Source organism: Marinococcus sp. LNHM5E3-2.1, assembly GCF_056034365.1.
Genome location: NZ_JBQLIB010000017.1, coordinates 1 through 42525, shown reverse-complemented (window position 1 = coordinate 42525; position 42525 = coordinate 1). Strand labels below are relative to the sequence as shown.

Genomic DNA, 42525 nt, shown 5'->3' with positions numbered 1-42525 from the left:
CGTACACCGCCGCGGTCATGCCGGCCGGGCCGGCCCCCGCGATAATCACATCATAAATCCGTTCTTCCGTCATAAAAGGCCACTCCCCTTATTTTAAATATCGCTCTCTTATGGCATTTATACTTATTGTATGGCAGCCGCTTTTTGGCGTCCAGTACTCTGCTTACTGCTGAAAATCGTCCTCTACCATTTCTTTTACCCTCTGGCCGGTCAGTATATTCTCTTCATATTCCCGGTAAAGCTGTTTCACTTCCGGATGATCGAGCTGACGGTTCTGTTTCCACCATTTTGCCGCCTGTTCCGTTTCACCGAGCAAATATAACGCCGCTCCGTGATAAAACGCAACCGATCCGCGTTCAATCACGAACCGTTTATGATAAAGACGGGCGTAACGGCAGGCATCTTCATAATAGCCAAGATACGTACAGACCGCACTGATCCAGTGAAGGGACTCCCGGTCGAGCGGAAGGATCGCTGTAAGCACGTTCATCACTTCTTTTGAACGCTCATGCTCCCCCACGCTTTCATACAATGCGGCGAGCTGACAGCTGGCCGGCACGTAAGCACCCTCCTGGTGCACTGTTTCCAGCAGCTTTACAGCCTGTTCCGTGTCTCCGCGGTGCTGGTGCAGCTTTGCCAGCTGATGGTAAGCGGCCCAATAATCAGGCTCCTGCTCCAAAAGCTCTTCAAATAGTTCCTGGGCTTCCTGCAACCGGCCTTTATCAGCTTTTTCCACTGCCCGTTCATAAATGGTCATGTCTCCCGGATGCTCGAGAAGGCCAGGCTCATTTTCTTTAATCATTTCGAGCAGTTCCTTCGTTTCCTCTGCAAAGTCGCCTTCCGGTGCGATCTTCATATAATAACCGGCTGTTTCCGCTGCTTTTTCAAAATTGCCCTGGAAGGCATAATTGTTGGCTAGAAAGAAGTAGCATTCGGAGCGTTCCGGCTCAATTTCTTTAAGCACCCGGTCGAGGATATCGTTGGAGCGGTCAAACCGTTCCATGTCTGTATATATGGCAGCAAGCTGGCATTGAAACAATCCCTTGGAAGGTTCGAGCTCGACAGCTCTTTCCAAAAAGAGAACGGCACGCTTCAGGTGATTTTTCTGATAAGCCACCACGCCCCGCTGAAAGAAATATTCGCCTGACTGCAAGAAAGGAATAATTGCGTCTTCGTTTTTTTGTTTTGAGCCCAATTCCTTTCATCCTTCCTTCGTTTGTTTTTCTTTGTCTCTTCACGTTCCACATCAATTGGGACATTATAACACGCCCCCTGCTTCATGAAAACTCCTAGGAGCCCGCATGTTTTTTCAGCAGCCAGAGACGGCGAAGGAGGATGCGCAAAGAAAAAACCGCCCGGAGAGGACGGTTTTTTCTGCGGTCAGCCTTATTACGAACGATGTCTTTCTTCGAGAACCCGCAGCACATCATCAAGCGGAAGCTTCTGTTCCCGCAGCAGCACCAGCAGATGGTAAAGAAGATCAGCTGTTTCCCAGCTCAGTTCTTCGTGATCCCGGTTTTTGGAAGCAATAATAACTTCTCCGGCTTCTTCACCGACTTTTTTCAAAATTTTATCCACGCCCTCGGTAAACAAGTACGTTGTATAGGCGCCCTCCGGCATTTCTGCCTCGCGGGTGGCTATGACCTGCTCGAGTTCATTAATAATCGCGAACCGCCGGCCGTCGGCTGACTGCTTTTCCTCCGACAGCAGCGAACGGGAAAAACAGCTGTAGTCCCCTTTATGGCACGCAGGCCCTTCCGGCTCTACAAGCACATTTAACGCGTCACTGTCGCAGTCATAGCGGATGTCTGTCACCTGCTGTTTGTTTCCCGAGGTTTCCCCTTTATGCCAGAGCTCCTGGCGGGAGCGGCTGTAAAACCAGGTTTCTTTCGTATCGATTGTTTTCTGCAGCGATTCTTTGTTCATATAGGCAAGCGTCAGTACCTCTTTACTGACAGCATCCTGCACTATGGCCGGAATCAGGCCTGCTTCATCAAATGTTAGTTCGTCGACGTTCATCGTACTAAGACTCCTCTCTCCCGGATAAAAGCCTTCACTTCTTCAATCGATGTCTCTTTATAATGAAAGATTGAAGCCGCGAGTGCCGCATCCGCCCCTGATTTTTCAAATACATCCACAAAATGCTCTTTGGCTCCGGCGCCACCGGAGGCGATAACAGGCACGTCCACTGCTTCGCTGACCGTTCGTGTCAAAGCCTCATCAAAGCCAGTCTTGGCTCCGTCCTGATCCATACTTGTCAGAAGAATTTCGCCGGCTCCGCGGGCGGTGACTTCCCTCGCCCACTCGACGACTTCCCAGTCGGTCGGCGTGCGGCCGCCGTGGGTATAAATTCTCCAGGAGCCGAGTGCCTCATCGTATTTTGCATCAACCGCTACAACAATACATTGGGAGCCAAAATAGGTAGACCCCTGAGTAATCAAATCAGGGTTTTTCACCGCAGCTGTATTGAGCGAAACCTTATCGGCCCCGGCACGGAGCATGTTGCGCATATCATCGACCGAGCTGATGCCGCCGCCGACCGTAAAAGGAATCGCGATGCTTGCTGCTACCTGTTCCACGACATCTATCATCGTTTTCCGTCCTTCATGCGAAGCGGAAATATCAAGAAAGACAAGTTCGTCCGCCCACTGCTCATCATAAAATGCAGCGAGTTCCACCGGATCACCGGCATCCCGCAGTTCCACAAACTGTGTGCCTTTCACGACCCGCCCTTCTTTCACATCCAGACATGGAATAATCCGTTTCGTAAGCATTACTGTACCTCCTTCACGGCTTCTGCCACATCCACTTTGCCGGTATATATCGCTTTTCCGACAATGACACCTGCTATCCCTTTATCCCGCTTCTCCGCAAGATTCCGGACATCCTCCATCGTGCCGATTCCGCCGGAAGCAATAACATTTACGCCGGTCGCTTCTGCGAGCTGCTTTGTCGCCTCGACGTTCGGTCCAGTCATCGTCCCATCGGTGGAAATGTCGGTGAATATAAATGTCTCCGCCCCGTGGGCTGCCATTTCCCGGCCAAGCTCAACGGCTGTTACCTCCGAGGTGTCGAGCCAGCCGTTGACGGCTACGTATCCGTCTCTAGCATCAAGACCGATAGCGATACGGCTGCCGTGCTTTTCGAGCATATCCCGGGCAAATTCCGGATACTGCAGGGCAACACTTCCGAGTATCACCCGGTCCACGCCGTTGGATAAGTAATAGTCCACATCCTCTTCGGTTCGGATGCCTCCGCCGACCTGGATACGGACATCAAGCTCCCGCGCGGCACGAACGACGTGGGCATGATTGATGCGTCGTTTTTCTTTTGCACCGTCAAGGTCGACCATATGAATCCAGGAAGCACCCGCCTGTACAAATGAAGCAGCCATTTCAAACGGCGAATCCCCATAAACGGTCTCCTGATTGTAATCGCCCTGAAAAAGACGGACACAGTTGCCGTCCCGGATATCGATAGCGGGGTATACAATAAAATCACTCATGAGCTCCGCTCCTTTCACGGACAATCGCCCCGAAATTTTTAAGCATGCCGATGCCGACTGTGCTGCTTTTTTCCGGATGGAACTGCGTGCCCATGACTTCACCGCGGCCAACCACCGCCGGCACTGTTTCGCCGTAATCGCTTGTCGCAATTAAGACGTCCGGGTCGGCGGTTTCTATCACGTAGGAATGCACAAAGTACGCATGGCCTTCCTCCACATTTTTCAAAAGCGGATGGTCCGGCTGATGAAACTTGAGCGAGTTCCAGCCCATGTGCGGCACCTTCAGCCTTCTTCCCTGGCTGTCTTTTCCGGAAAAGCGGCGGGCATACCCCGGAAGAAACCCGAATCCTTCTGTTTCGCCGTGTTCGTCGCTGCCTTCAAACAACAGCTGCATTCCAAGGCAGATACCAAGCAGCGGCTTGCCGTCAGCCGCCCAGTGTTCAATAAACTCAAACTGCCCGTTTTCCCGGATTAAATTCATGGCATCCCGAAAAGCACCGACACCCGGAAGAATCAAGCCATCCGCTTCCGCAAGCTCGTCTGTGTGCTCGGATACAAAATAAGGAATATCCAGTCGTTCCAGTGCTTTTTTTACACTGTACAGGTTGCCCATGCCGTAATCGATGATTCCTATCACAAGCGCTCCACTCCTTTTCTTTACAGCATTCCTTTGGTTGAAGGAACGCCTTTCACTCTTGGGTCCAGCTGGGTAGCTTCATCAAGAGCCCGTGCCATCGCTTTAAATACCGCTTCAATAATATGGTGAGTATTGTGTCCGTAATGGACGACTACGTGGAGGTTCATCCGGGCTTCCACCGCGAATTTCCACAAAAACTCATGGACGAGCTCGGTATCAAATGTTCCTACTTTTGCTGCCGGCAGCTCCGCCCGGAACTCCAGGTGCGGACGATTGCTTAAATCCACAATGACCTCTGCGAGCGCGTCGTCCATCGGAATTTTAGCATGACCGTAGCGGCGGATACCCTTTTTATCGCCGAGCGCCTGTCCGAAGGCTTCCCCGAGGCAGATGCCGATGTCCTCAGTTGTATGGTGGTCATCCACCTCCACATCCCCCTCAGCCTGTACATCAAGGGAGAAATGGCCATGCTTTTTAAACAGGTCGAGCATATGGCTCATAAAAGGCACATTCGTCTGTATGACCCCGTCCCCTTCGCCGTCGATGCCAAACTGCAGGCGGATAGACGTTTCACCCGTTTTTCGTTCGACGCTTCCTGTACGTTCTGCCATTCTACTTCTCCCCCTTCCGGATATCCACTGCGCGCGCGTGTGCTTCAAGGCCCTCAATCCGGGCAATCGCAGATATATATTCCCCATTTTCCTCGAGCGCTTCTTTACTGTAGGAAATCACGCTGGATCGTTTTACAAAATCATCGACACCGAGCGGACTCGAAAAGCGGGCCGTCCCGCTCGTCGGAAGCACGTGATTCGGGCCGGCAAAATAATCGCCGACCGCTTCGGCACTGTACGGCCCTAAAAAGACAGCCCCTGCATGACGAATGGAGCCGAGCAGGTTATCCGGCTGGGCGGTCACGATTTCCAGGTGCTCCGGCGCAAGCCGGTTCACAGCTTCTACTGCCTCCGCCATCGTTTCCGTTAAGTAGATGGCTCCGTGTTTATCAAGCGATTCCTGCGCAATCTTTTTGCGAGGGAGGTCTTCAAGCTGACGCTCAAGCTCTTCGGCCACTTTTTGCCCGAGCTCCTCCGAAGTGGTTACAAGCACAGCCGAGGCGAGCTCGTCGTGCTCCGCCTGGGAAAGCATGTCGGCTGCAATATAATCCGCCCGGGCTGTTTCATCAGCAAGCACGACAATTTCGCTTGGTCCGGCAATACTGTCAATCGCCACCTGGCCGAACACTTCGCGTTTAGCCAGCGCTACGTAAATGTTACCTGGGCCGACGATTTTATCCACCTTCTGAATGCTTTCCGTGCCATACGCAAGCGCTGCTACCGCCTGCGCTCCTCCAATTTTCACGATATTTTTAATACCAAGCTCATTGGCCGTGACGAGCACCATCGGATGAAGGCGCTGGTCCTCACCTGGAGGAGAGCACATCGTAATGCTTTTTACACCGGCAGCGATTGCCGGGATGGCATCCATCATAATGGTTGAAGGATATGCTGCCTTGCCGCCCGGTACATAAATACCGACGCGGTCGAACGGAATAATCCGCTGGCCGAGCATCGTCCCGTCTTCTTTTGTCACCATCCAGGACTGCCGGAGCTGGCGCTGATGAAAATCGCGGATGTTTTCAATCGCTTTACGGATCGCTTCAAGCTCTTTATCGTTCACCTGATCATACGCTTCATCTATTTCTTCCTGCTTTACAAACAGCTCATCGAGTGTCACGCGATCAAATATCTCAGTCAGCTCAATGAGCCCTTTGTCTCCATTTTCCCGCACCTTTTCGATAATGGAGTCGACCGATTCCCGCTGCTTTTCGGTCCCTCCTTCAATGGTGCGCTCAAGCGTTACTGATTTATCCAAAGGGGTCACATTCATCATACCTGCTCTTCCACTCCTATCACCTCGGCAACACGCTCCACAAGATCATCAATAACAGTATCCTTCAGACGATAGCTTACCGGATTGACGATCAGCCGGGACGTAATCGGCACAATTGTTTCAAGCTCTATTAAACCATTCTCCTTCAGTGTCTGGCCGGTGGAAACAATGTCTACAATACGGTCTGCCAGACCGACAAGCGGGGCCAGTTCGATCGAGCCATTTAATTTAATAATTTCCACCTGTTCACCCTGCTGCTTAAAGTACTGTGTCGCCAGGTTTGGATACTTGGACGCCACCTTTGGATTTACATCGGATTTTTCATACTCTGGAAGCCCGGCTACTGCCAGGTAGCAGGCACTGATTTTCAAATCCAGCACTTCATACACGTCACGCTCTTCTTCAATCATCGTATCCTTGCCGGCGACCCCGATGTCTGCCACTCCGTGTTCAACATAGGTGGGCACATCCATCGGCTTTGCCAGGATAAAGCGCATATTTGCTTCCGGAGCGTCGACGATCAGCTTTCTGGATTCTTCAAACTCCGGAGGAATTGGGAAGCCGGCCTTACGGAGAAGCTGCACCGCTTCTTCGAAAATACGTCCCTTTGGCATCGCGATTGTCAGCCATTCATTCATGCGAAGCTCCCTCCTTCTTTTTTCCGATCATGGATACAACGTCTTCATAGGACTCGCTCAGCTGATCCACGTCCTCTACGCCGCGGATATCCTGAAGCACGACCCGTTTTCCGGTTTCGCGGAGTTTACGCGCCTGGTCCACCGCTTCCGGTCGGCGCTCCGGGCTGAACAAAATACATGTCTGGGAAGGCACAGCTCCAGTTAGGCCTAGGGCTTCGACGAGCAAATCAAGACGGAGACCGAATCCGACAGCCTGGGCCGGACGGTTAAACTGCTGCAGCAGTTCATCATAGCGCCCGCCGCTTCCAAGCGGCACGCCCAGGTTGTTGCCGTAGCTTTCGAATACGATGCCAGTATAGTAGCTCATATGCATAAATAAGTTAAAGTCGAGCTTAATGTAATCAGACAGCTCGTAGTGTTCAAGCACCGTTTTCAGCTCCTGGAGCTCTTCGACTGCTTCCTTTGCCGCCGGCGTCTGAACCAGATTTAAAGCTTCGTCCAGCGTCCGCCAGTCGCCCCGCAGGCGCAGCAGGCTGTTCAGCTTTTTCTTATCCAGGGAGGAAAGCGGTAGATTTTCCACATGCTGGCGGTAGCCAACATAATTTTTTTCGTATAAAAACCTGCGCAGGTCATCAGCGCGTTCATCATTTCCGAGCACCTCTTCGAGCAGCGCATTCACGTACCCGACGTGCCCGACGGTAATTTGAAACGTGGTCAGCCCGGTTTTTCGCAGAGCTTCGATCATAAGGGAAACGACCTCTCCGTTCGCACTCGAAGTGCCGTCTCCAATCAATTCCACACCAAGCTGTTCAAATTCTGCCGGCCGTCCGGCCTCAAGCTGCTGCGCGCGAAAAACGTTAGTATGATAAGCCAAACGGATCGGAAAGTGCTGGTTCTGCAGACCGGAAGCTGTCACCCGGGCGATAGGCGCAGTCATATCCGGGCGCAGCACCAGCGTCCGCCCCTGCTGGTCGAGCAGTTTAAACAGCTGATGATCAAGAATCGCCGAAGCGCTCCCGACCGTATCGTAATATTCCAGGGTGGGCGTTTCGACGGGCAGATACCCCCAGCTTTCCCATTCATCGTTAATGACCCGTTGTACGTTCCGTTTTGTCTGAAAATATCCCGGAAGCGCATCGCGCATCCCGAGCGGCTTTTCAAACATAAAAAGCTTACTCATACTCTCTCTCCTTTTCTTTTCACGGTGCTTTAGTTCGCTAATGTACTAACAAAATAAAGAATAACCATAGTTTACACATCTTTTTTTACACCGTCAATTTTCCATTTCCGCTTTCATTGTAACAATATTTGCTGCCCTGTCAGCCTTTTCCGCCTCCAGGAAAACGAAAAGCCGGCTCCTTTGAAAGCCGGCTTGAAGCCTACGTTCTTATCCGCATCGGACTGCCGCCGGCAAAGGCCCGTGCCGGCACGTCTTTATGCACGACCGTTCCTGCTGCCACCACAGCCCGGTCTCCAATCGTCACCCCGGGCAGAATAGTCACATTGGCACCGATCATGACCTCGTTTCCGATTACAATGTCGCCAAGGCGGTATTCATCAATTAAATGCTCGTGTGTTAAAAGCGTCGATTGATAGCCGATAATGGAATTGCTCCCAATATGGATTTTCTCGGGAAACATGAGGTCCGGCATGACCTTGTACGCAAGCGCCGTTTTTTCACCTATTTCCATTCCAAGCAGCTGCCGGTAGATCCATCTTTTCACAGATACAAAAGGTACAACCCGAGAAGCTTCAATAACAGCTGTATTTCTGAATGCCTTCAAAAATGGAACCGTCCGGTACATCTGCCACAGAGCATTGGTATTATTGCCCGGGAAATAACGATCTGTTTTTCTCATTCTTTTGTTTCTCCCACAATAGCGAGCAGATCGCTCATCCGGGTGAGCATCCAGTCCGGTTCATAATTTTTCAGAAACGATGCACCTTTGATGGTCCATTCCACTCCCGCTGTGTGCACCCCGGCATTTTTCCCTGCCAGAATATCAAACTGGCTGTCCCCAATCATAATGGTCTCCTCCGGGCGGGCATTCAGCTGTGCCATCGCTTTTTGCAGTGGTTCCGGGTGCGGCTTGGGGTTTTCCACATCATCCACCGTAATGAACGTAGAGAAAAAAGGAAGCAGCCCCAGCATATTGGCTCCTTTAACCGCAGCTTCCTTCCGCTTCGTTGTCACAATGCCAAGGGAAAAGCCGCGCTCGTACAGCATTTTGATAGTGTCGTATACTCCGTCATATTCCCGGACGAGCGTTTCATGGTTCGCCAGGTTATGGGATTGATACGTATCAATCATCTGTTCCACCTGGCTCGGATTGCTGCTGATGCTTGAAAAATTATCCGCCAGCGGCACCCCGATCCAGCTGATGATGTCATCTCTGCTGTATTGGTCAGGAGCGTAGTATGTCAGCACATGTTCATATGAAGAAATGATCAAATCATTTGTATCAATCAGCGTGCCGTCTAAATCAAACAGCAATGTATTCCATCTGGTCATGATGCTTCCCCTTTCGCTTACATCCTTATATGCCGGGACCGTCTTTACTTAAGTATCTTGCTTTTGCAAGGCCGGCCTGCCTGCGGTATAAAATCAGACTCACGGCTGCTACTATCAAGAGCACCGAAATTAACTGCGCCACCCGGATCGTATCAAACAGCATTAAGCTGTCGGTCCTCATCCCTTCAATAAAAAAGCGTCCGAAGGAATACCAGATAACATATGTTAAAAACAGCTCCCCGCGGCGTAGGTTAACCCGGCGCAGCCCTAAAAGCAGTAAAAATCCCGCGATATTCCAAAGCGATTCGTACAAGAACGTAGGATTATAGTAAGCTCCCTCAATATACATCTGATTAATAATAAATTCCGGCAGCTGCAGCCCCTCCAAAAACGAACGGCTCACTTCACCGCCGTGGGCTTCCTGGTTGATAAAGTTGCCCCAGCGGCCGATCGCCTGCCCTAAAATAATACTCGGCGCGGCAATATCAGCCAGCTTCCAGAAAGAGACGCGTTTGATTTTCGAGAAAACGATGCCCGTAAGCACGGCGCCGATCAATCCGCCGTGTATCGCAAGACCGCCTTCCCATACGGCCAGAATACTGCCTGGATTCTGAACATAGTAATCCCACTCAAAAATCACGTAATACAACCGGGCGCAGATAATCGAAATCGGTATGGCAAAAATGAGCAGATCCGCGAAAATATCTTCCGGAAGCCCACGCTTTTTTGCTTCGTAGGAAGCTAAAATGTACCCAAGCAGAGCGCCCAGGCCAATGAGAATCCCGTACCAGTAAATAGGCACAGACCCGACTTCAAAGGCAACCCGGTCGATCGGCTGTATCGATGAATAAATCATATCCCCTGCCACTCCTGACTGCTAAATGTGTAATCGTTAAAACTCTTCTTTATCACCGTCGTCAATCATCTGTTTTAACCGGTCCGAAAACTGCTGGGCCGTGTTCACGCCCATCCGTTTCAGCCGGAAGTTCATCGCCGCTACTTCAATAATAACAGCGAGGTTCCGTCCCGGCCGCACCGGAACAGTCAGCTTCTGAATTTCGGTATCGAGCACCTGAAGCGTCTCTTCATCAAGACCGAGCCGGTCGTACGCTTTTTGTTCATCCCAAAGCTCAAGATGAATCGTCAGCGAGATGCGCTTATACGGACGGACGGCGCCTGCCCCAAACAGCGTCATCACATCAATAATGCCAAGGCCGCGGATTTCAAGCAGGTTCTGGATCAGCTCGGGCGCCGTGCCGACAAGCGTATCGCCGTTCTGCTGGCGGATTTCGACAGAATCATCCGCTACAAGCCGGTGACCCCGGCGCACAATATCGAGCGCCGTTTCGCTTTTTCCGACACCGCTTGCCCCGGTAATCAGCACGCCGATGCCGTAAATGTCCACCAGAACACCGTGCATGGCTGTGGATTTGGCAAGTTTGGTGTCGAGATAGTTCGTCAGCTGGCTGATCAGCTGTGTACTTGGCAAATGTGAGCGCATGATCGGCACCCCGGTCTTTTCCGCATTTTCAATCAGCTCCGGCGGGGCCACCAGTCCCCGAGAGATGACAATGCCCGGAGTATCGTATGTACACAGCTTTTCCATGCGTTCCTGCTTTTCTTCGTCCTGAAGCTGTTGAAAAAAAGAAAGCTCTGTGCGCCCGAGCAGCTGCAGCCGCCGGGCCGGATAATATGTAAAAAAACCAGCCATTTCTATTCCCGGACGGGAAATATCGCTCGTGGTTATCGCCCGGTACAGCCCTTCTTCCCCGGCAAGAAGCTCTAATTGAAACCGCTCCTTTAAATCCGTTGCTGTCACTTTTGCCATCGTGCTGCCTCCCTCAAAAATCGCTCTGTTATATCGTGAATACGTTTGCTTTCTCTACTTCGTACGTTGTTATTGTAGCACGTTTTCAAAAGAAGATGGAACCTGCTCCGGAGGATTTCAGTTTCACTGCTGCACGAAAAAGACCCGCCAGCAGGCGGGCCATTTTTAACTTATTATAAATTTTTCCCGGTTTCCGGAAAACGTCACGTTTTTCTTCCGCTCAGCGGGTTCACGAAAAGATTGTACATCAGCATATTTAAAACAGCGATCACTACAGCAGCAAGAAAAGCCATGCCAAAGCCGGACATGTTAAAGGCTTCTCCCATTACCGCTGATGTAAGCATCAGCATCAGCGCATTGATCACAAAAATAAACAGGCCGAATGTAACGACAGAAAGCGGGAGAGTGAAAAAAATTAAAAGCGGGCGAATCACGAGATTGATCAGCGTCAACACCAAACCGGCCGCAATAGCTGCCCCAAAGCCGTCAATAGTAAAGCCGGGGAAAAACCCGGCTACTACCATTAATGCAATAGTGTTAACAATAAAAGGTACTAAACAGCCCATTAGGAGACGGCATCCTCTTCATCAGGGAGCAGCACGGCTAATACGAGATAAATCAGAAGTACCCAGGAGGTGACGGGTAAAATAACCAGCACCACACTGATAATCCGTATTAAGGAGGAATCCCAGCCGAGGTAATCTGCCAATCCGCCGCATACGCCTGTCAATTTCCGGTCTTCACGGGATTTATACAACTTCTTTTTGGCCAACCTGATCACCCTTTCAGTTTTTTATTCATGATCCTGCACGGTTATGGCACCAGTTTTTGCCGAAGCCTCCAGTCTAAGCGTTGGAGTCGAATCCGGATTGGATACAAACTGATAATACTTTTGCATGAATTCGCTTTTTTCTTCTTTCACTTCGATGTTGTCGAGCAGGCACTTGTAGTTCCCGACGTTTGTGCGGAGTACGCCCTCCGTTCGGATATCCCGCGGCGTAATCACCTTGATGCTCCCCGTTGTAGTGGAAAGAAGCGCCCGGCTCCTCTCACTCAGGGACGTGTACCGGGCCGTAATCGCCCCGTTCAGCGCCTCTGCTTCAATATCTGAAAGCGATCCGTCGTACTGAATCGAACCGTTCCATGTTTTGACGTCGGCGCTGCCGATTTTACCTTCTTTCAGCTCCACTGACCCGTTGGCTGTCTCCACTGCCAGATAGCCGGCAGAAGCATGCAGCACTGTAATTGCCCCGTTGCTTGCTTTGACGTACAGATTATCTGTCTGAACTCCGTCGATCCGGATGTCTCCGTTAAACGTCGATACATCCATTTTGTCCATCGATTTTTCCGGCACATAAACGACCGCCTGGACTTTATAGTTGCCGGACCTTGAAGCAAAGCGGAGCTTCCCGCTCCGGGAGTCAAAATCAGTTCCTTCGATGAACTCACGGCGGGCTGCGTCTTCACTTTCCTCGGTATAGGCTTTTACCTGGCAGGCAACACGGATGGTGCTGCCCTCCCACTTCTGACAGATAAGGCTTCCGTTTTGAATAAACATATCGAGCGAGCGAATGTCACTCTCCTCATGTTCAAACGTATGCTGGAAGTCTACGGCTGGGCCGAAATTAAAGTCGAGGTCAAACCGTTTGACGCGGTCAAGCGCATGATCAAAAAAGCCGGAGAGCATCGCAAACGGGTCGTCCTTGCTTTTTCTTTTCTGGCTGCCGGCTGCTTTCTTATCTGTCCGGTAGGCGCCGCTTCTCCGGGATTCGGAGGAGCCGCCTTCCCCTTGTTCCCTGCTGTCTGCCTGGGGACCGGACGATGCGCCTGATCCTTTGGCCCGGAGCAGTCGTTCTCCTTCTTCAAGAGAAATAATACCGTCTTCCATCATTTTCAGTATTCGCTGACGTTCTTCATCCATTTCATGTTCCTCCTTAGGTAATATATCAGAACCGGTACATGGACTTTTTAGCCTTCTGCTTCCTATTACATACGAAGAACAGTGGTATCCGTTTCAGTCGATTCTTCTATGATGAAGGGGTATGGGCAGCCTGCTCCGATGCTTCCCATTGCCTGGCCATACGCTCCCGCTCTCTTTCAAGTACGGGCTTTAAATAATAACCTGTATAGGAAGCCTTTGACTCCGCTACTTTTTCCGGCGTGCCGGTAGCCACAATTTTGCCTCCGCCTGCTCCGCCTTCCGGACCAAGATCAATGATGTGATCCACTGTTTTAATGACGTCGAGATTGTGCTCAATGATTAAAACAGTATCGCCATTATCCACGAGCCGCTGGAGCACCTTCAGGAGCCGGTCGATATCATCCACATGGAGACCGGTCGTCGGCTCGTCGAGGATATAAAGGGATTTGCCCGTGGAACGGCGGTGCAGCTGGGAAGCAAGCTTTACACGCTGGGCTTCCCCGCCTGAAAGTGTCGTTGCCTGCTGTCCTAGTTTTATATACCCTAAACCAACGTCATATAACGTTTGGATTTTGCGCCGGATTTTTGGAATATTTTCAAAGAAGTCCACTGCTTCTTCCACAGTCATTTCAAGTACATCAGCAATGTTTTTGCCTTTGTATTTGATTTCGAGCGTTTCACGGTTGTAGCGCTGACCGCCGCACTCTTCACATGTGACATAAATATCCGGAAGAAAATGCATTTCTATTTTGATAATACCGTCGCCTTTACACGCTTCACAGCGTCCGCCCCGGACGTTGAAGCTGAAGCGTCCCTTCTGGTAGCCGCGGATTTTCGCTTCATTGGTCATCGCGAATACCTCGCGGATATTATCAAATACCCCCGTGTACGTCGCAGGGTTTGAACGCGGCGTCCGGCCGATCGGCGACTGATCGATATCAATCACTTTTTCAAGCTGATCGATACCTTCCACGCTTTTGTGTGCACCCGGCTTCTGTTTACCGCGGTGAAGCTTCTGCGAAAGCACCTTATATAAAATATCGTTGATCAGCGTACTTTTTCCGGAGCCTGAGACACCGGTAATCGCACTCAGCAGGCCGAGCGGAATATCCGCATTCGTACGCTTCAAATTGTTTTCGACCGCGCCTTTTACCTTCAGCCAGCGGTCGGAGGGCTTACGCCGTTCTCCCGGAAGCGGAATAAATCGTTTTCCCGCTAAATACTGACCGGTCAGGGAGGCGTCGTTTCCCTTCAATTCCTCCGGTGTGCCCTCTGCGATAATGTGACCGCCGTGGCGGCCAGCCCCGGGGCCGATGTCAATGATATGATCGGCAGCAAGCATGGTGTCCTCGTCATGTTCAACGACAATCAGCGTGTTTCCAAGATCTCGCATGTTCTGCAGCGTCTGTATCAGCCGGTTGTTGTCCCGCTGGTGAAGGCCGATCGACGGCTCGTCGAGAACGTAAAGGACACCCATCAGCGCCGAACCGATCTGGGTAGCCAGCCGGATACGCTGCGCTTCCCCGCCTGACAGCGTGCCAGCAGAACGGCTCAGGGTTAAATAATCGAGACCAACATTAATGAGAAAGCCGAGCCGTTCATTGATTTCACGCAGAATCAAACGGGCGATCTCCATTTCTTTTTCCGTTAGATCGATGTTTTCGACATACGTATACGCCTGCTGTATGGAAAGGTCGGTCAGCTCCCCGACGTGAATATTTCCAAGCAGCACAGAACGCGCCTCAAGGCTCAGGCGGTGGCCTTTACACGTCGGGCACTGCTTGTTGCTCATATACTGCTGCATCTGCTCACGGGTGAAATCCGATCCGCTCTCACGATAGCGGCGGGAAACGTTGTTGAGTACGCCTTCAAAATAAATCTGGCGCTCCCGGACCTGGCCGCGTTCATTTTTATGACGGAAGGTTATTTTCTGCTGGCCGTTGCCTTCGAGCAGTATTTCCTTATGCTCTGCCGAAAGATCTTTAAATGGCGTGTCCATATCAATATTAAAGTGATCGCAGGCCGAGCGGAGCAGCTGCGGATAATACTGGGAGCTGATCGGCTCCCATACAGCGATGGCATGCTCCCGGAGGGTCCGGTCCGGATCCGGAACTACAAGGTCGCTGTCCACTTCGAGCTTGCTGCCAAGACCGTCACATGTCGGGCAGGCGCCGTATGGACTGTTAAAGGAAAACATTCTCGGCTCAAGCTCCCCGATCGAAAATCCGCATTCCGGGCAGGAGTGATGCTGGTTGAACCGCATTTCCTTTTCACCGACAACATCAATCAGTACCTTCCCCTCCCCGAGTTCTAGGGCCGTTTCCAATGAGTCTGCGAGCCGGGACTCCACCCCGTCTTTAATGACAACGCGGTCCACCACTGCTTCAATATCATGCTTTTTATTTTTTTCGAGCTTGATTTCTTCTCCGATGTCGCGCATTTCTCCGTCCACGCGAATACGCACCAGCCCTTTTTGCTTCAGCTGGTCCATCACCTTCACATGCTCTCCCTTTCTGCCGGCAATAACCGGAGCGAGAATCTGCATTTTCGTCCGTTCGGCATAAGCCATCATCTGATCGACCATCTGGGAAATGGTCTGGGAGGTGATCGGCACATGGTGGTACGGACAGTAAGGCGTACCAACCCGCGCAAATAAAAGCCGCAGGTAGTCATAAATTTCCGTTACGGTGCCGACTGTGGAGCGCGGGTTCTTGCTCGTCGTTTTCTGGTCAATCGATATTGCCGGGGACAGTCCTTCAATGGAATCGACGTCCGGCTTTTCCATCTGCCCTAAAAACTGGCGGGCATATGCGGACAACGATTCGACATACCGGCGCTGCCCTTCAGCATAGATTGTATCGAAGGCAAGCGAAGATTTCCCGGAGCCGGATAATCCAGTCATAACGACCAGCTGGTCCCTCGGAATTGTCACGTCAATATCTTTTAAATTGTGGGACCTCGCCCCCTGAATCTTAATGTTATCTGCTGCCATTCGTTGGTCATCCTTCCGCTTTAAGTTCTAATACCATATCGCGCAGTTCCGCTGCGCGTTCAAACTGCAGGTCTTTGGCCGCCTGTTTCATTTCGTCTTCCATTTGGTCGATCACTTTTTTCCGCTCCGACTTGCTCATTTTATCGAGAGCCGGTTTATCAATATCGGATGAATCCTCTGAGCTGACCGTTGCCTGGATCAGGGCAGGGATTTCTTTCTGGATCGTTTTTGGTGTAATGCCGTATTTTTCGTTATGCGCTATCTGGATCTCGCGGCGACGGTTCGTTTCACTGATCGCCACATCCATCGACCGCGTGATTTTGTCTGCGTACATAATAACATGCCCGCGGTCGTTCCGGGCAGCACGGCCCATCGTCTGGATAAGGGAGCGTTCCGCGCGCAGAAAGCCTTCCTTGTCCGCATCCAGAATACCTATCAGCGACACTTCCGGAATATCGAGCCCTTCACGGAGAAGGTTAATGCCGACCAGAACATCAAACTGGCCGAGGCGAAGCTGGCGGATAATATCGATCCTCTCGAGCGTTTTAATATCCGAGTGCAGATACTTCACCCGGATGCCGAGCTCTTTTAAATAGTTGGTCAGATCCTCCGCCATTTTCTTGGTGAGCGTCGTTACGAGCACCCGCTCGTTTTGCTCCCGGCGTTCATGAATTTCGCCGATCAGGTCATCGATCTGTCCTTCAATCGGCTTCACTTCCACGGTAGGGTCAAGCAGACCGGTCGGCCGGATAATCTGTTCGATAACTTCCGGTGCGTGTTCAAGCTCATACGGCCCCGGCGTTGCGGAAATGAACATCGCCTGGTTAATCCGCTCTTCAAATTCATCAAATTTCAGCGGACGGTTGTCCATCGCAGACGGAAGACGGAAGCCGTGATCCACGAGCACCTGCTTTCTTGCCTGGTCCCCGTTGTACATACCGCGCACTTGTGGAAGCGTAACGTGGGACTCATCCACCACGAGTAAAAAATCATCCGGAAAATAGTCAATCAATGTATACGGCGCATCCCCGGGGTTCCGGAAGGTCAAATGCCTCGAATAGTTCTCGATGCCGGAGCAAAAACCCATCTCCTGCATCATTTCAAGGTCATAATTAGTCCGCTGTTCGAGCCGCTGCGCCTCAAGCTCCCGGCCATTCGCCCGAAACTTTTCGAGCTGCTCCTGAAGCTCCTGCTGAATATTTTTAATGGCACGCTGCATTTTTTCTTCCCTTGTCACAAAGTGGGATGCGGGGAAAATTGCAGTATGCGAGCGTTCGCCGATAACCTCGCCGGTCAGGGCGTCCACTTCAGTGATACGGTCGATTTCATCGCCAAACATTTCAACACGAATGCAGTGCTCGTCTCTTGAAGCCGGAAAGATCTCAACGACATCGCCGCGCACGCGAAACGTCCCGCGCACGAAATTAATGTCGTTACGTTCGTATTGAATGTCTACGAGCTTCCGAAGAATCTGGTCCCGTTCAATCTCCATGCCGGTCCGGAGCGAAAGCACCAGGTCCCGGTATTCCTCCGGAGAACCGAGGCCGTAAATGCAGGAAACACTGGCGACGATAATAACGTCCTCCCGCTCAAATAAGGCGCTCGTCGCCGAGTGCCTTAGTTTATCAATTTCATCGTTAATACTCGCGTCTTTTTCAATAAATTGGTCCGTCTGCGGTACGTAGGCCTCCGGCTGATAGTAGTCGTAATAGCTCACAAAATATTCCACCGCATTGTTTGGAAACATCTCTTTAAATTCATTATATAACTGCCCGGCCAGTGTCTTATTGTGCGCCATGACAAGTGTCGGCCGGTTCACTTCTGTTAACACGTTGGAAACGGTGAACGTTTTGCCGGTCCCTGTCGCTCCAAGCAGTGTCTGGTATCTTTTGCCGTCGCTCAACCCTTGAACCAGCTTTTCAATCGCCTGCGGCTGGTCGCCCGCGGGGTTATATTTACTCGCCAGTTCAAATGTTTCGTTCATATTAGTCCCTCACTTCCTGTCTGCGTTCCGGTCATATGTCTATTTACTATACCACATGAAGATTGGAAAGAAACAACATAAAAACGAACGTATATTCGCTATTATTATTGTACTCCACTCCCCGGCAATTGCAAAGAAAACGACACCCCTCCTATACCATAAAAAAACAGAACCCGGCAGGGGGGTTCTGTTTTACTGGGCCGTATGCATGCTTTCCGGTGCTGTTCGTTCTTTATTAATCATCAATATCCCAAGCTGATGGTGCTGATTACTGTAAAGCGCCGCCTGTGCCTGGCGGAGCTCTCCGTTAATATCCTCCACATCCAGCCGGCAATAGGCGGAATTTTTCTGCACCGCCCGGTACAGGCTCGCTTCATCATATACTTTTTCGCTGTTCACCCGCCGGATAACCTCGCCTGCTTTAATATGCATGCGGTCTGCCGGAGACTCCGGGAGCACAGCGAGCACGGATATTCCGTCTCCACGGAGCGTATAAAGAAAATTGCTTTTAGCTGAACTGCCGGCAGCAATGGTTACCCATTCCCGCAGCAAAATCAGGACAGCCGTAATTACCGGAATAACCCATCCGCTGTAAAAATAAGCAAGTGCTGCACCGGCGCCGGTAAGGACAGCAATTCGTACAACCCACCATCCGGCCGAACGCACCTGCACCGCTGCCAGACGGTCGAAGGTTTTCATCCGTATGCCGATCACTGCCGGCAGCAAAAGAAGGGAAAAAGCGGTTCCGCCCGGAAGCAGCGGCCACCAGCCTCCTGCCTCAACAGCGCTACCCGGGATAAACAGAAATACCGGGAGCATCCAGAGGCGGTGCGTGATCTGGCCTCCAATCGGCTTACCGCGGCGGCTGACTGTCCGTATCGGAGAAAAGAACTTTGTCCCGTTCCAGACAATCAGTATTCCTTCCGCAAGCGTGAGCACTGCGAGCCAGACCATCAGAGAAAAAGCATCAAAGCCGTTTCCGAGCCAGGCTGCGTCAGAGAAAAACGGCACCGCAATCCCGGCAGCATCAAGTGCCAGAGCAGCTAAAAATGACGTCCCCCACACGTGCAGGGCGGTCAGCCAGCGGTGCAAACCTGATACTGCCAGCAGCGCACTGATCACTATTGCAAGCAGAACTGCTCCCAGAGGCAGTGAGATGCCCGTAACAATGGTGACGACCGAGACAAAAGCAGCGATTACTATCGCCGGAATAACACTCATCGTCAATTCCATCAGCATTGGATACATTTTTGCCTGAAACATTTTACGTTCTCTTTTCACCCGAATATAACCAACCATAAGCATGGCTGCTACTGCTATGTAAGTCAGCGGGTTCAGAAAAAACCACGCTAACGCAGGACCAATTTCACCGATTATTTCCTGCATCCACTATTTCCCCCTTTTCTTTGGGCCGGGCAGAACCCGGCCACCGGTATCATCCAGCTTTCATTTATTGTTCTATGACTGCATCAAGCGCGCGCTGCAGTTGCTTATCATTGTCCCGGTTCTGGACATTTTCAAGCACAAAATCATTCAGCGCCTCTGCTGTTTCCGGCGTCAACGTGCCAGTGGCTTCCAGACCTTCCTGTTCCTCCTGAAAATCCTGTACCGCCGCTTCGGTTTCTTCGCTGTAGTACCCGTCTTCACGTCCCGGATCGAAGCCGGCTCCTTTTAAGAGGGTCTGCGCAGTCGCAATATTTTCTCCAGTTGTATCCGGCTCCAGGGCTTCATCAATGGACAAAATAGAGGCCTGGAAATAGTCGGGCTGCTCCTGCTCAATGGTCGGCTCCACGCCTTCTTCATTGATCCAGTTTCCATCCGGTGTCAGCCATTTGGAAACAGAAAGCTTCACATCACTTCCATCATCCAGTTCCATTACCTGCTGGACTGTTCCTTTGCCGTAGGTGCTCTGTCCTACCAGCTCAAAGCTTCCGGACTCTTTCATTGCAGCTGCCAGAATTTCAGAGGCAGAAACGCTTCCCTGATCAATCACGCCGACCACCGGGTAGTCTTTGTTTTCCTCTAAGGATGAGGTCACCTCTGAGATCGTGCCTTCCCGGTCTTCAATCTCGACTACCGGCTCTCCGCCCGGAATAATCATGCTGCCGATGTCCTCCACCGCGTTCAAATATCCGCCCGGATTTCCACGGACATCAATTACCAGTCCGTCAATGTTTTCACTCTCCACCTGCTCGAGCTGGGTTTCGAATTCATTGGCTGTATTTTCAGAAAATGACGATACGTTCAGATAACCGATGCTTTCCCCGTCCTGCTCAATCACTTCGCCTTCTACGGTTTCGATCGGAATTTCATCGCGCTCCACTTCAACATTAAAAGGCTCCCCGCTTCCCCGCTGTACGGTGAGGTTCACGTTCGTTCCTTTTTCTCCGCGGATTTTCAGGACTGCTTCATTGAGTTCCAGGTTTTCTGTGCTTTCTCCGTTAATTTCCAAAATATCATCATTTGGCTGAAGCCCGGCGGCTTCTGCTGGAGAATCATCGATTGGAGAAACGATAGTTACCGCGTCCCCGGATTTATTTACTTCAGCTCCAATGCCTTCGAAGGACGACTCCAGTGACTGCGTGAATTCCTGTGCTGTGCTTTCACTCATGTAGCTGGAGTGAGGATCATCGAGTTCTCCGATCATTCCTTCGATAGCCCCCTGCACCAGCGCATCGTCATCCACTTCTGTCATGTATTCGGAGTCGATCAGATCATATACAGAACTGATTTTATTTAAGTCTTCTTCTGACACGTTTTCCGTTCCGCTGTCCGAACCGGATTCGGACAGTGCGGGCGAGGATGTCCCCGACTCTCCTCCCCAGACAGAAGCACCTACGGCCGCGCCTCCGGTCCCGGCTGCCGCTGCTGTGACCAGAATTGCTGCCGTCACTTTGATGTTTTTCTTCATCTATTTCACTCCAGCTTTATTAAAGTCATAACCAAATCATAGACTATACGAAAGAGGAAGCAGCTGCACGAGCTGTTCCTCCGAATCGAAAACGACGAGCCGTCCCTGGGCGGTAAACAAACGCTCTGCGCTTTTCTTTAGTGTAGCATGAACTTCTATGGTTCTGAAACACAATGTTGGCGCTTCCGCTTTTTTACACAGAGTTGCCTTGATTCTCAAATCCCTGGCCAAGCACTTCTGAAGCGTTACTCACAACCACAAAGGCCTCGGGATCCTGCAGCTGGATCACGCGCTTCAGCCGGGTGACCTCCCCACGGTTGACAACGCACATCAGCACCGGACGTGCATCATTAGTAAAGCCTCCGCGTCCTTCGAGTTTGGTTACTCCGCGGTCCACTTCTTTTAAAATAGATTTGCGCACCGTTTCTTCGTGCTTTGTAATCACAAAAGCCACCTTGGCATAGCCCAGACCGGTCTGCACGACATCAATAGTTCTTCCGGTAACAAACAACGAAATAAGGGCGTACAGTGCGAACTCCAGGCCGAATATGAACGCCGAGCCCGTAACGATCAGCCCGTCCATAATAAAGACTGAGGTACCGAGCGTCCCCCCGGCGTATTTATGAATAATTTGAGCTAAAAGATCCGTGCCTCCAGTCGAAGCACTCGCTCGAAACACCAGTCCAAGACCAAAGCCCACTCCGATTCCGCCAAACAACGCACCAAGCAGCGGGTCATCGATACCGATGTCCCAGTTCCTCGTGAAATAAACAATAAAGGGCAAAAACAGCGTCCCAATTATTGTTTTTGCCCCGTACTGGAGTCCACCAAGAAGCAGGAGACCGAGAATGAAAAGGAGAACGTTGGTGATTCCTATCGTTACAGCCGGTTCTACGTCCAGCGAAGCCTCCAGCAGAGTCGCAAAACCACTTACCCCTCCGGATGCGATCGAGTTCGGCAGTAAAAAAGCGTTATAGGAAATAGCCACAACGGCTGTTCCGGCAAAAATCTGAAACCCATTGACCCATTTCAACGCTGTTTTTGACATTGGTTTTCTTCTTCGATTTACCATTACACTTCCTCCTTTTGGTTTGACGTAAAAAGAGCCTGCGCGAACGCAGGCTGCTGATTTTGCCCTTTGTTATACTTTCATGCTTGCACGCAGGTACTCATCGATGAACGGGTCAAGATTGCCGTCCATCACTGACTGCGTGTTGCCCATCTCAACATTCGTGCGGTGATCTTTCACCATGTTGTACGGATGGAAAACGTAAGAACGGATCTGGCTTCCCCAGCCAATTTCTTTCTGTTCTCCGCGGATTTCATCCATTTCCTGCTGACGTTCTTCGATCTGGCGCTGATACAGCTTCGCACGCAGCATTTTCATCGCCTGATCCCGGTTTTTCAGCTGGGACCGCTCGTTTTGGCAGGTGACGATGATGTTTGTCGGCAGGTGGGTAATCCGCACGGCGGAGTCCGTCGTGTTTACGTGCTGACCGCCGGCACCGCTCGCACGGTACGTATCGATTCTCAAATCCTCCGTCCGCACTTCCACTTCTACGGAGTCTTCCATTTCCGGCATGACTTCGCAGGAGACAAAGGAGGTATGCCGGCGCCCGGAGGAGTCAAACGGGGAGATCCGCACGAGCCGGTGCACGCCCTTTTCCGCTTTCAGGAAGCCGTAGGCATTGTATCCCTTAATCATCATAGTGACGCTTTTCAGGCCGGCTTCGTCCCCTGGAAGATAATCCAGGGTTTCCACCGTATAATTTTTCTTTTCTGCCCAGCGGGTGTACATCCGGAGCAGCATGGACGCCCAGTCCTGGGATTCGGTACCGCCGGCGCCGGGATGCAGCTCCAGAATGGCGTTGTTTTTATCGTACGGCTCGCTGAGGAGCATCTGCAGCTCAAAATCGTTAATGTCTTTTTTCAGCTGCTTTGTACCTGATTCGAGCTCTTCTTTTAATTCTTCATCGTCTTCTTCCTTTACAAGCTCATAGGACACCTCGAGATTTTCGTGCTGTTCTTCGAGCTCGCGATAGCCCTCGGTAATATCCTTTAACGCATTGTTTTCATCAATAACTTTTTTGGAGGCGTCCTGGTCGTCCCAGAAGCCGGGGTGGGTCATCTTTTCTTCGAGTTCGCTTATGCGCTCCCGCTTGGCATCGAAGTCAAAGAGACCCCCTGAAGTCCGCTAATCGCTTAGCCATATTTTCAAGTTCGTTTCGAATTTCTGCCATATCCATGTAAGAAATCCCCTTTCTGAATGTAGGTGGCAAGGAAAAAGCCCGAAGCTAAGCACTTCGGGGCTTGTCCCTGCCGTTTTTCGTTTCTTATTACCGCTTATTCGGCACCGGCATTTTCCGGTTACCGTTTGCCGGAGCTGATTTCTTTTTGTTTTTCGGCTGCTCTTCTTCTGCTTCCTGTTCGTCCTGCCGCACTGCTTTTCCTTTAGCGACTTCCTGGCGCTGCAGGTTCTCTTCGTTCACTTCCGATTTGATTACGTACGTCGCTACTTCTTCTTCAATGGAGGCAATCATGTCTTCAAACATATTAAAGCCTTCGAATTTGTATTCCCGAAGCGGATCATTCTGGCCGTAAGCCCGCAGGTGAATGCCCTGGCGGAGCTGGTCCATCTGATCGATATGGTTCATCCACTTCCGGTCCACCGACCGGAGGAGCAGCACTTTTTCGAATTCACGCATGGACTCTTCGTCAAATTCCTGCTCCTTTGCTTCGTAGTTCCCTTTTGCTGTTTCCCATACCTTTTCGATAACTTCTTCCTGTTCAAGACCTTTAACGTCCTGCTCTGTCAAATCACCTTCATTCAGAACGGTCGTATTCAGGTAATGAAGCATGCCTTCCAGGTCCCAGTCCTCCGGCACCTGCTCCACCGGCGTGTAGGCTGCAACAATATTTTTCACTGTAGAATCCAGCATACGGAGCACGATGTCACGCAGATTGTCCGACTCGAGCACTTCCATCCGCTGGGCGTAAATAATATCACGCTGCTCGCGCATCACATCGTCGTACTGCAGGATCTGCTTCCGGGAGTCATAGTTGGCGCCTTCTACCCGCTTTTGCGACTGTTCCACCGCGCGGGTGACCAGCTTGCTTTCGATCGGCTGATCTTCACTCATTCCGAGGCGCTCCATCATACTGCTCATATTATCAGAGCCAAACCGGCGCATCAGCTCATCTTCCATGGATAGGTAAAACTGGGAAGCACCCGGGTCTCCCTGACGTCCGGCACGGCCGCGAAGCTGATTGTCGATACGGCGGCTTTCATGCCGTTCGGTACCGATTACAAATAGTCCGCCAAGATCCGGAACATCGTCTCCGAGCTTGATGTCGGTACCACGGCCGGCCATGTTGGTTGCAATAGTGACAGCCCCGCGCTGCCCGGCATTTTCAATGATTTTCGCTTCGTTTTCGTGGTTTTTTGCGTTCAGGATGTTGTGAGGAACGTTTTTCTTTTTCAAGTACCGGGAGATCAACTCGGACGTATCAACGTTAACTGTACCGACGAGCACAGGCTGGCCTGTTTCGTACAACTCAGCAATCCTGTCGGCAGCCGCACGGAATTTCGCTTCCCGGGTTTTAAAAATCAAATCGGATTTATCTTCACGAATGACCGGTTTGTTGGTAGGAATCGACACGACATCCGTGCCGTATATATTGCGGAATTCTTCTTCCTCTGTTTTTGCCGTACCGGTCATACCGCCAAGCTTCTGGTACATCCGGAAGTAGTTCTGGAACGTAATTGAAGCGAGGGTCATGCTTTCCTTCTGCACCCGCATGCCCTCCTTCGCTTCAATGGCCTGATGCAGGCCTTCACTGTACCGGCGGCCAGCCATCAAACGTCCGGTAAACTGGTCCACAATGACTACTTTTCCGTCCTGCACCACATAGTCCTCGTCGCGGTGCATCGTTACGTGGGCTTTTAATCCCTGATTGATATGGTGCAGCAGCTGCACGTGCTGCTGATCGTATAAATTCTCTATCTGAAACGCTTTTTCCGCCCGCGTAACGCCTTCATCGGTCAAAAGCACCGTTTTGGTTTTTTCATCGATCGTGTAGTCCCGCTCTTCCTTCAGCCGGCTCACAAATACATTAGCCGCAGCGTAAAGCTTGGTCGACTGCTCCACCGAGCCTGAAATGATCAGCGGCGTTCTCGCTTCATCGATCAAAATCGAGTCAACTTCGTCGACGAGGGCAAAATGAAGCGGGCGCTGCACCATTTGTTCCTTGTACAGAACCATATTGTCCCGCAGGTAATCAAAGCCAAACTCATTATTGGTCCCGTACGTAATGTCAGCCAGATATGCTTCCCGCTTCGCTTCTTTACTCATATCTTTTAAATTCAGGCCGACGGTCAATCCGAGGAACTGGTAAAGCTCTCCTAAAGTCTCGCTGTCACGCTTGGCCAGATAGTCGTTGACGGTAACAACGTGCACGCCTTTGCCGGTAATGGCGTTTAAGTAGACCGGCATGGTTGCGACTAGGGTTTTCCCTTCCCCGGTTTTCATTTCCGCGATATCGCCGTCGTTTAATACGATGGCACCCATCAGCTGTACGCGGAAGGGAGTCATTCCCAGCACACGTGTCGATGCTTCTGCTACAACCGCATAGGCTTCCGGCAATAGCTGTTCAAGCTTTTCACCCTGCTGATAGCGTTCTTTAAACTCTTCTGTCTTACGGGCAAGGTCTTCATCGCTCAAAGCCTGGATGTCTTCATAAAAAGCCTCTATTTTTTCCGCTTTTTTCTCCAGTTTTTTTACATATTTTTGGTTTGTATCTCCAATGACTTTCTTCAATAAACCTCTCATGGTTTAATCATCGTCCTCTCTTTCGTACCATCTAGCCGAAATACGATTGACGCGCATAGTTGTTTTAATTGATAGTAAGGGCTCGAAGCCTAATTTATCTGTCGTTTTACATATATAAATGAATCGTTGTATTTCTAAGCATCACCGTACATTTTAACAGTATTCCGCTATTGTTACAACGAGTACCCGTGCTCCCGGCAAGACTAAAACAAGCCCTGCGCATTACCCGCACAGGGCTTGTTGATTCATATAATTATTCTTCCGGCTCAATCAGGCCGTAGCGCCCGTCGCGGCGTTTGTAGACGACTGATGTGTCACCGCTGACAGAGTTGGCAAAGACGAAAAAGTTGTGGCCGAGCATGTCCATCTGAAGGATTGCTTCTTCCGTATCCATCGGCTTTAAATTAAACCGTTTGGTCCGGACGATTTCAAGGCCGTCATCTTCCTCTGTCACTTCATCCGTTAGCGGAGCTTCTTTCACCCCGCCATTGGCAATTTCCTCATTTAATTCTTCAATATTGGTTTTAAATACTTCCGATGTTTTACCGTTTTGGCGGAACTTGCGATTTACTTTTGTTTTATATTTTCGAATCTGCCGTTCGAGCTTGTCCGTCGCAAGGTCGATCGCCGCATACATATCCGTATGCGTTTCTTCTGCGCGGAGCAGCAGCTGCGGCATAGGGATGGTCACTTCTAAAATTTTCTCACTGTTTTGAACTTCCATATTTACATGGACGTCCGCCACAGGGGTTGTATCAAAGTAACGTTCAAGCTTGCTCACTTTCTTTTCTACGTAACCTCGAAGAGCTGGAGTCACCTCTAAGTTTTCCCCGCGAATGTTAAAGTTCATCAAGTGAACCCCTCCTTATCGTTATGTGTCTACTTTCTATATTCCTTTTGCAGAATCCTTTTCAAACAACAAAATTTTTTTAAAAAGTGAAAAGAATGTGGCATAACAAAAGGGTCTCAGGACTTATGAAACAGATAAAACCCTTTTAATTGTAAGCGCTGGCTCAACCAAAAAATTCACATAAAAAGCTGCGCCGGACCGTTCCGGCGCAGTCTGTATTTCTATTATAATCCCATTGAAATATATTTGGTTTCAAGAAACGGCATAATGCCCTGACGTCCGCCCTCGCGTCCGATACCGCTCTGCTTCCAGCCGCCAAACGGCGCCTGGGCGGCCGAAGGGCCACCGTCGTTCCAGCCGACAATACCGTATTCGAGTCCTTCGGCAATTTTCATGCCCCGGGACATGTTTTCGGTAAAGAAGTACGAAGCAAGACCGAACGGCGTCGTGTTCGCGAGCTTGACACCTTCTTCATCACTGGTGATTTTCTGCACCGGTGCCACCGGACCGAACGTTTCTTCGTGCATGATAATCATGTCATGGTTGACGTCACGGAGCACGGTCGGTTCAAAGTAATAGCCGCCGTCCTTTTCATAACCGTTGCCGCCGGTTACAACTTTTGCGCCTTTATCGACAGCATCCTGTACGTGACGTTCAACTTTGTCGTATGCGTCTTTATCAATCAGCGGGCCGACCTTCACGTTTTCGTCCATACCGTCGCCGACCTTCAGGTCCTTGCATGCCTCCGCAAATTTTTCGACAAACTCTTCGTATACCTTTTCATCGGCATACACACGGTTGACGCAGATGCATGTCTGTCCGGACGCACGGAATTTTGAGGCCACGACGCCATTGACCGCTTTTTCGATGTCTGCATCGTCAAGGACGAGTGCAGGCGCATGGCCGCCGAGTTCAAGCGACAGCTTTTTAATATCCTGGGCGCCCTGCTCCATCAAATTGCTTCCGACTTCGGTGGAGCCTGTAAATGTAACCTTACGGACTTTTTCGTTCGACATCAGTTCATTGCCAATCGCCGACGAGCTCTGGCCGGTAACCAGGTTGATAACGCCTTTTGGTACGCCCGCTTCTTCACATATTTCCACGAAACGAACGGCGGACAGCGGCGTATTCTTTGCTGGCTTCAGCACGATCGTGCAGCCTGCGGCAAGAGCCGGTCCTACTTTACGGGTGATCATTGCCTGCGGAAAATTCCACGGAGTAATCGCGCCGACCACGCCGACTGGCTGGTGAATCACCATCAGCCGCTTGTTTTCCGAACCGGATGGAATGGTCTCCCCGTATACCCGTTTTGCTTCGTCTGCGTACCATTCAATAAAGGAGGCCGCATAGGCTACTTCGCCTTTTGCCTCCGCAAGTGGTTTACCCATTTCCTTTGTCAGCAGCTCGCCGAGTTCATCCTGGCGCTCCATCATGAGGGTGTGAATCTTGCGGAGAATGTCTGCCCGTTCGTACGCCGTCGTCTTCGACCAGGAATCAAACGCCTCGTGGGCGGCATTAATTGCTTCCTTCGTTTCCGCTTCGCCTGCGTTAGCCGTCTCTCCCACTACTTCTCCGTTTGCCGGATTCACGACATCGATGGTTCCTTCGTCTGCCTGTTTCCATTCACCGTTAATATATATTTTTCCAAACATACCATTATTACTCCCTTTCATGCGGAATGTGCATCGTTCGTTCTATACCCGCAATTCTCAATTATTATTCTGCTCATTTATAAATCAGGCGCTCCCTATTTTAGAATAGAACACGGGCAGAAGCCCCTATTTCAAAATAAAGCCTAAAAGCGCGGCTCCCCTTGTATTCCGGTGCTCCGGAACATATGATAGTACCAGGCAGCAGCACTTCGGCTGCTTACTCTTCTACATATTTCCCCTTATACCTCTGACAGCAGCAACCTCCCACACTGTTCTGTCCGTCCGGGCGCCGCTCCCCTTGTCTAAGCGGCCGTCCCGGGCACCAGAAGCCCGGCATCTGCCGGGTTTCTTTCTTATGGTCTCCTGTTCCCGAGGACACTTTCCACTACACAGTCCATATCTGTTCCTCCCTCTCTGGAAAGCGGTGGAAGACAACCGTGAACGAGGTCTTATTCTTTTTTGTGTAAAAGTGTGGTATTCTTAAAAGATATGTAAAACGAATTTTAGATGGAGGTCGGAGGTTCCATGAGGAAGTCTTTTGGCGTACTTCTCGTTTCTTTAAGTCTCGTCCTTCCGATAGGATGTTCATCCATTGACAATGAACCAGATCCCACGGAAAACCAAGCTTCAGATGAGGAACCGGCTTCTGATGAGGTTCTTTCTGAAAGTATTGAATATATGCAGGAATTAGACCGTTATTCTATTAATATAAACATGAACCAGACCATCGGCCCGGCCCAGGAAGAGCCGGTTACCAATGAGCTCACCTCCCATGTGGAGGTCGGTACCGATCCGTTCGCCTATCATGAGTCTTCGACACTGCAGACGACCGAGCAGGAGCCCAAGGAAATCGAGCGCTACCTGACGGCCGAAGGCTTTTTTACGTATGATTCTGCAGAGGAAGAATGGATCAAGTATCCGGATGAATTCACCGGTGATTTGAGTGCTTCAAGCCAGTCCATCGGCGAACCATCGGCTGTGCTGGAGCTGATCGAAGCTTACGCTACAGATTTTCAAATGGACGAACAGGAGTCGGAATACGTGATCGAGGCGCGAGGGCGTTCCGACCAAATGCGTGAGCTCGTGAAGAGCACGGTTGGTTTCACCAATGAAGATTTTGACAACTTAATTGACGACATGCTGTTTGCCGGAAGCCTGGAAGATACTGTCTACACTATTACTATCGATAAGGACTCGATGCAGACTAAAAGCATTCAGGCAGATTTTAAAATTGCCATGAATAACAGTCAGACTCCGCAGACTGCTTCCTCCACTCAGTCCCTCACGTTTGCCTATGATGAGGTAAACAATGAGCAGACAATCAGTGCTCCTTCCAACGTCATCGCTACGGCGGAAGAGCTGAACTTTGAAAATCTGCAGGAGTGGGAGGAAGGTGAACGGTTCAGCCAGATTGAAGGCCAGAGTATTTCCGAGCTCATGTATCCGGACCGCCAGCCGGCGAATTGGATTATTGATCACGGCTCTCTGCCGACGCTTGAACAGAGGCTGGGGCTGCCGCCTCTTTCCGAACAGGGCAGCGACGAATAAATAAACAGGCAGGGAGCCGGCTCCCTGCCTGTTTATTTACGCGCGAGTGCTGTCACCCGCAGCTTCCAGCGTTCAAGCACCGGCATATATACCGAAGCAACGTATCGCATCTTTTCGGCGCTGCTCATCGCTTCTGCATCTATCAGGCCCCGCACTTCTTCCGTTGCCTGCTCGAAAGCTTCAAGATCCTGCTTCCATTCTTCCTCCTGTCCAAACAGATACGCCATGGTCACTGTCTGCGAGGAAAACAGCGAGGACTCCCTGGTCGTGCTGTCGAGCAGCCGGTCTCCGTTTTCTTCAAACCCTTCCCGGTAAAAGCCTGTCACCTGTACCATACTTTCCTGCACCATCTGCAGCCAGTCGCTGTACTGCTCCAGAAATGTTGCTTCTGCCCTGCGGAGATGTTCACTCATCATTACCTGCCCCTTTTTTGTCCTTTAAGCCGTTTATAACATAATCGAAGCACGCATACATAAAAAAACCTTCAGGTCGAGGCCTGAAGGTTTTACGTATTAGTTTTTGCTGTCGAAAAAATAGGCTGAAGCCGTGGCGCCGGTTTGCTCATATTTTCCCATATGGCGGCGTTTTTGACGGCTTCCCTGCAGCTCCGTACGGATCACCTGTTTCCAGCCGGCTAGCCGGTCGTCAATATAAAGATTCATTTTGACCGTCTCTTCCCCGAGCTGACGCTCGGCCTCTGACCATTCCTCTACTGGCGGCAGGTCCTTCAGCTGTCTGTCCCGTGCCTGCAGAAAAAGATCTACGCTCTCAATGTAATCATCCCTTGGCTGTTCATTCTCCGGCATGGGCTGCGCCACTTTCTCGTACAGCTCCCGGGTAGTGACATACAGTTCACGGATTACACTCATTACACCCGGCCGCCTTCACGGAAACGGTTCTCCCGGTCTTTTTGCATCGCCTGCTTCCATGTGTCGCGGAACTCTGCGACAAGTCCGTACACTTCCCGCAGAGCGTCTGTGTCATTACTGACATTCGCTTCAATCAGGCGGCGGTAAATGTAGTCATACATCTGCATCATGCTGCTGCCAAGATCGCTGTCCGTTTTCAGCGTAATCATCAGCTCTCCGATAATGTTTTGGGCCCGAATCATCAGCTTGTTTTTTTCTTCAACCTTTCCCTCATTCATCGCCTTCTCCGCCTTTTGGAGAAATTTCAGGCAGCCGTTGTATAAAAGGAGCGTCAGCTCTGCCGGTGAGGCGGTCTGCATTGCCTGCTGCTGGTAGGGATTCGTTTTGACCGGTGCCGGCTTCGGAGCAGGTACTGCCTGTTTTGGCGTGAATGCTTTCTGCGGCTTCTCTTTATCCGGTGCAGTCGTCTGCTTCATTGCCTGCTGGTACATTGCCTGTGCCTGGTTAAAACTCATATGTTTTCTTCCTCCTCAAGAAGGTGCTGTTATTACTGGCCGTTGTTCATAAACTGCATCAAATAGTTGGACTGCGAATTGGCCCGGCTCATCGCCTGCTCCATCGCTGTAAACTGGCGGTAATACCGGTTTTCCACTGATGCCATCCGGTCCTCAAATTGGGCAATACGGTCGTCGATGTTTTCCATATTGCGGCCGAGTGTAAACTGGTGCGGAAGCAGCTTACCTTTGTAGCCCCCGGCCCGTTCAGCAAGAGCGGACACGCCGTTGTCGAGCGTTTCCCTCATCCGGCGGGCAAGTCCCTGGGTTTCAGTTGTTGAGCCGCTCGCGGCAAACAGCTGGTACACCCCTTCACTGTCATCTTCAATCGCCTGGCGCAGCTTGTCTTCATCGATTTCGAGCTTGCCGTTGTCGGTGTAGCTCGAACTTGTCGTAATGCCGATCGAATAGAGCGTATTATATGCTGAATCGGTGCCCCCCACCTGCTCGTACAAAAGCGAACGCATATTGTTCATCACATTCGAAATGGAGCTGTCGCTGCGGAGCAGACCGCTGCGGGCTTTTTCCTCCCACATCTCAATTTCTTTTTCACTCATTTCTTCTTTCTGCTCGTCACTCAGCGGCTTAAAGTCCCGGTTTACCTTTTCATTCAGCTTCCCGTTCACATCTTCAACGATCTTATTATACTCTTCAACAAATCCTTTAATCGTGTCCATGACACCATCGGTATTTGTATCCGATCCAAGCGTTACCGCGCCGTCTGCTTCAGTGAACGTTTCTTTAAGAGTGATGCTCATCCCGTTTACGTCAAACGTGTTTTTCACACGCTCGGTTTCAAGTCCGTTCATCGTAAACACAGCATTCTGTTCGCCCTGGTTGGACTCACCCTCGACATTATTCAGACCCAAAGTGTTATTGAAAAAGTCACCCGAAAAAAGCATTTCATCGCCGTTTTTGTTAAAGTCACCGGTCTCCGAACGGGTGAGCGCTGCTTTACCCGAATGCTCATCGTAAAATGCACTCACTCCCGCTCCGGACGAGCTGATTGCGCTCATAATGTTATTCATCGACTGCGCGCTCGTGAACGTAAATTTGTTTTTCTGTTCGTTTCCGTTTTTATCAAAGGTCGTAATGGTATTCGTGGAATACTGCTGGGTGAATGTCGCGTCAATCGTTCCGGTGGCCGCTTCGCCGAGCGTCACTCTTCCTGTTTTCGTATCCACGTAGGCTTCACCTGCCGCGAGCTCCTGTTCCGGATCCGTCACAATTGTCAACGCATTACCACCGTCTATAGTGATGTTCAGCTTATCCGGATCAATCGCGCCTTTACCGAGCGAAAAAGAAGAGGTGGCTGTAGCCGCTTCAATTGTTTTGGTTTCATCTACCGCTGCATACTGCACGCTGATGCTTTTGCCTTTCGTTACCGCCGAACCAAATTCCAGATCAATCTGGCCGCCGTTAAAGCTGGCGCGCACCTGGCCGGGCTCGAGCGGGTCCGTGCCGGTCACTACCTCATACTGTTTTCCGCTTACCTTCACGATCATGTCGTCCGTGTTTTGTTTAAGATTGCTGCCTTCCACGCTGTAGGACGTACCGCCGTCGGCGTTAATCGTTTTGCTTTGAATCACACCTTCGCTCCACTGCGGTCCTTTTCCGTCTGCAAATGTCTGACTGCCAACCGCTTCCGTAGCGGAAAAATCAGGCCCGGTCGCCCGTTCCGAGCTGCTCTGCGACGCTGATTTCGCCAGCTGCTTCACCTCGCTGATCGAATAGGTGGCATTGCCGGCATCTGCGGACGCCTTGGCACTCACGCGGCTGTCATTAGTAGATGTCGCTGAGCGGTCCGTCATCGACGATTTTTTCATAATCGAATCAAAAATCGTGTTCCGGAAATCAAAAAACTGCTTGTTTACATCCTGATACATTTCCGTCTGCCACTCGAGCGTCTGTTTCTGCTGATTCAGCTTATTGATCGGCTGGCGCTCCGCCCGCATTAAATCCTTTACTGTCTGGTCAATATCCATTCCTGAAGCAAACCCGGATACTCGCATAAATGATAGGCTCCCTTCTGCCGTTTTCTTCGTTACTGTTACTATCGGAAATACTTTAAGGCAGTTGAAGCATTTGCCGCAGTTTTTCTAAAATACGAAAAAAGACCCGGATACCATCCGGGCCTCTGGGACATTGCTATTCACTTTTTTCTACGGCATGGCCGCCGAAGCCTTTACGGAGGGCAGCCACCACTTTGCCATTAAAGGTATCGGTTTCCTGCGAACGGTAGCGCATCATGAGCGAGAGCGCAATGACCGGAGTTGTTGCCTCGTATTCGAGCGCGGACTCCACGCTCCACTTGCCTTCGCCGGACGAATGCATCACGCCGCGGATGTCGTCGAGTCTCGCATCGCCGCGGAAGGCTTCCTCCATCAGCTCCATCAGCCAGCCGCGGATGACCGAGCCGTTGTTCCAGACGCGGGCGACCTGCTCGTAGTCATAGTCGAACGGACCCTTTTCAAGCAGTTCAAATCCTTCGCCCATCGCGGCCATCATGCCGTACTCGATGCCGTTATGCACCATTTTCAAGTAGTGGGCACTGCCGCCTTCCCCGGTGTAATGGTAGCCGTTTTCCACCGACAGGTCTTCCATCAGCGGCTCGAGCACCGGGAAGATGTCCTTGCGTCCACCGATCATCAGGCAGGCGCCGTTTCTTGCACCGGAAATGCCACCGCTTGTGCCGACGTCGAAAAAGTGGACGCCCCTTGCTTCAAGTGCTTCATAATGAGCCAGTGTCCGCTTGTAATGGGAGTTGCCGGCATCGATTAAAATATCACCTTCGTCAAGGTACGATGCCGTTTCGGTAAGCACCTGATCGGTCGCATCCCCGGCCGGCACCATCACCCAGATGATGCGCGGCTTCGGAAGCTGATCCACCAGCTCCTGCAGGGAGGCGGCTGTGCTTCCTCCGTCACCCTTAAAGCTTTCGCGAAATTCTTCGGACAGGTCATAGGCAACAACGTCGTGATTTTTGTCAAGCATCTGCAGGCCGATATTATACCCCATTTTTCCTAACCCAATAATTCCTGCTTTCATGTTCTCCACTCCTCTTTTCTATTTATACGAAGATACTTAAAATCAGTGCCACACCAAAGCCAACAAAACCGATAATTGTTTCCATAACGGTCCATGTCTGGAGCGTTTGTTTTTCATTCAGGCCGAAGTACCTGCTGACCAGCCAGAACCCGGAGTCGTTCACGTGGGAGAAGGCTGTGGCACCGGAAGCAATTGTAATAACAAGCAGACCGAGCATTGCCTCGCTGACGTCATATGTCTCAAGCAGCGGCGCTACAAGGCCGGCAGCTGTTACCATCGCAACGGTCGCAGAGCCCTGGGCTACACGGACAAGAACAGCTGTGATAAAGGCAAAGACAAGAATTGGCATGTTCGCGTTTTCCATCGCGTTTGCGAGTACATCGCCAACGCCTGACTGGATCAGCATTTCACCGAATACACCACCGGCACCGGTAACAAGAATGATAATACCGGCCGGCTCAAGGGCTTTCGTCGTAATCTGCTGTACTTCCTGTTTCGAGTAGCCCCGGCGGATACCGAACACATAAAATGTTAAAAGTGCTGCAACAGTTAGTGCAAAGAATGGGTCCCCGATAAAGGACAGTATTTCATATGCTGTGCTGTCTTCTGCGAGGAAAACCCCGGATCCTGTGTTAAGCAGAATCAGCACAAGCGGGAGAAGGATGATAGCGAGAACGCTGCGGAAGCTTGGCAGCTCGCGGTCGTACTCGACGTTTCTCATCTGCTCCATCATGTATTCCGGAACGCCGATGTCGATTTTTTTCGCCATGTATTTACCGAACAATGGACCAGCAATGGCTACTGCCGGAAGGCCGGCAATTGTACCAAACAGAATGACCCAGCCGAGATCCGCGCCGATGATCGAAGCAACCGAAATCGGTCCCGGCGTTGGCGGAATAAAGCTGTGCGTCACGGCAAGACCAGCTACAAGCGGAATACCGTAGTATACGAGTGATTTTTTCGTTTTACGGACAAGACTGTATACAATTGGAATTAAAATAACAAGTGCAACGTCTAAAAAGACGGGAATCGAAACGATAAAGCCTGTAAGTGCAAGTGCCCAGCTGACGTTCTTTTCTCCAAATTTATCAACAAGTGTCAGCGCCAGGCGTTCTGCGCCCCCGGACACCCGGAGCATTTCCCCAAACATGGCCCCAAGGCCGATCACGACGGCAATAAATCCGAGGGTGCCGCCCATCCCTTCTTCGATGGTCGTTATAATTTCACTTGGCGGCATGCCGACGGCGATACCGACGAGGAAACTGACGAGAAGCAAGGCAATAAAGGCCTGCAGCTTCGTCTTCATAACTAAAAATAACAGTGCAACAATTGCTAATACGGCTACAATAATGAGCCACGGTGCTGAAGTCGTCATAGTATTTCTCCTTTTTCAGTTGATAGTGTGCGTTTGCCTTCTGCGTGTGCACGCTGCACGTCGGCAATCGCGGAAAATTCAGATTGAAGATTGCGTGCAAGCCGGAGGAAAATCGGCTTCAAGTCCCGGTATGCTGTCACGTTATCCATAATTGGGGATTGCCGTGTTTCGATCGGGATCAGTTCGTGAATCGTATCCAGGCTGTCCTTTTGCCCGGTGGCCGTCATGGCGAGCCAGGCGGCGCCGAAGCAGGCACTCTGGTGGCTATCCGGAACGACAATGTCGCTTTCGAATATGTCGGCCATCATCTGCTTCCACAGTTCCGAACGGGCAAAGCCGCCGTTGGCACGGAATTCTTTAATGTTGATACCGGCTTCAATCAACGCCACTACTACGGCGTACATCTGCATCATGACACCTTCCATAACGCTCCGGACCATCTGTTCGCGCCCGTGGTGCAGCGTCAGGCCGAAAAATACGCCCTTCGTATCGCTGTTCCAGAACGGGGCGCGTTCACCGGTCATGTACGGAAGAAACAGCAGACCGTCGGAACCCGGCATCACGCTTTCTGCCATTTCCGTCAGCACGTCGTAAGGATCTGTACCATTTTTGCGGCACTCTTCCTTTAGATCCGGCATGATTTTGTCCCGCATCCAGCGAAGTGCTATACCGCCGTTGTTGATCGGACCGCCGATCACCCACAGGTCATCGGTCAACGCGTAGCAGAATATTCGTCCCTTCGGATCCGTGTACGGCCGGTCGATGACCGTGCGTATCGCTCCGCTTGTACCGATCGAGCAGGCAACCACGCCTTCCTCAAGCGCTCCGGAGCCGACGTTTGCAAGCACTCCGTCGCTTGCCCCAATGACGACTGTTGTCGTTTCCTGTAAATGCAGCCGCTTACAAACATCTTTGTTTAAGTCACTGCGCTCGTACGTCGTACTCATCGGCTGGGACAAATGATTTTCTGTAATACCGGCAAGAGCCAGTGCTCTGTCGTCCCACTCTTTTTTATGAATATTGAAAAGGCCTGAAGCGGAAGCGATGGAGTAATCAACAATGTATTCCCCGAACCATTTATGAAAAAGAAATTCCTTCACCGAAATCCATTTCGCTGCCTTTACGGCGATTTCTTCCCGGTGCTTCTGGAACCACATAACTTTCGTCAGCGGCGCCATTGGATGAATCGGGGTGCCGGTCCGTTCAAAAATGTCCTGCCCGTTTTCGGCTTTTACTGTTTCGGTTTCGTGCACCGACCGCTGATCCGCCCAGGTGAGTGCCTGTGTGAGCGGCTCACCGTTTTCATCTACAGCGAGTATGCTGTGCATAGCTGCACTAAAGCCGATTGTGCCAATATGTTTTCCTTCTTTAGCGACGTCTTCGACGACGTTTTTCAGCGTCTGTTCGACGGCGCGAAGAATTTCGTAGGGGTCCTGCTCCTTCCAGGCCGGGTCCGGAGAATAAATTGGATATTCAAGCTCTCGTTCCGCCCAGATCTTTCCGTCTGTATCGTACGCCAGCGTTTTTGTGCTCGTTGTGCCTATGTCTACGCCGGCTGTAAGTGACTCAGCCATAACATTTACTCCCTCGCTTTCGCTAACGCTTTCAATTGGTGAAAATATTTTTCTCAATTCGTTATTATACGTGAAATAAAATTCTATGCAAGCGTTTTAAGAAAATTTTTTTCGTGCATTTTAATAGCTAAGTGAAATTTATTCCTTTATGATAAAGGTAAGACTTTTTTCTCCGGAGGGATACTCATGGCTACCGAAACGACTCACGTCCGCCAGCGGATCCAATCGCTGTACAACAGTTTTAGTGATAAAGAAAAGCAAATCGCCGACTATATGCTGCAAAATCCCGAAACCATCGTCCATTCGACCATCAATCAGGTAGCCGACCAGCTTTCCCTGGCAGACGCCACCGTGTTCCGTTTCTGCAAGCGGCTCGGCTTTAAAGGCTACCAGGCGATGAAAATCGCGCTCGCTTCTGACATTATCGAACCGATCGAAGACATTCATGAAACGATCCAGGAAAGCGACACCGAAGCGGAGATTATGTCCAAGGTATTTCAAAGCAATAAAAATGCGCTCACCTACACCCAGGAGGTGCTTGATGAAAACACTGTCCGCCAGGCGGTCGAGTACCTGCTTGAAGCATCAGAGCTCCATTTTTATGGAAGCGGCGGCTCCGGCGTCACTGCGCAGGACGGCCAGCACAAGTTTATGCGCACGGGACTTCCTAGCCACGCATATACTGATGCCCACTGGCAGGTCATGGCCGCCTCCCAGCTGAAGCCAGACGACGTAGCGATTGTAATTTCTCACTCGGGGGCCAATGAAGACGTCCTCGAAGCGATGGATGTGGCCAAAGAACAGGGCGCACGCATTATCGCTATTACAAGCTATGCCAAAACGCCGATAAGCCAGAAGGCCGACCTGACGCTGCAGACCATTTCCCGCGAAACCGAATACCGCTCCGAAGCGCTCGCCTCCAGGCTTGCCGAGCTCTCGCTCCTCGACGGCCTGTATGTAAATTACTGCATCAAGAAGAAAGACCAGGCACAGGAAGCTGTGGCTAAAATGCGCAAAGCCGTCGCAAGAAAAAAGGTGTAGGAAAAGCGGAGAGCGTTCGGTCACCACCCGGGACGGCTCGCCGTTTTCAGTCGGCTTGAGACGAAGTCACAAACGAACTGAAAATGCGAATGGACCCGGGTGATAACGCTCAGAGCTGGACAGCAGGAAAAGCGGAGCCACCCTTGTTGGAAGGAAGTTCGATGAAAGACGTCACTTTCGTGACAACATCGAACTGACCTGCTACGCAGGCCCCAGACGGCTGGCGTAATCCTGGCTGGAAGCGTCGAAAGACGGTGAAGTCAGGATGCAGCCAATGGACTGGACGGCTGGGTGGCGAAGCTGGACAGCGAGAAGATCGTAGCCGCCCTTGCTGTAAGAAAGTTCGATGAAAGTCGACACTAACGGATGTAGACTTCAACCAAAAAGAGCCCGGCTTCTCCTTTGTTACAGGAAAAGCCGGGCTCTTTGTTTTACCCCGAGCGTTCGATTAATGCAGCATGATTATGTTTTGGACTGTTTACTTCGGTGCTTACAGGATACATCGTCATCCGGGAAGCGTCGAATGGCTGAAGCAGTGATTTTAACACTTGTTTATCGGTTTCATGCGGATCAAGCCAGGTTTTTCGTGCGGCTTCATCCAGAATCACCGGCATCCGGTGGTGAATACTCTTCATTAAGTCGTTGGCTTCGGTCGTAATGATCGTGCAGGACGTGATCGTTTCATCTTCGCCTTCCCACCTGTCCCACAGGCCGGCGAACGCAAACAACGCTTCGTTGTCGACCGTTATCCGGTACGGCTGCTTTGTCCCGCCTTCCCGGTCCCATTCATAGAACCCATCGGCAATAACCAGGCAGCGCCGGCGTTCAAGCAGGCGGCGGAACGCTGGCTTGATATCAACGCTTTCCGCCCGGGCGTTGATCATTTTATGGCCGATTTTCTTATCATCTGCCCAGGATGGAATCAGCCCCCACTGCAGCCAGCCGGCTTTCGTCTGTTCAGTAGAGGAGGCCACCGCCAGCACTTTCTGTGACGGCGCTACGTTGTAGCTTTCCTCCCCTTCCGGAAATGCTGCGCCGAAGGCTCGTTCCAACGCCTCTTTAGAATGAACGAGCGTGTATCTTCCACACATCACGGGATACCTCCTTTTACAGCTTATGTACCCAAAAAACGAGCTTTCTACTTAAAAAAATTACTATTACGCAAATCCCAGCCGGCTATTACAAAGCATACGACGGCATAGAGGCTTAAAAATCCTCCCAGAATACCGTAAGATGCCCCCTCAAACCCCCGGATATGCATATAGCCGTAATAAAAAAGCGAAATGGCTGCGGCCATAAGTGCAATTCCCGGCAGCAGCTTTACCCAGAGCGCCCATCCCTTCAGCACAAACAGCAGCGTAAAAAGGACAGCTATAACTCCTGGAAGTATAGATGTTGTGAATGGTCCACTGATCATGATATCTCTCCCACGGTTCCCCACCATTAATAAAATCCAGGCAAATCTTCATGCCCCCGCACTTCTCTCCTAATAAAGTAACACAATCTGCCACCAGATATCCTGTTTCAGGCAGTAAGCTTCATGAAAATTTAATTTTAACGAAGGCCTGTTCTTTACCCGAAGATCTGTGAAGCAATAGCGTACAAGGTCCCGTTCCTGGAGCCTAACTTTCCGGGATGCCGCACCATCCTATGCGGTTCGCTCTGTTTTTCAAAGCCGTACTTCCCAAGCATTTTCGTTATAATGCTGCTTTCTGCGGTAAGATCAATCCGGACCTTCACCGGATGCGCTTCAATCAGCTGTTCAACTAATGCAGCTGCTCCTCTTTCATCCGGAGCTGTGACCGGGCCAATCAGCAGCTGCCCTTCATGCCAGATCGACAGACCAAAGCCTACCGGCTGATTGTTTCCGTTTATTAATACAAGAGAACGATATGCCTGAACAAACCGGTGGCGTAAAAAAGCTTCCCGGTCTTCCCCAAACGCTTCACGGTCCAGCTGCTGTATGCTGCCCCAATCGGAGGATTCGTGCATTCTTATATTTTTCGGCAGAATAGTGCTGTTTGTATTCAACGTTTGGCCCGGGGCGGTATATTTGTACACCGGGCCTGCTTCTTCAAACCCAAACTCTCGGTATAACGGTTTCCCTTCTTTAGTGGCAAACAGCATCACACTGGCTTTCTCCGGCACCAAATCCAAACACGCCTTCACTGCTTCCCGGGCCAGCCCCTGTCGCCGGTAAGCCTCCCGGACAATAACAAGACCGAGAGCCGCCGTTTCCCCGTATGGAATTACAGCCGAGCTGGAGACCACCGTGCCTTCCGGAGTTTTATGACCGTATACCACTCCCGAAGCGAGCACCGCCTTCATTTCCGCTTCATCGTAGTCCCAGCCCACTTCCCGGGGCAGTTCTGCAAGTGCCGGAATATCGTTTTCCGTTAACCGGTGTATCGTCAGCTTCATCTGACATTGCTCCTTCCTGGCGTTTATAGTTTGCGCCGCAGGCTTTCCTCTATCCACAACTGTTCTGCTTTCCATTTACGGTAAATATACATATCCTCCGCTGCGAGCACCGTATAAACCACTCCGTAAAACAAATACGTCCCCATTGTGAAATCAGCCGACAGCCAATGGATTATTGTCACTAAAAGAAGCAGGGCGCTGCCGAAGAAATCCTTCTTTAAGCGCCCTGCATATATCGATTTTTTGTTCGCAGCCGTTTGCTGCCTGCTATCCATTCTGTCACCTCTTTGTGCTGCACGGGTGTCTGTTACAGTTTCACCATATTTTTCCCATTACTTTTTGCCTCATAAAGAGCCTGATCCGCTTTAAGCATCATGTCCTCCCGGCGGCGGTGAATAGCCGGAACCACAACGTTTACGCCAATGCTGACCGTCACCTTCGGGCTCACCCTCGATGTTTCATGGCGGATATTCAATTTGTCTACTTCGTCGCTGATTGCGTGGGCAATTGCCCTGGCTTCTTTATTGTTTGTTTTCGGGAGCAGAAGCGCAAACTCTTCTCCGCCGAAACGGGAGGCCATGCCGCCGGAACGCATGCACACCCCGTGGATAGCCCCGGCAATCTGCTTGAGGCATTCATCACCCTCGAGGTGGCCGTACGTATCATTGAAGTTTTTAAATTCGTCCAGATCAATCATCATCACCGCAAGCGGGGACTGGCGTTCCATGCCTTCACTCCAGTACCGTTCAAAGGCATCGTTAAACGCCCGCCGGTTGGACAGGCCCGTCAGGCCGTCCACGTTCGCGAGACGTTCAAGCTTGCGGACGTTCGCATTCTGCTTGGAACGATCCCGGATAATCCCTATCATGCCAATAATACGTTTATACATAAAAACCGGGCTTGCCATCACTTCCAGCTCCATAAGCGATCCGTCCTGCCTCCGCAGGTTTACTTCAAAGTGCTGGGAGTTCCCTTTCATGACCCGGTTTATATATTTTTCCACTAACGCGTGATCCGTAAAATTTAATTCCTTCATCGAAAGGCCGATTACTGTGTGACGTTCCTTGTTCAGCATTTCAAGCAGTTTTTCGTTTACTTCAATGACGCTCCCCTGGTCATTCAAAAGAAACACCGGGGAAAGCGGCTGATCGAACAAAGCATGATAATAATTCCGCTGTACCCGCTGCTCCACGCTGCGCCGGAATAAGATCCAAAGCACGAGCCCCAGGATAACTACGCCCGTAAGCAGTCTTGTAATCAGTCCCTCTCTTTCAAGCGGCGTGCCCAAAAAAAGCACATCATAAAAATTCACGAGCATAAATACCGGAACCAAAACAAGCATCGACAGAGCGACACGCTTCACCACTTCCTGGGTTTTAATCTGCGCTATTTCTTTATGCTTCATTTTATCCCCCGCTCTGCTTAGGAACGCTCTCCATTTTGCGAATATTTAAGTAAGTATACGGTAGTTTCATAGTGTTGACTAATTTTATCACATGTCTTAAGTTTTAGGTATATGTAATCAATAAAGAATATGAATTTCCTTCATCCGCAATCATCTTTTATTGTACGTATTTTATCATGAAATGCTTAAATCATATGCATTTTCAATCAAAAACAGTGATTAATACCCTTCATAACCAATTTCATCCGCGCATAAACCTGTTCATTGTCGTGAGAATATTCCTAGAAGGTCAACAAACTAAACAAGACTGCCCTTTTAAAGGCCAGTCTCGATTTAAAAAATTGCTGTACTCGCTTTTCGAGCATCAATTATCCTCCTGCACACCGTATGATGATTACGTAAAAACATTGTTATAAATGTTTCAGAGTGTCGACAATGGCTCTAATTTTAGAGCGTGTCGGCATTTCTTTTATGCTATGATAAAAAGAAATAGCCTGGAAAGGGGTTATGGCGCATGATGAAGCGGAATGCGGAAGAAGCTCGT

General features: G+C 50.8%; 38 protein-coding genes and 1 pseudogene. 2 read left to right on the top strand and 37 right to left on the bottom strand.

Translation table 11 applies throughout. The annotated features are described in order from the left end of the window. Positions 1–163: 163 nt before the first annotated feature. The 25 genes from ACTRXH_RS14615 to ACTRXH_RS14495 form a co-directional block, all read right to left on the bottom strand. A complete protein-coding gene (locus tag ACTRXH_RS14615; RefSeq protein WP_474282757.1) occupies positions 164–1195 on the bottom strand; it encodes a tetratricopeptide repeat protein in 1032 nt (343 codons plus the stop codon). A gap of 194 nt (positions 1196–1389) precedes the next feature. Continuing rightward, complete coding sequence (hisIE, locus tag ACTRXH_RS14610; protein ID WP_322526898.1) at positions 1390–2019, bottom strand: bifunctional phosphoribosyl-AMP cyclohydrolase/phosphoribosyl-ATP diphosphatase HisIE; 630 nt, start codon at positions 2017–2019, stop codon at positions 1390–1392. Further along, positions 2016–2774, bottom strand: coding sequence for an imidazole glycerol phosphate synthase subunit HisF (gene hisF, locus ACTRXH_RS14605; RefSeq protein ID WP_474263057.1), 759 nt, complete (start codon positions 2772–2774; stop codon positions 2016–2018). The genes hisIE and hisF overlap by 4 nt, the downstream gene beginning before the upstream one ends. Beyond that, entirely contained in the window at positions 2774–3505 is a 732-nt protein-coding gene (hisA, locus tag ACTRXH_RS14600) for a 1-(5-phosphoribosyl)-5-[(5-phosphoribosylamino)methylideneamino]imidazole-4-carboxamide isomerase (RefSeq protein ID WP_474282755.1), read from the bottom strand. Before hisA ends, hisF begins: the two co-directional genes overlap by 1 nt. Next, positions 3498–4142 (bottom strand): imidazole glycerol phosphate synthase subunit HisH, encoded by a 645-nt coding sequence (hisH, locus tag ACTRXH_RS14595; protein WP_474263061.1) that lies wholly within the window; start codon positions 4140–4142, stop codon positions 3498–3500. Before hisH ends, hisA begins: the two co-directional genes overlap by 8 nt. Positions 4143–4162: 20 nt before the next feature. Next, complete coding sequence (hisB, locus tag ACTRXH_RS14590) at positions 4163–4753, bottom strand: imidazoleglycerol-phosphate dehydratase HisB (protein WP_474263063.1); 591 nt, start codon at positions 4751–4753, stop codon at positions 4163–4165. 1 nt (position 4754) lies between these two features. Then, positions 4755–6026, bottom strand: coding sequence for a histidinol dehydrogenase (hisD, locus tag ACTRXH_RS14585; protein ID WP_474282759.1), 1272 nt, complete (start codon positions 6024–6026; stop codon positions 4755–4757). After that, positions 6026–6667, bottom strand: a complete 642-nt coding sequence (gene hisG / locus ACTRXH_RS14580; RefSeq protein WP_474282753.1) for an ATP phosphoribosyltransferase — start codon at positions 6665–6667, stop codon at positions 6026–6028. Before hisG ends, hisD begins: the two co-directional genes overlap by 1 nt. Next, positions 6660–7847 (bottom strand): ATP phosphoribosyltransferase regulatory subunit, encoded by a 1188-nt coding sequence (locus ACTRXH_RS14575; protein WP_474263065.1) that lies wholly within the window; start codon positions 7845–7847, stop codon positions 6660–6662. Before ACTRXH_RS14575 ends, hisG begins: the two co-directional genes overlap by 8 nt. Positions 7848–8046: 199 nt before the next feature. Then, positions 8047–8526: an acyltransferase gene (locus ACTRXH_RS14570; RefSeq protein WP_322526891.1), complete on the bottom strand. Its 480-nt coding sequence runs from the start codon at positions 8524–8526 to the stop codon at positions 8047–8049. Then, positions 8523–9179: a pyrophosphatase PpaX gene (ppaX, locus tag ACTRXH_RS14565; RefSeq protein ID WP_474282751.1), complete on the bottom strand. Its 657-nt coding sequence runs from the start codon at positions 9177–9179 to the stop codon at positions 8523–8525. Before ppaX ends, ACTRXH_RS14570 begins: the two co-directional genes overlap by 4 nt. 25 nt (positions 9180–9204) lie before the next feature. Then, entirely contained in the window at positions 9205–10035 is an 831-nt protein-coding gene (lgt, locus tag ACTRXH_RS14560; protein WP_474263069.1) for a prolipoprotein diacylglyceryl transferase, read from the bottom strand. 36 nt (positions 10036–10071) lie between these two features. After that, the gene (gene hprK / locus ACTRXH_RS14555; protein ID WP_462866298.1) at positions 10072–11007 is read right to left on the bottom strand and encodes an HPr(Ser) kinase/phosphatase; all 936 of its coding nucleotides are present in this window, start codon (positions 11005–11007) and stop codon (positions 10072–10074) included. Between the two features lie 203 nt (positions 11008–11210). Further along, the gene (locus tag ACTRXH_RS14550) at positions 11211–11573 is read right to left on the bottom strand and encodes a phage holin family protein (protein WP_091613443.1); all 363 of its coding nucleotides are present in this window, start codon (positions 11571–11573) and stop codon (positions 11211–11213) included. Next, on the bottom strand, positions 11573–11779 hold the full coding sequence (locus ACTRXH_RS14545) for a PspC domain-containing protein (protein WP_091613446.1): 207 nt from the start codon (positions 11777–11779) through the stop codon (positions 11573–11575). The genes ACTRXH_RS14550 and ACTRXH_RS14545 overlap by 1 nt, the downstream gene beginning before the upstream one ends. A 21-nt stretch (positions 11780–11800) precedes the next feature. Then, positions 11801–12928, bottom strand: a complete 1128-nt coding sequence (locus ACTRXH_RS14540) for a DUF4097 family beta strand repeat-containing protein (RefSeq protein WP_474282749.1) — start codon at positions 12926–12928, stop codon at positions 11801–11803. A 106-nt stretch (positions 12929–13034) separates the two neighbouring features. Then, positions 13035–15920: an excinuclease ABC subunit UvrA gene (gene uvrA / locus ACTRXH_RS14535; RefSeq protein WP_474282747.1), complete on the bottom strand. Its 2886-nt coding sequence runs from the start codon at positions 15918–15920 to the stop codon at positions 13035–13037. A 7-nt stretch (positions 15921–15927) separates the two neighbouring features. Then, entirely contained in the window at positions 15928–17904 is a 1977-nt protein-coding gene (uvrB, locus tag ACTRXH_RS14530) for an excinuclease ABC subunit UvrB (protein WP_474278360.1), read from the bottom strand. Positions 17905–18096: 192 nt separating this feature from the next. Then, entirely contained in the window at positions 18097–19290 is a 1194-nt protein-coding gene (locus ACTRXH_RS14525) for a hypothetical protein (RefSeq protein WP_474278358.1), read from the bottom strand. Between the two features lie 64 nt (positions 19291–19354). Continuing rightward, on the bottom strand, positions 19355–20815 hold the full coding sequence (locus ACTRXH_RS14520; protein ID WP_474282745.1) for a S41 family peptidase: 1461 nt from the start codon (positions 20813–20815) through the stop codon (positions 19355–19357). 193 nt (positions 20816–21008) lie between these two features. After that, positions 21009–21887 (bottom strand): YitT family protein, encoded by an 879-nt coding sequence (locus ACTRXH_RS14515; protein ID WP_474263081.1) that lies wholly within the window; start codon positions 21885–21887, stop codon positions 21009–21011. Between the two features lie 69 nt (positions 21888–21956). Beyond that, a protein-coding gene (gene prfB, locus ACTRXH_RS14510; RefSeq protein WP_474282743.1) for a peptide chain release factor 2 occupies positions 21957–23061 on the bottom strand; the annotation gives its coding sequence in 2 pieces (ribosomal slippage) (positions 21957–22988 and positions 22990–23061; 1104 coding nt in all). A 90-nt stretch (positions 23062–23151) separates the two neighbouring features. After that, positions 23152–25644, bottom strand: a complete 2493-nt coding sequence (secA, locus tag ACTRXH_RS14505; RefSeq protein WP_474282741.1) for a preprotein translocase subunit SecA — start codon at positions 25642–25644, stop codon at positions 23152–23154. Between the two features lie 253 nt (positions 25645–25897). Then, positions 25898–26494 (bottom strand): ribosome hibernation-promoting factor, HPF/YfiA family, encoded by a 597-nt coding sequence (hpf, locus tag ACTRXH_RS14500; protein ID WP_474263085.1) that lies wholly within the window; start codon positions 26492–26494, stop codon positions 25898–25900. 224 nt (positions 26495–26718) lie between these two features. Further along, on the bottom strand, positions 26719–28146 hold the full coding sequence (locus ACTRXH_RS14495; RefSeq protein WP_474282739.1) for an NAD-dependent succinate-semialdehyde dehydrogenase: 1428 nt from the start codon (positions 28144–28146) through the stop codon (positions 26719–26721). Positions 28147–28671: 525 nt separating this feature from the next. Here ACTRXH_RS14495 and ACTRXH_RS14490 point away from each other — a divergent pair. Continuing rightward, the gene (locus ACTRXH_RS14490) at positions 28672–29694 is read left to right on the top strand and encodes a DUF6612 family protein (protein ID WP_474282737.1); all 1023 of its coding nucleotides are present in this window, start codon (positions 28672–28674) and stop codon (positions 29692–29694) included. Positions 29695–29726: 32 nt separating this feature from the next. Here the strand turns inward: ACTRXH_RS14490 and ACTRXH_RS14485 are convergent, their stop codons facing one another. From ACTRXH_RS14485 to ACTRXH_RS14455, 7 genes and pseudogenes are all read right to left on the bottom strand, one after another. Beyond that, a complete protein-coding gene (locus ACTRXH_RS14485; protein WP_474263091.1) occupies positions 29727–30110 on the bottom strand; it encodes a DUF8042 domain-containing protein in 384 nt (127 codons plus the stop codon). A 96-nt stretch (positions 30111–30206) separates the two neighbouring features. Continuing rightward, positions 30207–30563, bottom strand: a complete 357-nt coding sequence (gene fliT, locus ACTRXH_RS14480) for a flagellar protein FliT (RefSeq protein WP_474282735.1) — start codon at positions 30561–30563, stop codon at positions 30207–30209. Then, positions 30563–30937 (bottom strand): annotated as a pseudogene (gene fliS, locus ACTRXH_RS14475) (flagellar export chaperone FliS); the annotation flags it as partial. The gene fliT and the pseudogene fliS, both read right to left, overlap by 1 nt. Before the next feature lie 173 nt (positions 30938–31110). Then, positions 31111–33129, bottom strand: coding sequence for a flagellar filament capping protein FliD (fliD, locus tag ACTRXH_RS14470; RefSeq protein WP_474282733.1), 2019 nt, complete (start codon positions 33127–33129; stop codon positions 31111–31113). Positions 33130–33265: 136 nt separating this feature from the next. After that, on the bottom strand, positions 33266–34165 hold the full coding sequence (gene gnd / locus ACTRXH_RS14465) for a phosphogluconate dehydrogenase (NAD(+)-dependent, decarboxylating) (RefSeq protein WP_474263097.1): 900 nt from the start codon (positions 34163–34165) through the stop codon (positions 33266–33268). Between the two features lie 22 nt (positions 34166–34187). Continuing rightward, on the bottom strand, positions 34188–35540 hold the full coding sequence (locus ACTRXH_RS14460) for a GntP family permease (RefSeq protein ID WP_474263099.1): 1353 nt from the start codon (positions 35538–35540) through the stop codon (positions 34188–34190). Further along, positions 35537–37114 carry a gluconokinase gene (locus ACTRXH_RS14455; RefSeq protein WP_474282731.1) on the bottom strand — a complete coding sequence of 526 codons (1578 nt, stop codon included), beginning with the start codon at positions 37112–37114 and terminating at the stop codon, positions 35537–35539. The genes ACTRXH_RS14460 and ACTRXH_RS14455 overlap by 4 nt, the downstream gene beginning before the upstream one ends. Positions 37115–37300: 186 nt before the next feature. Between ACTRXH_RS14455 and ACTRXH_RS14450 the strand changes: the two genes are divergently transcribed. Further along, positions 37301–38155, top strand: coding sequence for a MurR/RpiR family transcriptional regulator (locus ACTRXH_RS14450; protein ID WP_474263103.1), 855 nt, complete (start codon positions 37301–37303; stop codon positions 38153–38155). A gap of 431 nt (positions 38156–38586) precedes the next feature. Here ACTRXH_RS14450 and ACTRXH_RS14445 read toward each other — a convergent pair whose 3' ends face one another. The 5 genes from ACTRXH_RS14445 to ACTRXH_RS14425 form a co-directional block, all read right to left on the bottom strand. Beyond that, a complete protein-coding gene (locus ACTRXH_RS14445; protein ID WP_474282729.1) occupies positions 38587–39246 on the bottom strand; it encodes an SOS response-associated peptidase in 660 nt (219 codons plus the stop codon). A 47-nt stretch (positions 39247–39293) separates the two neighbouring features. Further along, entirely contained in the window at positions 39294–39572 is a 279-nt protein-coding gene (locus ACTRXH_RS14440; RefSeq protein WP_474278336.1) for a hypothetical protein, read from the bottom strand. 155 nt (positions 39573–39727) lie between these two features. Further along, complete coding sequence (locus tag ACTRXH_RS14435; RefSeq protein WP_474282727.1) at positions 39728–40576, bottom strand: GNAT family N-acetyltransferase; 849 nt, start codon at positions 40574–40576, stop codon at positions 39728–39730. Between the two features lie 23 nt (positions 40577–40599). Beyond that, positions 40600–40851 (bottom strand): hypothetical protein, encoded by a 252-nt coding sequence (locus ACTRXH_RS14430; RefSeq protein ID WP_474282725.1) that lies wholly within the window; start codon positions 40849–40851, stop codon positions 40600–40602. Positions 40852–40883: 32 nt separating this feature from the next. Beyond that, complete coding sequence (locus ACTRXH_RS14425; protein WP_474282723.1) at positions 40884–41981, bottom strand: GGDEF domain-containing protein; 1098 nt, start codon at positions 41979–41981, stop codon at positions 40884–40886. Between the last annotated feature and the right edge of the window lie 544 nt (positions 41982–42525).

Bases quoted from the DNA above. Each gene is read 5' to 3' on its own strand.
- hisIE (WP_322526898.1), bottom strand. From the start codon at position 2,019: ATGAACGTCGACGAACTAACATTTGATGAAGCAGGCCTGATTCCGGCC.
- hisF (WP_474263057.1), bottom strand. From the start codon at position 2,774: ATGCTTACGAAACGGATTATTCCATGTCTGGATGTGAAAGAAGGGCGG.
- hisA (WP_474282755.1), bottom strand. From the start codon at position 3,505: ATGAGTGATTTTATTGTATACCCCGCTATCGATATCCGGGACGGCAAC.
- hisB (WP_474263063.1), bottom strand. From the start codon at position 4,753: ATGGCAGAACGTACAGGAAGCGTCGAACGAAAAACGGGTGAAACGTCT.
- hisD (WP_474282759.1), bottom strand. From the start codon at position 6,026: ATGAATGTGACCCCTTTGGATAAATCAGTAACGCTTGAGCGCACCATT.
- hisG (WP_474282753.1), bottom strand. From the start codon at position 6,667: ATGAATGAATGGCTGACAATCGCGATGCCAAAGGGACGTATTTTCGAA.
- ACTRXH_RS14575 (WP_474263065.1), bottom strand. From the start codon at position 7,847: ATGAGTAAGCTTTTTATGTTTGAAAAGCCGCTCGGGATGCGCGATGCG.
- ACTRXH_RS14570 (WP_322526891.1), bottom strand. From the start codon at position 8,526: ATGAGAAAAACAGATCGTTATTTCCCGGGCAATAATACCAATGCTCTG.
- ppaX (WP_474282751.1), bottom strand. From the start codon at position 9,179: ATGACCAGATGGAATACATTGCTGTTTGATTTAGACGGCACGCTGATT.
- lgt (WP_474263069.1), bottom strand. From the start codon at position 10,035: ATGATTTATTCATCGATACAGCCGATCGACCGGGTTGCCTTTGAAGTC.
- hprK (WP_462866298.1), bottom strand. From the start codon at position 11,007: ATGGCAAAAGTGACAGCAACGGATTTAAAGGAGCGGTTTCAATTAGAG.
- ACTRXH_RS14550 (WP_091613443.1), bottom strand. From the start codon at position 11,573: ATGGGCTGTTTAGTACCTTTTATTGTTAACACTATTGCATTAATGGTA.
- ACTRXH_RS14540 (WP_474282749.1), bottom strand. From the start codon at position 12,928: ATGGATGAAGAACGTCAGCGAATACTGAAAATGATGGAAGACGGTATT.
- uvrA (WP_474282747.1), bottom strand. From the start codon at position 15,920: ATGGCAGCAGATAACATTAAGATTCAGGGGGCGAGGTCCCACAATTTA.
- uvrB (WP_474278360.1), bottom strand. From the start codon at position 17,904: ATGAACGAAACATTTGAACTGGCGAGTAAATATAACCCCGCGGGCGAC.
- ACTRXH_RS14525 (WP_474278358.1), bottom strand. From the start codon at position 19,290: ATGCAGGAAATAATCGGTGAAATTGGTCCTGCGTTAGCGTGGTTTTTT.
- ACTRXH_RS14520 (WP_474282745.1), bottom strand. From the start codon at position 20,815: ATGAAGAAAAACATCAAAGTGACGGCAGCAATTCTGGTCACAGCAGCG.
- ACTRXH_RS14515 (WP_474263081.1), bottom strand. From the start codon at position 21,887: ATGGTAAATCGAAGAAGAAAACCAATGTCAAAAACAGCGTTGAAATGG.
- secA (WP_474282741.1), bottom strand. From the start codon at position 25,644: ATGAGAGGTTTATTGAAGAAAGTCATTGGAGATACAAACCAAAAATAT.
- hpf (WP_474263085.1), bottom strand. From the start codon at position 26,494: ATGAACTTTAACATTCGCGGGGAAAACTTAGAGGTGACTCCAGCTCTT.
- ACTRXH_RS14495 (WP_474282739.1), bottom strand. From the start codon at position 28,146: ATGTTTGGAAAAATATATATTAACGGTGAATGGAAACAGGCAGACGAA.
- ACTRXH_RS14490 (WP_474282737.1), top strand. From the start codon at position 28,672: ATGAGGAAGTCTTTTGGCGTACTTCTCGTTTCTTTAAGTCTCGTCCTT.
- ACTRXH_RS14485 (WP_474263091.1), bottom strand. From the start codon at position 30,110: ATGATGAGTGAACATCTCCGCAGGGCAGAAGCAACATTTCTGGAGCAG.
- fliT (WP_474282735.1), bottom strand. From the start codon at position 30,563: ATGAGTGTAATCCGTGAACTGTATGTCACTACCCGGGAGCTGTACGAG.
- fliD (WP_474282733.1), bottom strand. From the start codon at position 33,129: ATGCGAGTATCCGGGTTTGCTTCAGGAATGGATATTGACCAGACAGTA.
- gnd (WP_474263097.1), bottom strand. From the start codon at position 34,165: ATGAAAGCAGGAATTATTGGGTTAGGAAAAATGGGGTATAATATCGGC.
- ACTRXH_RS14460 (WP_474263099.1), bottom strand. From the start codon at position 35,540: ATGACGACTTCAGCACCGTGGCTCATTATTGTAGCCGTATTAGCAATT.
- ACTRXH_RS14455 (WP_474282731.1), bottom strand. From the start codon at position 37,114: ATGGCTGAGTCACTTACAGCCGGCGTAGACATAGGCACAACGAGCACA.
- ACTRXH_RS14450 (WP_474263103.1), top strand. From the start codon at position 37,301: ATGGCTACCGAAACGACTCACGTCCGCCAGCGGATCCAATCGCTGTAC.
- ACTRXH_RS14445 (WP_474282729.1), bottom strand. From the start codon at position 39,246: ATGTGTGGAAGATACACGCTCGTTCATTCTAAAGAGGCGTTGGAACGA.
- ACTRXH_RS14440 (WP_474278336.1), bottom strand. From the start codon at position 39,572: ATGATCAGTGGACCATTCACAACATCTATACTTCCAGGAGTTATAGCT.
- ACTRXH_RS14435 (WP_474282727.1), bottom strand. From the start codon at position 40,576: ATGAAGCTGACGATACACCGGTTAACGGAAAACGATATTCCGGCACTT.
- ACTRXH_RS14430 (WP_474282725.1), bottom strand. From the start codon at position 40,851: ATGGATAGCAGGCAGCAAACGGCTGCGAACAAAAAATCGATATATGCA.
- ACTRXH_RS14425 (WP_474282723.1), bottom strand. From the start codon at position 41,981: ATGAAGCATAAAGAAATAGCGCAGATTAAAACCCAGGAAGTGGTGAAG.